Source organism: Synergistaceae bacterium, from assembly GCA_017450125.1.
Classification (GTDB): Bacteria; Synergistota; Synergistia; order Synergistales; family Aminobacteriaceae; genus JAFUXM01.
Genome location: JAFSWZ010000035.1, coordinates 1 through 54,803, shown reverse-complemented (window position 1 = coordinate 54,803; position 54,803 = coordinate 1). Strand labels below are relative to the sequence as shown.

Here is a 54,803-nt window from a genome sequence, read left to right as displayed (position 1 = left end):
AAAAGACACCCTAACTTTATTGACTCACGCTCACTGCTTAATGTTCTTCAGAAAGCGGTTGTCAGCTTGTCTCAAGGCCTTAATCATATCAAAAACGGCCTGCACTTCAAGCACTATGTTCATGAACTTGTTCTTGTCAGCGGGCAAAGTCTCGGCTATGTACTGCAATTCGTCCTGCAACTTGTTGCAGCACACGAGAGCGCGATCCATTTCGAGCCGTCTCTCCTGAAACTCTGCCATGTAAGTCGGCCAGATTGTGTTTGCCGCTCTGAGGTGCTCGGTTATGCCCTGACAGAAATCGGCCACTCTGTCGCGTTCACGCCGAATGAACCAAGAGTCAAAGCCGTCTTCGAGTTCGCGGATGGCCTTGCTCATCTTCTCGCGCTCCTCCGGGTCTGTAACGTAGGAGGTCAATTTCTGCACGTGAGCCTCCAGCTTCTTGTGGCTGTATCCGAAAGTGGCCATGAGTTCAGCGGTAATTTTCCTGCGCAACTCGTAAGCGCGGTGCAGGGCTTCCAGCTTGGACTCTGACCGTTTACTCTTCGGGATATTTGACAATGCTTAACCTCCTATTTTGACGTATGTAGCGCGACCACCGGCAAGCGGTGGAATGGACAAAACCATAAATGCGACTTCTCATTATATCAACCGTCATCTACTGGGGACAAGCCCCAGTAGATTTACTGATTTAGTAGATAAGGGCAGCAGGGCGAACACCGCCGCCAGCATTCGAAGCATTACGGCAGCCGCAACCGCCAGAAAGGAGGACACTAGCGAAACACGCAGCAGAAACAACGTTTCTCAGCCAGTACCACTGCCTGTTGCTAATCAGGTCAGGCCTGTGCCGGAACAGATTCAGCTGCTTGCACGAGACGCTGTACATCATGAACGTACCCCACGGATCTACGCTGCCGTCAGGAGTCGCACTGTCAAACTGCGTTGCGCCGTACACCATGCGCTCATCCATCAGCTCAACCGTGCTGTCGCACCATATAGAGTTAGACCCTCTGCCGTCCTTCACTGCATTCACCAGAAATTCACGGTGCTTCAGTACGTGGTTCTCTCCGAAGCACGCCTTAAAGATTGCCTCCGCACGACGCAGGTACACCGTCCGCATCTTGCTCCCCACATAGCCGCCTTCCGTCGTATTCGTAGCGTTCATCGGCGCGGTGAACATGTTTGCGTCGGGCACTACCACCACATGATGCGTGGTCAAGTCCGTATCTCCGGCTCTCAGGTAGTAGTCAAGGTCGGCTACCCTCATCGTCCCGCTGTAGGTGCTCGAGGTCTCCTCGTCGTTCTCGTTCAGGTAGCTGTACGGTACGTTGCTGAATACCCAGTAATCGTTCGGGTAGATGTCCGCGTACACTCCGCCGGTCGTCGCCGCAAATGTCCCCGCGCGTATCGCCGCACTCTGCGCGTCGGAGAATACTCCAAGATTCTTGCCCCTGCACAGCGCGTTGTGTGCCCCAGAATTGTGCATCAGGACTGCCTCCACTAATTCCTTCATCGAGGTCAGCTCGCCTGTCGCCTTCAGAGACTCTAACCACTGCGCTTTTGTGCCTATGTATCCGTTCTCAACTGCTACCTCATACGCACTCTTGCCGGTGATTTCCTTCATGTCAAGGTCATAGCGAGCTTCCCAGTTCCCCATCGCCTTCGACAGCCTAGATGATAAGTCTGCTGGTAATGTTGACTGGTGATTACGGTCGATTGAGTACGTCTGCCCGTTTGCGCTCTGTCCGTAGTACGGCTTCACCAAGATTATCTTCGTGTCGCTTTCTACACTCGCTACTTCGCACGCATAATCCCCTCTAGCGTCCACTCTGAAGGCCGCTCCGGGATTTATTCCTGCCGTCAGCCATCTAGTACCGTCGCCGTTGACTACCGTGCTACCGTTCGTTACTGATACCGTACCCTGACGATACCATGCTGTATGCGCTGTCTCTGCCATTACGATTTTCCTCCTGTCCTCTCTCGGTGCTCCGAGATCATCGCTAATATTCCTAGTACCGCCTCTGACAATGAATCTATCTGCCTCTGCAGTGAGCCATCATCTCGAGTGCGGGCTTCCTCTTCCTTCGCCAGCCCGTTGCGCCGCGTCTCGGCCTCTGTCGCTATATCGAGGGTGTTAGTGATTCGCGTCTCGGCTAGTGCGTCTATCTGCCCCTGCAACAGTGTCAGGGCTAACTCCAGCGCGTCAGACAACCTCTCTTGTCCGCCTCGTATGTTGCTCCCTAGACTCCCCTGCACGTTTCCCCACACATCAACACGGGCATCCGCTACCTCTGCTGCATAGTCTGCGTCGCTGTCCGTCGAGGCCGTTACCTGTGCGTCAATGCGAGAGCTTAGGACTTCTTCCGCCGTCTTGTTCCGGCGGGCTAGCTTCTGGATTTGCTTCACGGTGGGCAATATGTATTCATACCAAGCCACAAAGCCACCTCCTGAATCAAACAAGCGGGGGCTGTTACTCCCCGCCTGCCTCTGTCTTCTTGACGATAGCCGCTACTCTCCGTAGAGTTCTCCGAGCATCTCGTCAAACTCCGCGTCCGTCGCTATCTTGAACGTGCTGTCGATTACCTGCCCGTGCTCGTTAAGGAGCGCAATGCTTCCTGCTGAGGCCGGAACTGCAAGCTCCATCATGTTCGACAGGTCGCCTGCGTGAACGTCGAATTTGTACACCGCAGGAGTCGTCAGCTCGTACCAGCCTTCGGTCGCAGGGTCTTCGTTGCCTGCGGGCGTTACTGCGCTGTACCCGCCGTTCTGGTTCACGTAGTACGTCTTCCCTGCGTCTACTGTGCTGTCAGATGACTCGCTGAATACCGCCGTCGTCGTCTCCACTATCACCACGTTTGAGCCTGCGGAGTGCTTTTTGCCCGCGCCCTCCACGAAATCTGCCGTCGTCGTGAACGCGTCCGTGATGTTGTAGACGTTGCCCTCATTGGCCTTCACAAGCAGCGCGTTCGTCAGGGATGCAAACGCAAGCGATCCCTTCACCTTGTACACGCTCGATAACTTGTTGTCGATGGCCTCGCGCAGGTTCGCCATGTCCGCTAGCGTCTGCTGATGCCCCTTCCTGTAGTGCCTCATCGTTATTGCACTGTCCAGATCGTATGCCATTGCTTACCTCCAAATGTTAAAGATTATCTATGCTAAAACGGGTTGCGCACCCCGTAATAACATCAGTCGTTGTAGAGTTCGTCCAGCATTTCGTCGAACTCATCATCTGTTGCCGGACGACTCGGAAACTCCTTGATTTGCTGCATTGCCTCACTGATGCTTAGCCTCATGTCATGCTCATTTACGAGCCTCCACATGGTCGCCTCTGCAAGGCTGTTGATTTGCGCTTGAAGTCCCGCGTCCTGCTCATCGCGGATTGCCCGCTCTTGGGCTTCCTCGCGTCTGCGTTCGGCGTTAAGGAGAGCGTGATTCAGTTCACTGCGCATGTCGGCTTCAGCGAGTGCGTTCACCTGCCGGAGGATTCCTGTGTCCTGCTCTGCGCGGATGAGCGGCTCTGTGTCGTCAGCCTCCGCAATTTCGGGCTGTGTGTCTGTGCTGTACCTGTAGACCTTGTCCATGTTCGCGATCTCGACTTCAAGCCAACGTTTGACGCGGTAAATGCTGTCGGTGTAATTCAGGATGCACGGGCTGTTAGGCCAGCGTTCGAACTCAAGCTCGTAGTTTCCGACTCCGATTCTTGCCGTCCAATTCTCCAGCTTTAAGAGAATGTTACTAACGCTGATGATTCCTGCGTCGCGCAGCTCCCTGTATCTGGCCTCAAGCTCGTCCTTGTACAGCAGAGCAACGTACCCAGTCGGAAGGGCTGTGCTTGTCGTGATGTGGCCTGTAAGCGGAGGGGTTATCTGTGTTCCCTGCCAATGGCCGCCGTATGACATGTCGAGGTCGTAAGCATTGACGTACCACTTCACGCCGTCATAGGTTGTCCACTGCCAATTTTTCCCGAAACCGTCAGAGTTCTTGATTACGTCCGAGAAAATGAGATAGTCGCGCTGATTCTCCCAGTCAAAGAGTTCTTCATACGCCGCCTTCACTGCCGCAAGAGTCTCATCGCTGGGGTTCGCACGGTAAGCTGTGTATAACTGCTTCAGCTCCCCAAACCTCTCAACAAAGCTCTGAATGTATCGCTTGACCTTCGCGCTTCGGACGTGATCCTTGTTGCTTGCGTCGTACTTCTCCGATGTCTCGTCAATTAACTCTTTGGGTGCGTCGCCGTCGTACTTCTTCCCGTCCATCGTGTAGAGCTTGTTCGGGTTGCGTATCTCAAAGACTGTCCAGTTGATTGCGCCGTTCCAGAAATATTGTGTGTAAAGGCTGCCGTCAAGGTGAATGTGCTCAACGGTGCTCTTGTCCATGCGGTAATTCTTGCGCTGCTTCTTGATCTGCCACGAATACACGCCGTAGAACTCACCGTTGAGGTACACGATGCAGGGGAAGCCGTCAGGATGACACAGCGCGCCGTTGTCGAGCTGTAACGTCATATCGTCGGGATTGTTCAGGCTCGTCCCGCTCGGCTGTATCTCCGAAGCGTCAATCATTGCCCGCTTGTATGGCCTGTCCTTGTCGAGGCCGTTGTACCTCATGACCTCGTCCCAGAATTTGTAGCTCGTTACTGCTACTCCTCTGAAGAAATCTGTGTAGTACGCTTTGAGGTGAAAGCCGTCCTGCACAACCCAATTCCCAATCTTGAGGTTGAACTTTGAGCCGTCATCATTGAGCAGGTCGAACTTCACGTTCTTCTTGACGTAACCCAATGATGAGCTGCCCTGCGCACTGCACACGATGGGCTTGCGGAAAAAGTTACCCTGCATGTCCCAGAACTCCATGAACGCGGGAATATCGGCTGTCTTCGTCGTAGGCATTGAGCTTAGCCCCGTGAAGTTCACTATTGCGCAACGTGGTTCACGGATTGCGAGGCTCTCTGCTGTGCTCCAATCAATGGGAGATTTGAGGCCTGCGATTGCCTGTCCAAGTGCCCGGCATTTCTCGGCTTCGGCTGAGAGATTCGCGGCAAGCTCAAGTGCGGCTACTGCGTTGCTGTCGGTCTGTGCCTGAATGTTCGTGTCTTCCTCTACACGGGCGCGGGCTTCCTGAGTCAGTGCCTCCCTATACCTGCTGAATGCCTCGCTCAGATTAAGTGCGGTCTGCAGAATACCCTCTGCGTTCGCATTAATCTGTCTCTGCGTTCCGGCATCCTCTGCAACTCGGCTCTGTGTTTCCTGAGTTAAGGCCGCTGTGTGTCGGGCTAATCCGTCATGAAGACTGAGAGCCGTCCAGATATTGGCCTCCGCGTTTGCGTCTGTCTGCCTCTGAAGTTCCCCAAGCTCCTCATGAAGTCCGGGCAATGGCACTTCATAGAGTTCACCTATCTCGGAGCGCACATTCTGTATCTGACGTTCCCGCTCCTGAGTTTCCGCCGCTATCAGCTCTAAGAGTTTCCTGCGGTGCTCGGCCTCCTGCTGGATGTTCATGGCGTTCTGCATGTTCGCAGTCGCGTTTGTGTCTATCTGCCCTTGAAGGTTTGCGTCCTCTTCCGCGCGGGATTGCTCCTCACGGATAAGGGCTGCCCTTCTTCGGGCTAAGGCCTCACTCAGCGCAAGAGAGTTCTGCAGGATCGCGTGTATTGCCTCGTCAATCTGCAGCTGGTGGTACGCGTCAATCTCTATCCGGCGGTCTGTCTCATCTCTGAGGGCTTCAATGCGCTCGTCGGACTTGCGCCGCTGTTGGGCTTCCTGATGAATGCCTAGCGCGTTTTCAATGCTGGCCTCTGCGGTCTTATCGATTAGCTCCTGTAGGGCAATATCTCCCGCAATTCTGGCCTGCTCTTCACGGAGCAAGTCAGCTTTTCGCCGGGCGTTCAAGTCTTGCACGTTCAGGGCGGTCTGCAGAATACCCTCTGCGTTCGCGTTTGCCTGACGCGCAATCCCATCGTCGCCTTCTGCTCGTGCCTGAGTCTCTGCATCAATCTCAGACTTACGGAGCGCAACTCCCTCATTCAGCACGTCGAGGGCTTCATGAATCTCTGCATCCTTCTCGGCTCGCCGCTCCGACTCCTGCTGTATCTTCTCGGCATTCCGCGTAATCTGTTCCTGCAGGGCTGTATCCCCAGCAATCCGAGCTTGTATCTCTTGCCTTAGAGCGTCTCTCCGGCGTTCTAGTGCCTCACTCAGTGTCAGCGCGTCTCTCAAGAATGCTTCCGCCAGCGCGTTAATCTCTCTCTGCAAACTGTCGTCCGTCGAAATCCTCGAGGACTCCTCACGTGTGAGTTCTGCCTTGCGACGTTCGCTGAGTTCTCGGAGAGTTACCGCCGTCCGCATTATCGCTTCTGAGGCCGCATTAATCTGACTCTGCAACCCGTCATCCTGCAACAGCCGCGTCAATGACTCCTGCGCAAGCTCGGCCTTCCGGCGTTCGTTAGCATCCTGCGCATTAAGCTCGTCCTGTATCTGTGCCTCTGCTAATGCGCTGAACTGGTGCAGCAGGCCTTGAAATTCCTGTATCCCGTACCTGATGTCGCTTACTACCTGCAGCAAGCCGCCGTGAATGCTTCTGACGTTGTGCCCTAAGTTCGGGTGCACGTTCCCTTCCGCATCAACACGCGCATCAAGAATCTCCGTGTCCTCTGTAGCTTGACCCACAATCACTTCCATGCGGGTGCTCAGAAACTCGTTGACATCCTCGACACTCTGCAGGTTGCCCTCAATCTCGGTGATGTTTGCGTCTATCGTGGTCAGGGCTTCGCGTAACCTGTCCGCGTCATCACTCAGCTTGTTTTGCCTGTGTGGAAGCGGCCAGCCCCTTAATGTTCTGTCATCATACTTAGGCACTTAGAATCACCGCACTTATATTCTGGACTAACGGCCTCGCTGATGATGTGCCGTTCAATACTATCTTCAACCTCGTAGCTGACATGTCGCACGGAATAAACCGCTTGCAACGAACCCAGCCGTCCCCGATTTGTTCCTGTTCCGGGTCGCCGGACTCCGTCCACACGTTCGCGGCTGTCTCGATAAACACACGCACTGATGAGCCGGTCGGGGCGTATTCCTCCATCGTAATCATTACCTGCTTGCCCATTCCGCACGTGAAAGCTCGCGATACATAGTCGCCTGTGTTCCCAATCTTGCCCGTGAGAATCTGCGGCATACGTCCAAGCAAGGGCGAATATTTGCTGTCTCCGAAAAGCTCAACGCTCAAGGTGTATGTGCCGTTCAGCGGGTCGGAGAATGAGATGTTCTGCCACGCCTGCATACGCGCAACTTCAACGCTGCCATTCTTGAGGATGAACGTTGCGTCTGTGTCTGCACCTGTACGCTGAACCTCCGCCATCGGCATGATGTCCGTTACGCCCGCAAGGTTGATGTTCCCGAGCGTGAGGGTCTTGCGGGCTGTCCTGAATTTCGCTCCGAGAAGCCGGAATGTCAGATCGGACTTCTGGTCGGCTGACCATGTCGACGCGTTCGAGCTTAGGAGCAGCACTCCCGCAGAATATGCCTGTGAACGTATCCAGCCCTTCGCTGTGTCCCAGTCTCCTAGACTCGCAATCCCTACCGCGTAATCTGCTGTGTCAGTCATTATCGTAATCGCGTACTCTGTATCCGCTGACAGGAAAACCGGCGTGTCAAAGATTGCCCTGTTCCATGCGTTGACCGTAAGCTGCGAGGGGGTCATTGTGCATGAGGCTATGACTTCCTGCGTCGGAAAACCTAGACTCACTTCATGAAGCTCTATCTTGAGGCTTGATGTCCGGCTCTTGCTGACAAGCCAGAAATCTACGCCCGCAACATGACGCGACTCACTCAGAGTGAAGGTTTGCGCTAACGGGTCAAGGTCGTTGTAGCGCACGTAGTAGTTGATGGTTGTCCTGACCTCATGAATCCCCACGAAGTACGCGCTCGCGGTTGTGTGTGTTCCCTGAAGCCTCACTAACTTTGTTCCTGCAGGGACCCCTTCGGGGATCGCGAATGTCCCGCTGAAGACTCCCGAAGCGTTCGCGCTCGATGATGAACACGCTACCTCGATGCCGTCAAAGATTACTCGGACTGCCTCGTTCGGGCCGAAACCCGATGCGTCAATCTTCACCGTGATGCTCCGCAAGTTTCCGCCTGACTCTGTCGTGGTCGTTGTGTTCGTCAGAACGTCCCATGAATGGCGGCGGTTGCTTGACCTGAAACTCACGGTGTTGGAGATTACTGTCCGCACAATATTTTCTGTCCAGCGGTCTACTGCAGGAGTCAGCGTCATTGTCGCGGGCAAGGGATTAAAGGCCTGATAGGGATTAACCTTCATGTCGCGTGTGTGGGCTGACTGGTCAATCAGAACCTCAACGTCATAGTCAAGCAGTGTGTCTTTCGCGAGCGTCAGGCCAGAAATCTCTGTGCTCATTGGGAGCTGGAGAGTCTGATCCGCGATTAAGGCCGTCTGCGGTGTTCCTGCGTCCCTCATGTCGTCGTCGAACAACGAATCCACGAACACGTTGTATGCACTCGTCGGAGCATTGAGGGTTGCGTCAAACCGTAATTCCTGCCGTGCAAGCAGCCCGTAAAGGTCGAGAATCTGACTCCGCATTTCGTTCAGCACGTCGGCATGTACGCACTTGATGGCTACGTTCCTGACTTCCGGCAAACCCTGCCATGTCTGCGTTACCTGCGCGAGGCAGATACCTTCCGGCGGCGTTCCCGGCAAAACAGGGTCATACCTGTGCGAGATACCCCGAACGATTCCGATTGAGCAGTCCTTGTACATTACGATGATGTCCTTGCGCGGCATTCTATAGTAGTAGCTCGCCTCAATCACCGAGTTCTCGAACAGCCCCGATACCGTTATGCTCGTCTTCGTGAACGCGTTAGGGCTGATGTTCGTGCGGTAATGATACTTCGCTGTGTACGTTGCGCCGGGCGCGGGTTCTTCGCCTGCGGGACTCCAGTCGAGATTGTCGCCGTCAAGCAGAAAGTCAGTGCCCTCGACGAAGATTAGTGCTCCCTGCTTCACTTCCACAACCTCAAAGACTGAGTCATTAGGCAAGCCGTCAACACAGCCGGAATAATTCCCGTGCGTGAGGGTTACTGTGCGTTCCTTCGTTACGCGAATCTGAGTAACGCTCTCGATGGGAGTGTGGGCAACTGTGAAGGTCATTCTGCCTGTGCCTCCGCTGGTGAACCTGTGAACCTCCGACTGTACTTCTGCGAGGTCAAATGCCTCGTCGGTGATGAGCCTCACGGAGTGCCCTATCTCTGCCTCGTAGCCGTTGATGTGCGCGATGCCCTCCGAGATGCTGTAGGTCTGTTTCCCGGCCTCAGTGCTCTGCAATGCCGTAACGTTCAGGCCTTCGACGACGTAATGACCGTTAGCGTGCCTGTCGTAGCGTGCTGTGGTGTTCAGGTACTCAGGGTTGATTTTCTGCAGCTGCGTAACGATTTCGCCCCCGCTGATTCCGTAGACAGGGAAGAACGGCGCATTAAGGTTGTCTGTGTTCAGCCCCCATTCAGCAACAGTGATTACTCTCCACGCACCCTCCATTTTGTACTGCGGTGTGTTCCGGGCGGGCTCGGTCAGAGTCTCGTCCTCGTACTCTGTAAGCACGCTAGACTTCAGCCACGCTCCGACCTGAACGTCCGCGTCATCGGGAACGTTAAGCGTCTTCTCCGCAATCTCATACACGAGGCCGTCAAGGAATATCTGCCCCGCTTCAATGGTGGCTTTCTTGGCGTTTGTGTCGAGGGAAATCGCGCACCCCTTGATGATTGTCCCGTCCGCGTATAACGAACTGCCGATCGCCTTGATCTTGTCCTCCGCTATGAGCTGGGACTCGTTCATCTCTGCTGACTGCATAGCCCTTCCGGCAAGAACCGCAACATGAGACCAGTTCTTGGCCTTGTCGTAGCGGTTATAGTAGTCCGGCGATTTCAGCAGTGCCTTGATTTCGTCTGCCGTCAAATTTCTCACCTCCTCATATCGTCAATATTGTTCCGTAATATCCCTTTCTCTTAGGGGTAAAGATGTCTGCTGTCTCTAAATGCTCAAGCAATATCAATGTGCCCGGAGTCTGTATCTCTCCCGGCACGAAATAGCTCTGTGTTGCCGGAAGCCCCGACTTCACCTGTGTATCAATGAACACTCCGACCTCGCGGATCGGTTCTGCGACTCCCTCGCCGTAGTTGAACATGCAGCTAAGGTATATGTGCCGCGTCGGTGTCTCTGAGTATGAGTATCTTCTGCCTCCGGGCATATCTATTTCGCCGTCATCGTCCTCATTCACAAAATATGACCGCGTGATTTTCTTGCGGCCTATCTCGTGCGTTAGGGCTGTTGCCTCGTAATCCACTTCTTTGGGCGTAGTGTCCCAGCTTGCTTCTCCGTTGCCTATTGCGAGAAACAGCGGGCGCGAGAGTAAATATTTTGCCCATGCTGTACGCGCTAAGTATGTTAAGACTGCCATTTATACGACCTCCTGATATTCCCATGTGCCAACCTCCCACGTCCCGGCCTGCTCGGTTGTGTTCTCCCATGTGTCGCTGCCTTCCCACGTTTTGTGGCTGCTCCATCTCGGAGAGGGCGGGTAACTTCCCCACTTCAACGAAGCCGGAAAATCTCTCTTCACCGCTGAGCCTATGTCCTCCTGCTCTACCTCTTCTGCCCATGTGCTGTGTTCCTCCCATGAATGCATGTCCCAGTAGGGACGCGAGTCGTAGATGATGCCGATGAAGGGAATTGCTCCGAGAATTGCCGCAGAGTCCTCGAGGGCAAAGTCTGCGGGAAAAGTACGCAGAGACATTGCGCCCACAGGCCGGTAGAATTTGTGCGCCTCGTCCCAAGAAAAGCCGTTCCACACTGAGGGAGTCATCCACGTTCCGATGTCGTCCTCAAGCTCGGCGAATATTCCCGTCTCGAATGCACGGCTCACAATCTGCAGCCTGTAGGGCGAATATCCCCACCTTCCAGCGTCCCAGTACTGCACGTCGCTTAGTGTCAGTATTCCGCGCTCAATGAGGCTGTGCATCGGTGCTTCGTCCTCAAAGAACGGGTTATCTGGAATCAGCAAGCCCCAGTCGTAACGCTTGAACTCGACGTGCTCCCAGTTGCAGAAATCCCAGCGGCAGATGTGCTTCGTCATGTCGATAGGAATCGGAGCGACGGTCAGCTTTATCATGTGAGACCTTGCGGGCTTGGTCAGCTCGATTATCCGCGTGAGGATTCCTTCTGTGTCTTCTCCGAGAAAGTCAACGTTGACGTGATCATCCTTGTAGTACCCTCTGACGCTGAATGTGTGCGGCTCGGTCTGCAGTTCAGGCTCGAACCATTCCTTTATCGTCGGCTCAAAGTTCAGCTTCCGCAGTGCGCTGATGATGGCGGCCTTAGTGCCCTTCTTCCTGTGCCAACTGATGGAGTCAAGCACTAGTGCCCGCTTCGTCTCAATGGGTAGTTCCGGCTCGTAAAAGTCGACGTGCCATTGCCACGCAAGCAGGTCGATAACATTCTCCAGCAGCTCGTTAATTCGCGACACAATAAAAGCCTCCCGAATACTCTGGGAGACTTCCTGCAACTGCGGGTCTATTGCCCGACGTATTGCCCGTATATTCTTATCTTCTGCGATTGAGGCAGGTATTATGTCCTGCAGCGAGATTACTTCAAGCTGTTTAGCCATCCTCCAAGCCCCCGAACGTCAGCGTTATCGTTGAGGGTATCGCAAGCTCTGAGGCCTTGAGCACCCGGAATGACGGCGAGGTTATCTCTGTGCGCTTTGCTCCGGCGGCTATCATCCTGTGATTCAGTTCTGAGGGGTTGAGGTCGCGTCCTAACTTCGAACGCTGCCATGTTACCCAGTTGCTGACTGCCTCGCTCACTGCGGCCTGAAGTTCCGTTGACTGTGTCGCCCTCGCGCGGTCAATGTAGTATTTCACGTTCAGGGCGTAACTCACAACGTCAGGTTTGTGCGCACTTACGCAGTCAGTCAGCGGCCTCACGTTATCCGCGTTGCAGATCGCAAGCACAGCATCAAGCACCTCGTTTGAGGGAAGCTCGCCGCCTTTCATGAGGGGGTAAATCTTCACGTATCCCGGAGGAATTTCGGGCGGCCCGACAACTGCAACATCAATAATATCCTGATGAGCAGACCTCGCATAATATTCATAAGCCCCGCGAGGCCCGGCAACTGAAAAGCTCTCAGGCGCAATCTGTATCCTTTCGCGAAAATTCTCGTCATTCTCAGTATCACTGCCTCCGTAGGTTGTCGTCGTGTTCGTTACGGACATCTCGAACGGGAAAGGGTCAACCAGCTTTCGGAGCTGTCCCGCAACAAAACCATTCCCAGCACTGCCCGCTGTTGTGCATTGCGCGGTGATTAGTGTCTCTGTGTCTCCGGCTGGAAGCTCTGCGGCCTCCGTTGTCGCGAAAAGCAGATTGCCTCCGCCGGGCGATACCCGCGTTCCCGCAGGAATGATTACGGCTGAGGGCTGGGCTTCCGACAGCGTGAACTTCAGCGTCGTCATTGCGTGTGAGGCTTCAAGCCGCGTAACTTCCAGCAACGCACCCAAATGGTCAAGGTAATCACCCTCTGCGTAGGCTAAGAGGTTCTGCTTTGCTGCGTAATCGATGAGGCTTCGCTGATGAATGATTATCAGCGTGATAGTCTCAAGGAATAACCGCACAGGGTCTCCGCGTGCAAGTGTGCGCTCGGTGATCTGTTCGTAGAGGGTGATGATTTCGCTCTCGATTTCTTCAGCGGACTTCTCTGCAAAAACTATGTCAGCCAGTCCCGGAAATAAATCACTCTTCAAGAATCTCAATCCTCACTCTCGCTGTGAGCTTCCCGTCTGTGTCTCCGTCAAAGCTCACCTTCTTAACCCTGCATCGAGGCTCGTACTTGCGGATTGCCTGTATAAGTTCGACTTGCATCAGAGCAATGGCCTTCGGAGTCGGGCGGTCTATCACTGTAGCGTCAACCCCGAATAACCTGTCCAGAGGAACGCTGTACTTCGGCGTGGTGCAGATTGTCCTGACGTTCTGCGCTACCTCTTCAACGATATTCGCGGGCGCAAAATTTATCTCTTCCTGCGACGTAAGCACCTCAACTTCCATTAGCCTCCACCTCGATATATTCTTTCAGCTTTAGTGAGACCTCCACAGCAATGGAAGTCCCGTGATTATCAATAATTTCATGGTTCTCATCTAATCCCTCTAACACCCACAGCCCGTCTCCCTGCGGCTCTCCGTCAAGGATGAAGGGCACTGCCTGATGATTGTTCAGAATGTCATGTAATGTGTTCAGCTCCTCTTTAGGGTTTACGCCGAGTCCAGCGTCTAATCTAATGCTGAGGCTCATTGATGCGGGGGCAAGGCCTGTGAACTCTAACAGCCCCTTCCTGCCGTGAATTGCGTGTTCTGAATATTTCGCGCTCCGCTGTATCTGGAAGTCCCTGAAGGTTCGGACTCTCTCCGTTGAGACCTCAAAGACTACTTCACCGAGTGAACCTATCATGACGTGTTAGTCTCCTGCATAAACATTCCCGCTCCCTGTGGCGACGCTTGACCCGCAAGATACAGGGTCGCCGATACGTCCGAGCTGTCTGCCGTTTGCGTACACTGTCCCGCTTCCTGACGCTAGGACTCCGCCATGACACACAGGCTGAGAGTTGCAATGTACAGCCCATGAGTCGCCTTCACGGTGCGCGGGTATTCCGTTCACAAAAACGTTAGGGCTTCCGCTGGTGCTGTTGCGTGGCGGGAAATCTGCGTGCCCCGTGCACATGTCTCCTTTTCTGGTTACCGCTGGCATTATTTATCTCCTTTCATTTAATTCCTGTTTTAGCTTCGTGTACAGTATTTGCGGGGCTAGCCATGAACGCTGGAACTTCCTCCACTCCCTTGATGTCTCTCCGTCTTTATCCCGCCATAGCATCGCGTATGGACACATTCCCAGCTTCACAACCTGCATAAACCGCGCCTCTGCTTTCTCGAACGTGTCTGACGGATAACCGCACAAGCAGTACACCCCGCACTTCCGAGACGTTAACAGCCCGTACTCCTTCAGCAGCCTTGACGCTTGGACTAACGGCTCGTAGTCATCCGGCGTGTCGTACGCAAAATACATTCGCTCCGGCTTCAAGTCCGCAAGCAGTTCACAGTGCCACGACTTCAGAATTTTTGCCTCCAGCCCGCCCGTGAACTTTGCCTTGTGCGGCTGTCGCTTCAGCATCGCGAACACTGCCCTTATGTGTTCCTCACTGCAAGCTAGAAAGTTATCGTCCACTACGTTGTAGCCGTCCTTTATCTCCAGTTCGTGAAGTCCGTTCGGCTCGCGTTTATGCACTGCGCAGAACCAGCACTTGTTCGGACAACCTCGCGACGTTATTACGTACCCTTCCTTCAAGTACAGGCCGGGCGTGAACTCCCCGCCTGACTGGTTGAATGCTGGGCCGCCTAGCTTCACAGTCCCATGTGAAGGCCACTGATACGTGAATTTCTGTTATGTCGTCGGGTATGAATAGGCCAGGAGGGTCAAAGGTTACGTAGTCGTCTAAGGGTGTCGCTTTCGTTCGGCGAGGGAATACTCGCAGAATCGGCAAGAATAATTCCTCCTCAATTCAGGTCGATACGCGCCGCCTGATGCTTCATGTTACCGTCCGCAAAGATGTGTATGTGTCCCTTCGCGTGAATCTCGATGTCCCCGACACACTCAACCTTCAGCAGGTGCTTTCCCCTGTCGTAGGAAATCTGCGTGCCGTCCGCAAAGGTTATTACCCTGATGTCCTGCTCGTGAACTATCGGCTTGTTCTTGTCGTCGTAGATTGAGCAAAGCACTACACCAACTTCTAAGCCGTTGCCCATCATGTTGCAGTAAACATGCTCCCCGATGTCCAGGTGTCTCTCGTCCTTGTTCTGCAGGGAGTTCGGTATTGCCACAGGCAGCCACGCAGACACAAGATTATCCTTGTCCGGGAACTGTATCCGCGCCATGTGCCGCTCTGGGTCATATGCTGAGACTTTCCCGAACCGCCCGTGCGCACATGATTCATCATAGTTATCCGCCATCTGGTGGTATCAGCACCGCCCTCTCTTCAAAATATACTTCGCGTACTGTGTCCGTACTCGCCGTCGACTTCCTGCGGCCGGGCTTCGCTTTCTTCGTAGCCGCCTTCTGCTTCGACTCCTTGCCCATGCTCAGGTCAAGTTTCGTCGTGTATGAACCGCTCACACTGTGCGTTGCCTTCTCTATCACGTACTTGCCATCGAACGCCCCGAAACCCGAAATCGTTACGTTGCTGCTCCCGACAAACCGCAGGTCTCCCATCAAGGTAACACTGCCCGTGATCTCCCTCTTGTTAGCCTTGCGTAATTTCTCCTTCGCTATTTTCTGTGCGTCCCCGAGATTGTCAGCCTTCTGGTTTATCTCCAGAGTACGGCCTGTGCCCTCTGCGTCTCCGGCTTCCTCAACCTCGAACGTCTCATCCTTCACTGGGTCGTGATACTGCAATTTTGCGGCCTTGTATGTGCCTGCTGCCTTGCTCGAAAAGCTCCAGCTAATCAGCTTCTTATCCCCGAACGAAAGCTCACCTACTGGCGCATGTTCCTCGTACTCTTCCTCAAGGTAGCAGACTAATTGTGTGTCCGTTACCTTGACGGCAATACCATAATCACGCGCAAGCCCCGAGAAAAATTCCAAGTCCGAAGTCTCCACCTGATCGCGACGCTCAAAGAACGGGTCTTCCGAGCTGTCCCAGAATAACCGCAGGCCGTTCTTACCTGCCATGTCTCCGGCTATCGTCGAGAGCTTCACGTTCTCCCACGCTTTGGTGTGCTTCTCCTGACGCATCGGCTTACTTACCAGCGTTGATACTGCCTTAATCGTTACCTGATTCGGCGGCCCGGAACACTCTATCTGGTCAACCTCAAACGTCCCGCACGGCAGGGATTGTGTCTGATTCGCTGCCTCCCAATCGTGGATAACTATGCTCGCGCGAATCTTGTCGCCCTTGCTCGGAAACCAGTCGCTACACCACAAACGCTCGCGGTCTTCAAGCGTCAGGGAAATATCATCGGCCTTGTCGCTGGCGTTGTCGGTGTACGTGAAGTTCAGCAGGTACGGCGCAATATCTCGCGAAATGTTCACGCCCTCGTAGATGATTACGACTTCCGCCCATCGTGCCGCGTGTGTGTCCATGACTCTCACCTCTTCCACGCTGGCAATGTCGAAATCACCGGCACGTCAACGTCAGGGACATTCAGAATCACGTTCGCGGGGAAAATTACTGTGTGTATGTGGTCTGGGTTGTAGTCGAGGAGAATATCCATCAGCTTTTCAGCCCCAATCTTAGGGTACATTCGCAGGGCTATCATGTCCCACGTATCTCCTTGCTCTGTCCTGTATGTCCTCATGCAAAACTCGTCCTCTGCATCCTGTCCTGAAACTCCATCATGACATCCTCGATTATCTCCCGGATTTCCTGCCCCGCTCTGGGATCGCCGCCGTTCACAGTGATGTTGTAGGTCGGCGAGAAAGTCATCGCGCTTGTGCGGTTGTCGTTGTTGGTTGTGCTCCCTAACAGCAAGCCCATTTCCTCACCGGCGGCCTTCCACAAGGGAATACCCCGTGCTTTGTTTTCGAGAGGGATAACCGCTTCGCGCCCGGCCTCACCGATTAACGCGATCTCGGGGCTGTTGATGAAACCTCCTGCCGCACGCCTCCTGCCTCTCCATGTCCCGACACTCTGCCGGTAGCTCGTCGCTGTAGGAGCTGTGGGTGTGCTGACCTCAACCTCAATTCCTCCGGCCTGCACGATTGAGGCTATCTCGGTCGCGATTCTGCTTAAGGCTGAGGCTAGCTCGTTCACTGCGGGGATTGTTACGCCGCGAATCCTGTCGGCTATGCCCTGCATCACGCTGTATATCTGCTCGAAACCTTCACCTAGTGAGGCCTTGAACGGCTGCCATGCTGCGGTCATCTCGGCAACGCGCTGAGAGAATCCCTCGCTCATCTTGTTTAAGACGGTGATGTCCTGTACCTGTGTCTTGAGCTTGGCTTGTTCCTGTGCCTGCGCCTGTGTGCCGGTGTCATCGCCGTAGCCGAATAGTCCCTTCGTCCAGTTCCACGCGCTCGATAATCCGTTGCCTACCCAGCTTGTGAGTTCTCCGAACTTGCCGGAAATGTAACTGCAAGCACTGTCAAAGCCGGACATGAAACTGTCCCAAACGCCGGAAAAGTCTATGTTGAACAATCCTGCGATGGTCTCTCCGAGTCCGAGCAGCGTATTCTTTGCCCCCTCGCAGAATTTCATGAAGCCCGCAGAGAGGCTAGAGAAATCGAACGTGAAGATACCCGCGATGATTTCACCAAGCCCTGAGATGAAGTCAGTAACGCCGCCAAAAGCGTTTCTTATTCCCTCAATGATACGTGATGCGTCGATGTTGAACAGGCTCATCACAGCTTCACCGATGCCCCTGAAAATTCCCTTGAGGCTTTCTCCTGCGGCAACAAGGCTGTTCCACATGCCGGAGAAATCCAGCGTGAACAGGCTTTTTACCGCGCTCAACAGGTTAGTCAGTGTGTCTATTGCGCTCCCTATTGCGGATCTGAGGCCTGCAAACATGCCGGAGAAATCCAGCTTGAAATACTTTGATGCCCAGCCTTTTATCGAAGCTATAACGTTCTTCACTGACTCTACGACGGATGAGGCTTTTGCACTCAGCCAATCCCAACTCTGACCCCACAATGCTTTGACTTTATCCCAGTTTTTGTACAGGTAATACCCTGCGGCTACAAGCCCTGCTATGGCTACTATAATCAGCCCGATGGGATTCGCGTTCATGGCCGCGTTCCATAACCATTGGGCGGCTGTCCATGCCTTCGTTGCTGCAGCTATGGCTATCTGCTTCCCGTAGTACAGCACCAGTTTTCCGACGTTCAGCAAACCTCGCCCGGCCTTCATTACTATCTGCCACGCTTTGGTTGCCGCCGTCATTATCTTTGTCTTGGCTGTTACCCAGATTGAAGTCTGTCCGAGCGTCAGCATTCTTGCGTTCACAAAGGCCATAGCAACACGCGCCGTCTGGAAGGGCAGCTTTATTCCCAGCCACGCATACTTCAAGGCTGTGATTCCGACATTAAGGGCGGCTATCGCTCCGACTGTCCCGACTATCAGCTTCGTAGCTTCAGGATGCTCGGACGCTAGCTTACCCAGACTCGCCGTCCACTCCGCAAACGTCTTCACGATGTTTTCGACCGTCGGCAAAAGCACGTCCCCAATGGTTATCATTAGGTCGGCAATGGCTGACTTCGCGAGCTCCTTCTGCCCCCAGAACGTCGCTAGCACCTTATCGGCCATCTCCTTGCTGACTCCCGTCGCACTCTTCGCTACCTCTGAATACTGGTCGTACAGGCCGTCGCTCATTCCCCTCATCAGGGCTTGAACTGCTTGCGCTCCCTCTGCTCCGAATATCTTTGTCAGCTGCTTCAACTGCTCCGAAGGCTGCATGTCCTTCATCGCGTTGTTCAGGTCGGTCAAGATTACGTTGAAGTCCCGCATCTTTCCCTGATCGTCAGTCAGAGCTATTCCGTAGGCCTTCAACGCCTTCTGTACCTCGCGGGGCTTGTCCTTCATGCGGGAGAATGCCTGTGTCAGTTTCTGGTCGGCCTGCGCTCCCTTGATGCCGCTCTGGGCTAACATCGACGTGTACACTGTCAAGTCGCCGAACGAAATCCCCAAGTGCCGCGCGTATTTGTCGGCCTTCTCCATTCCGGCGCGCAGTTCCTCAATGCTAAGGCCTGTGTGTTTGCTCATGGCTTGGAGCTGTCCGCTGGACTCACGGTTGAGCCGCGTCAAGTTCTGCAACGTTCCATCAACGGAGGCTTCCATAACCGCGAGCATTCCTGACGCTGCCTCCGAGCCGAATATGTTGCTCAGGTACTTCATCTTGTCCGCACTGCCCATGTTCTTCATACGTTCACTCAGGGCTTGCATCAGTTCGGGTATCTCGCGCATGTTTCCTTGTGCGTCCCGTGCATTGATGCCTAATTCACCGAGTGCTTTTGCGACAGCCTTCGGTTCTTTGCTCAAACGCGTAAACGCCGCACGCAACGCCGTACCTCCTTGACTGCCCTTGATGCCAGCGTTCGCCATGATACCCAGCATTGCGTTCGTCTCCTCAATCGAGACTCCTAGACCTTTTGCCACTGGCGCAACGTACTTCAAACTCTCGCCAAGTCCAGTGATGCTTGAGTTACTCGCCGCACTGGTCTGCGCAAGAATGTTGCTCACTCTTCCCGCGTCCTCTGCCTCAAGCCCGAACCCTCGCAGTGAACTCGCCATGATGTCCGCCGCCGTCGCTAAATCCATTCCCTCAGCAGCCGCCATGTCAAGCAAGCCGGGCATCGCAGAAATTATCTCGTTGGCGGCGAAACCTGCACGCGCTAAATTCTCCTGAGATTGTGCCGCCTGTACCGCCGTAAACTGTGTATCACGCCCTAACTGCCGGGCTTGTGCCTGCAACAGCTTGAAAGATTTTGCGTCCTCCTCAGCGTTACGGCCTCCGCCAGAAAATGCTACTGCATTCAACCGAGCGGCGGCGTGCTCAAACTCTGCAGCCTGCATAACTGGTGCTCCCAAACTCAGGCCTATTCCGGCGGCCTTCATCAAGTCTCCCTTGACGTTGCCCCATGAGAGTTTTTCACGCGTCTCCTTGAGGGCGGCTCGGGAAGTCTGCAGCCGTGTCTGTGCGTCTGCAAGTTTCTTCGACTGTGCCGTCAATCGTGCCTGCTCTGAGGCCAAACGGCTCGTGTCGACTCCCGCACCTGACAGCGAGGCTTGCAACTTCGACAACGCCTCTGTGTCCCGGTCTATGCCTCCCTTGAGCTTCTCAGCCTCTGCGTTGAGATTCCTCGCTTCGGTCTTGAGACTCCTCGTCTGTGAGGCTGACGATTGCATCTCAGATTTCAGGCGTTTAGCTTTGCCTTGTGCCTGCTGAAACTCTGCACCGCTCCTCTTGACGGCCTCACCCAGCCTGCGGGCTTCCGCTTGTGCTGACGCGTACTGTCTCTGAAGTTCGGCTGTCGGAGTCTTGGAGCTGCGAATCTGACGCTCTAGGGACTGTACGTTAAGCTGTGCCGCCCTGTATGCGTCTCTGTTGCGCACAAGAACGGCATTCAGTCTCTCCACTTCGGCCTGTGCTTCCCCGTATTGGCTCTTCAACATGGCTGTCCTCTGCGCTGATGAGGCTATCTGTGTCTCAAGGGCTTTCGCCTGATTTTGTGCCTCAACCATCGCGCCCTGATTCTTCGTGATCGCGTCCTGCATCTTCTGGAAGCCGTCAATCTGCCCCGATACCTGCTGCAATTCTGCTGACTGCTGCTGCAGCTGTCCGAGCATTTGCCCGGCCTTACCGAATGCATTACCGAATCCGCCGGTCAGTGCCGCTCCGATCGCAAAGGTCATCTCGACCATCTTGTTCGCCATTAAGGAAATCACCTGCCTTTCTTGTCCATTTCCCGCTTCATTCGCTCCGATTCATCACTGACTATGTTCACCCATTCGTATAAATCATTGAGTGCCATCTTCAGCCAGTCTAGAACGGGAGTCCCTGTGTCTGCGCGCGCTAATCGGACTGCGATTCGCCGGAGGATGTTGCGGGGAGCTTCTCCGGGATTCCTTCCTCCTCGTTCTCGTCGGAGTCCGAAAGCGTCAAAAAATTTCGCACCTCGTTCGTTATCCTCGTGAAATCCTTTGCGCTCGCTTCCTTCAGAATTTCTACGGGCATGTGTACTGCCTTTGCCGCTATGTTTATCAGGTACACCCGGTTGAAGTCCGTAACAATAGGCACTTCACCTGACTGCACTAACTGTTTCTCCACGTCGATTAAGTCGTTGCCCGTGAGGTCTTCAAGGGGAATATCCAGCGTGTAGATTTCCTGCCCCTTGTGCTTGATTGCCTTCTTCAGCTTTATCTTCATCGTTCAGCCTCCTAACTCTTGCCTAATGCCGTACGCACTTCCGCAAGCTCATCTACTCCGTTCACCTTGTAGATGTAGTTGTATTTGTCAAGCTCGATCCACTCTTTGCCGTCAAGCTCTATCTTCATGTACGGCACTTCGAACTCCATCTGCGTATCCTGCAGGTCGCCGACTACCAAATTTCCGGGCGTGCGGGTCTTCGTGATGGCCTTCATGTACACGTGAAGCTGTACCTTCTTGTACGCGCCGAGTCCCGCGTCGTACCACTGCAATGCTGAGAACAGCTCTAGGTCGTTCGTATCATGGGCAAAGAGTTTCAAGAAGTCCTTAGTAACCGTGCGCCATGTCAGAGAGAAATTCGTTGAGTTGAAGTGCCCCACTACTGGACTCTCAACTACTCCTGCAACACCTGCGCCCTTGACTTCGCTCGTCATTGACTCAAGCGTGGGGATTGTGCCCTCCGCAATTCCCAGCAAGTCCTCGCCGTTAAGGTAGACGCTGAAATTTATACCCTTTTCAGGAATTATGTTGCTCATCCTTCACACTCCCTTACGCAACGGCCTCAAACAGTACGTCGAAATAATCAGGGTCGAACTCGAAGATGCCCCAGATTTGTTCGGCTGGCGGAGGCGGCGTGATGTATATGTGAAATCTCAGAATGCCGTTGAGCAAGTCCGTCGTAGGGTTCTCGGTGCTGTTGAACTCGATGCGCCCGCCCAAGATGAACTGCCGCGCGGATAACCCGTTCAGCCTTACGTTGTAACTGTTGATGATTGTGCGGATTAGTCGCGGTGTCATCGGAGCATCGACTTTCTGCCAAAACGTGAGGATAAATTCGTTGCCTATCCAGTTGAACATTCGCCGGATGGGGATGAAGCAGTCCTTAGCGTCGGTGTTTGCGGGATAAGCCGCCGTCCTGTTGCCCCACGCGCGCCAGCCTCCGATCCAGTTTAGGGCTGTAACAATGCCCTGACCGTTGAGGTAATTGGCCTCCTCAATGCCTAAGTCGACTTCTTTGCCGCCAGCAACTACGCAGGAGTTCATCTGCAGGAGCTTGTTCGACGGCGACTCGTAAGGCACGTCCTCGTTGTTGGAGTCCGTCTTGTTCATGAGGCCGATTAACTGTGTCGACAGGTGGAACACGTCATCACCGAGCTTAACCTTCGGCCAGCAGGTTATCTCGTGCGTGCCCATGTAGTTGTTGCGGTTCTTCCACTCGGGAGCTTCCGTGTATCTGTCCGCTCCGGCTGTGTCGCTCGGAATGTCAACAACGCTTATTGCAGTGAACAGGCCGTTGATGTTCTCAGCCTTCGCACGCATTACCGCCGCAACTTCGGGCTTCTCCGACCACTTAGGGCTTCCCAATAATCCCGGCACTAACCTGAACTTCGGGAACACACGGTTGACCAGCTCAAAGCCGGTGTAGTCTCCTGTGCTCGCGTCAATCCCGCCGATTATGTCGTATGACGTTACTGCTGAAGGGTTGAGCTTCGTGAAACCTACCTTCACACTGCTTGCGTTCGCCAACCTCCCACCGCTTAGGACGGACAGAATCGCATTGCCCTCATCGTCATAGCCCAGAGAGTAATCTACCCCTGCTGTGTATGCGGTTGTGCCGTCGAAAGTTACTCCGTTCGCAAGGATAACGTCCTGCCCCAAATTTGCTGCGCCGTCGGTTATCGTGAAGTTCGCGGGGCTGATGGTCTGCTTGTGCTTCGCGGGGTCAAGAACGTTAATCAGCACGCACGGACTCATCGCGAACAGCGCAAACTGTGAATAGATGAACTCACTCAGCGTGTATTTCTCCCAGTCGCGCGAGAATCCGAACAGCGCAACAGCGTCCTTGTAGTTGTGGATGAGCTGGGGCTTGTTGACGTTGCTCAATGCTTCCTCGTCGGAGGCCAGATGAATCGGAGCTGTACCCACGATTACGGGCAAGCCTGCCTCTGTCTGCACGGGCGCGATTAATGACGTTGGGACTTCCGACTTGTACACTCCATGCCTGAATGCCATTATCTGCGCCTCCTTCCCTTCCTGTACTCCGCGTTGAACTTCTCGGAGTCTACCTGCACCGAATAATAAAGCCGGGACTCATTTGTTCCCTGCCGGTCTATCTTCTGTCTCATGGCTTCAAGCTCACTCACTGGAACTATCAGCTCTCGTATCTCGGGGATTTTCTCGATTGCCCTCGCAACAAACAGCGGCAACCCTCCCCTGAACACCTGAAATTGTGTCAGCCCGAACGCTAAAATATTCGGCCCGGTGTATATCTCAGGCTCTGTGTCTGCAGTGTCTTCCTGCAGAATTTCATCCTCTGCCATAAGGCGGCAACCTCCCTCCAAAATTTCTCGTCATCATCGGACGGCCTGTCTCCCATACCGTCTCTATGTACCCAAAGTAGATCGGCCATTCCTGCTCACGCGCAAGATCGCTCGTCATTGGCATCTCAAGCCTGTACCTGTTGTTCAGCACCCGGCTGTCAATCGTCAGCAAGTCCTGCCGGATTACCTCGATGATGTTGTACACGTCGCGGTAGCCCTGACAGTTCTTCGCCTCATCGTAGACACCCACAATGAAGTTCACGTTGATGCGCGTCTGGTCGCGTGTGCCTTCTTCGCGGTCAATTACCTCGCCGATCCTCACGATTACACAGGGAAATATGCTCTCGATGTCGTCTGCTGTGTAGCCCTGCGGCTCGATTTCTTCATCTTCCTCGTCAGACTTCACGGCTGCTGATGATGGCTGCGGCAAATATTGCGGAATTACCTTCACTTCCTGCAGCAATCCGCTCTTGCCCTTGAGTTCGTACCCCATGAACAAACCCGACAGCCTCTCAACCAGCGCGTCAAGCAAATCTAATTCTGTCATGCCTGCTCCTTCCAGTGCCCATAATCCATTGGCTACCCTCATGTAAGGCCTGTGTCTCATCTTGTCAGTGCGTCCAGAATAAGGGAAATCTCATGATCCACGCGCTTGGCGAAACGCTCCTGCGCTCCCTGCTCCATCACGCGGAGGGTCTCCTCGTTCTTGATGATTTGCGGCATTGACGGCGAAATTAGGGACTGTATACCCTTGTACCTGTTGCCGCTGCCAGAGCCTACGCGGTAGAACGGGAAATATCTCCCTCCTGCACGCTTTATCAGGAACGCCGGGCCTAATGGCTTTAGCCCTCCCTCACGCTTCACTGCACCCTTCAGCGCGGCTTTCCTGCCGGACTGCGGACGATTTGGCGTGAGCTGGTAGTCTGCAAGTGAATGACGCTTGCCTTTCGACACCATCGCTCCCATCAAGCTGCCTGCTGTTGCCTTCCTGAACGATATGCTTGCACGGACATCCTTCGCACTCACAAAATACTTCTTGTGCGTCTCCTTGACCGCGTCAGTTCTCAGGCCGTCTGTTGTACGATTCACTGCACGGGCTAGGGCTTGAGGCATTTGGCTCTGAACCGAACGCAGATTTGACACAGCACGTTCGAGCATCGCGTTCGAGATGTTGAGCTGTATCATCGGTTATTCGCCTCCAATATCAGCCGCCATACCTGATCCTGAATCAGGCTTGCCTCTGAAACTGTGTACAGCCTGCCGTCAAGTTTCAGTGATGTTCCGCTCTGCCATTTGCCCGAGATGTCCTGCACCCGGCAAAACAGCACTCCGCTGCTCCTGCGCACAAGGTCTGAGACATTCTCGCCGTTGATGTTCACACTCACGGGCTGGCTTCTCCTGTCGGACGTGAAAATTGAGAGTATCTTCTTGCCGTCTATGTCGTGGAAGCGCGCAAACTCGGAGTTGTTGAACCACGAAGCATTGTCGTCAAGGTCATGCGCGAAAAAGTCTAGGAACGTCTCATCTCGCGAGTAAATATCATGAATCGCCTTCAACATTTTTCTGTGTAGCTTCAGGCTCGGATTTCTTCCTGATTTTCTGTGTCTTGACCTCCGCAACAGCCTCAGCCAGTCTCCTATCCACAAGGCTCTGTACTCCGGGAGTATCCGGCAGTATTTCTCCCGCCCTAAATATTCTCGCGCCGGAAATAAACCGTCCATGTCTCAGAATAATCATGCTGCACCTGTTACTACGCCCTTCAGCACGTACCATGACTTCAGGTCATGAGGCATCGGCAAGGGACGCGAACTAATCGAGATGAACGTCTGCGGCGGGTCTTCCGTGAACCATCTGCGGGGCACATATTCGCGCATGTATGTAACATGCTGGCCTGATCTGTTCACTGTGTTTATCGCTCCGTAAAGCATTGAGTTCTTCTCACGGGAGTTCTGGATTATCACCGTCTCGGGGTCAATTATGGGCTTGAGCTTCGGTTCGCCGTTCTCGTCAAGGTCGTTGACATCAGGCACCCATTCCTCATAGGTGTACAGGTCAAACATTGCGCCGGGAACTATCATGCGTCCGAGATAACCGATTCCGTTTTCGAGTTCGCCGGGCTTAATCTCGCCTATCTCAACGCGCCGGTTGTCTAAAAGTTTCAGGTAGCGTTCGTTCTGCAGGAGCATCTTTGCCGCATCATGTCCAAGAATCAGCATGTCTGGATTTACGCCGTCCTTGCGCATCTCCATCGCTATGCTCTGCAGCTGCCCCATGATGTCGAACGTCGTAGTCCAGCGGTCAGAGGCATCAAGCACCGCGATATTCTCGAAGCCGTAATCTACCTCCTGACTCACTCCTTTGCCCTTGATGGTCAGCTTGCCATCCTGTTTCACGCGGGCACACATATATTCCTCACGTCTCCAGATTGTGTCTTGAAGGTCGAGGATGTCCTGCGCCGCGATTCTTGCCGCCCTGTCTGCGGGGGTAAGGCCGGAATTGTAGGTAGGCTCGCCGATGAGCTTCTGCATCAGTGTGTCGTTGGTGATTGTGCGCTTCGGGGAGATTAACGGAGTCCCGTACCTCTTCACGCCGTATTCCTCGCGCTCGATGTCCTCAGAGCCAGTTCTAGGGTTCACGAAGGGTGCGAGGATTCTCTTGCTCTCCTTGAACTCGAAGCTGACTTCTTCCGTCGGAAACATCACTGAACGGTTGAAGAATCTGTTCTTGAAGAACATCCGCAGGGGAATTGTCTGCTCGATTACGCCCAATAACAGTTTGGGTTCGTAGTAGTCTCTCATAGGGCTGCTCCTTTCTCGTAAAGGTGTCTCAGGAATATTTTTGCCTTCCTCAAATGTTCGCGGACGGCCTCAACAATTGCGTCGTGGTCGTCCTCTTCGCCCTCAAACGGGAAGATTACCCGCGCGTCGTTGAACTCGCCCTCAAAGTATCCTGCAACCTCTGCGTATTCATTCTCGCCGATAACAACATCATCACAGAGAATGCAGATACCGTTTGCCGTTGCAAGTCCGGCCTGTGTCGCGGCTACATAACCGTCTGCACCGGCCATCAGGAGAGTTCCGCGCTTGAACTCTCCTGCTGTAGAAATCTTGATGATGTCCCGATAAACAGCTCCGACATTTCCGGCTATCAAGTTGTCTGGCGGCGGGACTGTCCCCACTACCTTGAAGAGCTGCATCGTTACTGGTGTCTTGTCTGCCATTACTTGAACCCCCTCATCCTGTTAAGTTCATCCGCAACCGCCTTAATCGCTGCTTCTTCATCAGCTTTTGACTCAGGCGTTGTGTGTTCGGGCGGCAATGCTCCGTTCACTACTGAGGCATCCTGATGAAGTGCCGTCAAGTGTGTCTGTGCATTTGTGGCCTGCAGAATCTCAATAGCTATGTCGCGGGCATCTTTCGGGTCGTCGTATTTGGCACGGGCAATTATTGCCTCGCGTCCGGGAGCGTTCAGGCTGTCTAAGGCTCTGAGCCTCTCGCGTTCGGTCTGTACCCCGCGAGCGTACCCGGCTGTGTCTGCGGAGTTCTTGATCTCTCCCAGAAATTCGGGGTATGCCTGCTCAAGTTCTGCTGCGTTCTTGATATCCATTTCGGTTTTTGCCTCCTTCTGTTCTTCCTTCTGCTGGGGCAGAATGTTGATTTTGACGGCATTTTTCGGCAACTTCGCGCTCAAAAATTCGTCCACGCGAGAGAAACCGAAACCATTGCAAAAAATTGTTCCAGCTTTTACAGCCTTTGCAGTGATTTCAACGGCTTCTGCTACTTCATCACAGAATTTCAGCTCGTGCGCTTCGGTTGCCGTCATCCACGTCTCGGAATCCATCATTGAGATTACTTTTTCGCGGTCTAGGCCGGTCTTCGCTACGTACACGTTCGCGATTGTGTCGCGGATTTTATCGAGGATTTCCGCCGTGTCTCTCATGTCCTCTGCTTCGCCCCAAACTCCTCCGGCGGGGTTGTGAATCATCATCAGCGCGTTCGCGGGCATAATTACCTTGTTGCCAGCCATAGCAACAACACTCGCCGCACTTGCCGCAAGTCCGTCAACCCTCACTGTGATGTTCGCGGGGTGATTCTTCAGGTAGCTGTACATTGCCTGTGCCTCGAACACGTCACCGCCGACACTATTAATCCTCAGCGTTATATCTTTCACGTCTCCGAGTGCCTTAATGCTGTTGATTAAACCCTTCGCGTTCACAACGCCCCATTCCTCATCCGTGAAGTCAGAGATTTCGTCGTAAAGCAGTATCTCAGCACTGCTCTCACTCTTCGCTGTTACCTTCCACACTTTCGCCTTCACTCTCCTTTATATCGTCGCCTGGTGTTGACGTGAATCCTGCCTCTCGCCTCAGCTTCTCTTCCTTGACGCGCTGACGGTGATTCAGTTCCCAGTCTCCGCCTGTAAGCTCTGCTGTCTCACGCTGGCGGGTACTGAAGCCGTTTTCCACGCGCAAAATCGCGGCCTTCACTTCCTTCACGGGGTCAAGCTGTCCCTGACTCGGCCCGGTCCAGTCCGCCCATGAATATGCATAGCGAATCATCGGGTCTTCCAGAAATCCCGGAGCTTTCACGCGTCCTCTCAGCACTGCCTCATTGAGCCATTCCTCATAAATCGGCTGACAGAAATTCGTTACCCACCACGTGCGCCAGTAGTTAAACAGCTTCCACGCCTCAAGTAACGCACCGCGTGAGGCACTGTAGGAAGCCTCGAAGTTCAGCAACAACACTTCTGCGGGAACTCCCAGAGCACTGCCAATTTGCCGCACAAGGGACAGCACGAACGCGTCAAAAGCTGTGTTCGGTCGGGCAGGAGACACAGACTTTGCTCGGGTACGTTCAGGAAGGTCGGCTATCATTCCGTACATGTCATCCATGCCGATTGTGTTCAGGCCTTCGCGCCACACCCTGAGCTCTTCATCACGGCGTTCACGCAAGCCCAAATCACTGGCCATTGACTCCTCGCCTACAAAGTCTGAGTTGTCATCGTCATCAACTCCGTGCTCGAAGAAAATCGCAAAGATTCCTCCGATCACTGCTGCCATAAGTTCCGCATCACTGTATCTTCCCAGCTGCTTTAGAGTCTCAATGACCGGCGCAAGAAAGGGGACTCCTCTGTGCTGGCCTATGCGTTCAAGCGGCAAAAGGTGCAGCACGTTTCTCCGGCCTGTACTTGCTCCGAATGCCGGGACTCTGACGTACTTGAGCGGCGGGAGTCCTGACAATTCACTCAACGGGTGCTTGTTCGCGATGTGGTAGGCTACTGGCTTGCCGTCAAGGTCGAACTCAACGCCGCCGTCAATCATACTGTCAAGTGTTCTCATGGGCGGGTCTTGCAGTCTGTCTCTCTCAATTAGCGCGATTCTCAGGTCGTAGGGGAAATTCTTTGTCGTCCGCATCGGCAGCATCACCAGAGCGTCGCCGTTCAGTAGCACGGACTTGAAGCACAAGGCCTGCAACTCGTAGAAATTCATGCTCCGTGTGATGTCGCAGTCCTTGCTTTCTGCCCAAAACGCAAACTCTCGCTCCGTGTTTTCCTCCCACTCTTCGGCCTGTTCCTCAGAGAGTCCGAGTGCCTCCGCGCTGATCCTGCAGTTAAGAGTCAGACCTGCACCGACGGAGTTCAGGACGATGCGGTCAATTGCTCCGCGTCCTAGAGGGCCGCCTCCTGCGTAGAGGTCGCGGGAACGTTCTCGGAGTAATTCGAGGTTGTCGGTGATGTCTTCTGCGGGGGATTTGGAGTAGGAATACCAGTTTGAGACGCTGGGCTTGGTTCGGCTTGCTCCGTAATGTGAGTAGCCGGAGTTCTTGACACGCAATCGCTTCTTGTGCCTGCTCACGTTATCACCATCCCGGACGCACCACCCTGAACCTTGAACGGCCTCGCAGTTTCGCCTTCAGGGCTGAGATTTCGTTCTTGAGGGCGGCTATTGCGTTCTGCACATCCTTCAAGTTTGCGCGGGTCAGCTTGAGACCTTCCATCTCGTAGGATTGGCTGTGAAGAATTGCGTCTTCGGCCTTCAGGTACAGGGCTAGGCGGGACTCGGCTATGTGTAACTGTTCCTTGATTGTTGTCTGCATTTGCCCTCCCAACAAAAAAGCTCCCCGAAGGGAGCAGCATTCTACGTAGAACTGATAACGCCCCAGTTCTGCCTACCTCAATCGCTTGCGTAGGAACGCGAGCTTTCGACAGCAACAGGGCAATACCATAACTATATCATTGCGCGAGCTGAATCAGAGCCTGTCCGATACGTGCCCATCCTCCAGTCGCAAGCAACAGCAAAATACCTCCAGCAAAGAACAAGAACGAAGCAAATACTCCTTGCCAGACACCATACATAAAGTCTTTAGGCTTCAAATCCCTCAATAATTCATGGATATTAGCGTCATACTCTGCCTTGAGCTGGGAATTTACCTCATCAACTTCTGAGGTAAGCGACTTTTCGAGAAAGTCTTTCAGTATGCTCACAGCACGGTCATTGTAGAAACGCAGCTGATTCTCTGACTCGGCATTCTCCATGAATGACGCAAGATCTTCATCCGTAGGCGGACGTTTATTCTGTGTCGTGAATCGCGTTATTTTCTCGATTTTCTGCTGCTTGTAAATGGCATAAGCAATCTGCCCGACTAAATCGTCCTCTCCGTGAACAAGCAATTTATATACCGTACTGTAACGGTGCGGCACTGAGATATTATCTGTCTCTGCCGGCATTTTTCCTCCAAGCCCATGATAAGGCATCAGCTATCTCTTGCGTCGTCTTGCCTTCAACGTAAGATCGGACCTTCGGCGGGATAACACGCGAAGCAACACGCCCTGATGCCATTTGCGAATTAACTTGCTCGACAAGCTCACGACTAAAATATGCGCTCATGGCTATCTCTCCTTATGGATAAATTTTGTTACGTGAAATTGTCGGTAATTATATCATTCACATTCTCAGGCCACGCCGGAAAAATCCCGCAGACACGCTAGACTTCACGACCGGTTTCCTTGCTTCGGGAACGGCGGCGGGCTTCGTCTCTTCCGCCTTCTCAATGTACACGGCCTGCTTCACCTTCGGCATCGGAGTCGTGTCAAGCCTCTTCGCTCTGCGCTGCCGGTGTGCCTCAAAGTTCGGGTTCAAAAGCTCCAGTGCCCCCGTAGCATATACACGGGTATCAAGCGGCTCATTGCGAATCCCCACACTGCGAGGCTCCCACGTTATTGTGTCCCGCCCCTTCACGCGCTTCACTACCATTCGTTCTGACAGCAAACCCTTGAAGTACACGGCATCATAGCCTCTGTGATTGTGCTTTGCGTCCAGCGGGAAATGACAATATCCTGCTCCGTGCTTATCGACTTTCAGCCGCGAAAACAACGTGCCCTTGATCGTCGTTACTCCCAGAGTGAACAGCACAACATGCCGCCTGTTATTCCGGCTCGGCTTGCTCACACTCGGCATTCCCTCACGGCCTCTCCCGACAATCGCGAAGACTCCTCTGCGCACTCGCGGCTTGCAGAATCGATACACCTCGTCTGTGAAGTGCCCTGCGCTGTCAATACAGACCCGCGCAATTCCTAACCTGTCGCCGTTCGCGTAACTCCACGTCTTGTTCAGGAAGTCGTCGAGAGCCTGCCACACTTCCTTCAAGCCGGGATCACCATAGAATACACGATACTCTATGCCCCAGCTCTCATGACCTACGCCCCAGCCGACAACTTCAGCCTCGAGGCGGTCGTCTTGTGTGTCCACGCCGCACGTCAGCACCAGCACTCCGTCAGGAAGCTCGGCCTTGTACTCTTCGCGGTGAGACTCCATCGCCTCAACCTCAAGAGTTCCGCTCGTGTTCTCGAACGGCAGACCGAGCACTGTGTTCCACCAGACTTTGAGTTCTTCCTCGCCATTACGGAATGCCTCGACGTATTGCTCGATGAGGCTCTTCCACGTTACCCACGCACTCGCAAAGGCGTTGACGTGAAAGCCCCGCACTCTGGTCTCTTCAGGGTTGCCTGCAATCCATTTCCCGCGCTCCTGCCCGGCCTTCCACTCTACCTCGTTGTGTTTCGCTCCGCATTTCGCACAGGTCATAATCGGCTCGGGCAAGTCCTTGAATGTGATCTGCTCCCATGAGTAAGGCTGATATTCCCCGCAAGTTGGACAAGGCACGCACCAAACTTCACGCGAGCTTGCGTTGTAGGCCTTCTCGATACGGGAAATTCCCAGCAATGTGGGTGTGCTGACCCAGACAATGCGCCTGTTCCAGAAATTCTGTGTACGCTTCATCGCGAGGCTTAACGGGTCGCCTTCTGTGCCTGCACTTGCGGGGTAACGGTCAACCTCGTCGCACAACAGCACACGAATCGGCCTTGAGGCCAACGATGCGGGGGAATTTGCTCCGGCTATCGTTATCTGCCCGCCCGGAAATTTCTTCTCCTTGATGGTGTTGCCGCTGCTCTTGCTCTTGCTCGCAAACACTTTCTCGCGCAAACATGCTGTGTCCCTCACCATCGGCGCAACTCTGTCCTTGCTGAATGACTCGCCCATCTCTATCGTCGGCTGTATCAGCAATATCGGGCTTGGTTCTTGGTCGATGAAATACCCCACGACGTTTAGCAGAATCTCACTCTTGCCGACCTGTGCCGCAGTCATCATCACAACGCGTTCGGTGAGCGGGTCGGATATGGCGTTCATGACTTCGCGCTGATACTCTGCTCGGGAAGTCCTCCATATGCCCGGCTCTGCTGACGCTTCGGGGGGAATCCTCCTGAACTCATCTGCCCATTCACTGACGGTAAGGTCTGGCGGGGGAAGCCATGCGTTATTGATTTCGGAGAATAGCTGCCGTTCGGGTGATCTTTTCGCCGTCATACTCGGATAACTCCTTCAGTGCCTCGTAGATTGCCTCTTTCAGCTTCGCTACTATTACCTGTAGCGGTTGGCCTTCAAGCAGCGGCCCGACCTTCGTGGGAATGGCAAGCAGGCGTGTCTTAGCGTTCAGCACGTTATCCGTCCACACTTTCGCGATTGCTGAGGCCCGGTGAAGTTCACCGCGATTCTCCGCAAGCTCGGCTTCCTTGAGTTCGGCTTGGGCGGTTACTAGGCGGGTCTGTGCTGCCTTCAGCCCTTCGCTGTCGAACTGGTTGCGCCAGTAGGCCTCGACAACCTCTCCGAGAATGTACTCGCCGTCTCCAGCCTTCGGGATGACTCCTGTTTCGACAAGCCGGTAGAATGAACGTTCCGGGAGCTTCAGGAATGAGGCCGCTTCATTGGCTGTTACCTTGATTGCACGGAAATCACGGAGCTGATTCTTCCGTCTCGACATGACAGCCTCCATAAATCGGCGGTGGCGGCGGCGGTTCTGGTTCGCGCCTATGAGGACGCTCTTCTCTGCGGGGAAAGGGAGGAAGTATTTTCTCCAGCATCCAGAATGCTAACTCCAGCGGATACTCCAGCAAGAAGAACACCCAACACACTAACGCTATTAACAAGCCTGAGCCTATGACGAATGCGAACATACCTCCAATAACAGCGCAAACTATCATCAGCACTCTCTGAACTATGCTCCAGAGTTCCATGTTTTCGCCTCCTTGATTCCTCTGGCAGAGAAATAATCCCGTTTGGCAGAGTTATTCCACAAAGTCAGTCGTTGCAACGGTCAATTCCCTGCCAACTTAATTTTTCTGTGCCTAGCCAAATTCCGGGCTCGGCGGGCCGACCGCAACTCAAAAAATGCCTCACAGTACCTTTTTTCTCAGCAGTCATCGGCATTTTCTTTGTCAAGCCCCCTCAAAAAATCGAATGTCCTTTTACGGAGAAGACGGACATCACTCCGTACACTCAAAACATCGGCGGCATCCGCATTCACGCGAAAGACCCGTCCCGCTATTCTCTGATTCTTGCACGCAATCTGATTCTGCATCCTCTACCTGCACAAAGGCAGGACTTCCTTCAGTGTCGAACAACCACGACTCCCCCAGCAACAAGCCCACGATGTTCGGAAAGCCTAGTGCTTCCTCCGGCGAATCTGCTCCGTGAAACGATACCCGCCTCACAAATCCCAGCAGGCTCGTGATCAATGACTGCCTCTGATCCTCACTCAGCTTCATAATCTTTCCTCCTCAATCCATACTCAATATTGCCTCATCCATGTCATCACGCGTTATCCCGATGTACGCTAACGTGATTTCCGGCGAGCTGTGGTTCAGCATCCGCTGTATCAGCTCTATGCTCGTGCCGTTCTGGTGCTGGATATACCCGAACGTCTTACGCAGGGAGTGTGTCCCGATTTTGTAGTTCAGTCCGCAGGATCGCGCCGCATTCGTCAGTACACGCAACGCATGACGCTTCGTAATTCGGTGCTGGCCATCGTGCCGTGCCTTACGCGATTTCAGCAGCGGTTCATTCAGCAATGCCCCCAACGACTCGCTATGTTTCCGGCGTTGTCGGAGATACTTGCTCAGAATCCGACGCACTCTAGGGTGAATAAGCGGGTCTGCGAATTTCCCCGTTTTCTGCTCATGAATCATCAGACGCTCCATAATGCACAGCCTGCCCTTCCTGTCGACATACGCAACATCCCGAACATTCAGCCTCACTAGGTCGGAAATTCGGCGGCCTGTGTAAATTCCAAGCGCAAACATCACCCGGTCTCGCGTGTTCCTGTGCATGAAGTACATATCCAGCGCATCACGGTCGGACTGACTCCGAATAGGTTGTACCGTCTTGTTGACTCTCTTCTTCATGAGCTATCACCAAGAATCTCACTGACCACAGCCATAACCTCATCAATTAGCTGTGTATCGTAATTGCGCTCTTTTAGTCTCTGGGGAATTTCTGTGTGCAGTCTGGTTTTGCGGACTTCCTGCTCCATTGCGTCAGCCCGGTATTTTGCCTGCCGGGCTTTGGACTCGCGCTCGAGGACTTTCGCCTCCATGAGTCTGCGGTCTAGTTCTGACGGTTCGCTCGCCTTCAGTGCCCCGCTGCTTAGACCCTGCAGGTATCGCACATACGCCTGCACTGTCGGCCCGAGATCAAACACTCCGCGACCGGCCTTCGGGATTATCTTCTGCTTCACTAGCTGTTCTATCCTGCGCTCCGAAATGTTAAGCAGGTTCGCGATTGTCTCCTTCGGGTACAGGCCTTGACTGCGTGCGTCATTCACTGGCCTCACTCCGCAACTCGGCTATCTCTCCGAATGTGTGTCCGTCGCCCTCAAGCACTGCCTGCTGTCCCGTGAACTCCTGCCAGCGTCTCACTGCCATATCAACGTACTCAGGATTCAGCTCAACCGCATAGCATCTCCGGCGGCATGACTCGGCGGCAATGATTGTCGTACCGCTCCCGGAGAATGGCTCGTAAATTATGTCGTTCGGCTCGGAGTTGTTCAGCATCGGGCGGCGCATACACTCGACGGGCTTCTGCGTCCCGTGCGTGGTCTGCGTGTCTTCCTTGAAGCCTATCTGCCACACTGTTGACTCGCTGCGGCTTCCCTGCCAATGACTCTTCTGGTTCTTGCGCACCGCGTACTGGCATGAATCGTACCCTTCGCAATACTGCGCTATGTCGGGGCACTCTGCGTTGTCCTCACGTACTGCGTACCAGCAGGGTTCGTGCTGCCAGTGGTAATCCCCGCGAGAAAGCGTGAAGTTCGGCTTTACCCAGATAATTTGATTGCGCAGGATGAAGCCGCTGGCCTCTAAGCTGTCAGCTACAGCCCGGCAATGCAGCGAGGCGTGCCACACGTACGCGACATCTCCGTGAAATAATTTCCACGCGTCGCGCCAGTCGTCTTTGTCGTCGTTAAGCACCCGCCCTGTACGTTCGGACTGCGAAGCCTTGAAGTTGTTGCGCCATTCTGGATCGTAGTTCACTCCGTAGGGCGGATCGGTAACCATAAGGTGGGGCTTCTCTCCGGCAAGCAAGCGGCTCACTGTCTCTGCATCGGTGCTGCTCCCGCAGATAAGGCGGTGCTCTCCGAGTATCCACAGATCGCCTAACTGTGAGACTACAGACTGCACTTCTTCGGGGGTTGCATCCTCGTCTTTGGGCGTGTCCGCAATGTCCATTCGCAGACGCAGAATCTCTCTGCGCTCAAAGCCTGTGTGTTCAAGTTCGAGGCCGTAATCGTCCCGGAGCTTGAGCATCTCGGTCTTGAGCATTGCCTTATCCCACGAGGAATCTTCAGCAAGCCGGTTATCCGCGAGAATGTAGGCTTTGGTCTGTGCCTCCGTAAGGTGCGAGGCCCGGACGCAGGGTATCTCCGCAATCTCCAACTGCTGGCAAGCCTGCACTACTGCATGACCCGCTATGATTACGTTGCTCCCGTCGATAAGCACGGGCAGAACTATTCCGTATTCCTGAATGCTGGCCTTGAGCTTGGCTATCTGCTGCTCCGTGTGGATGCGCGGGTTGCCCTCGTAGGGTTTCAGCTCAGACGGCGGCAAATGCTCTATCTTCAGCTGGTTCACTCTCTCACCTCCGCATAAAAATTGAGAGCACCCGACTTCTGGGTACTCTCTGTCAGTATTCGCAAATGTTAATAGTTTACCGCATTTCCGCGAATTATGATGAACGTCATAATCAACGTCATAATCAACGGTATGATGAACAACATGATGAACGTTATAATCACATCGGCTTTTCAGGACTAACAGGGTATCAGGTGAAAGTTGTCGCCGGTCGGCATGACTATCATCTCCGCAAGTTTCAGCGGGAAATCACGGCGGTACTTCATCACTGTGTTCGGAGACATACCGTACTTGCTGGCTACACGCTTCAAGCGTGAGGTGTTGCGCGTCGAGGCATTAGTCACGAACTTCATGTGATCCATCACTACAGACCACATTCGCACGTCTGAATCCCGGAACTCACGGGAGACTATGTAGATGTGCTGCCACCCTCCGGCTAGTTCGACAAGCTCGTCAAAGTGTTCGCAGTCATATACTATGCGTTCGGCCTCCGTCTCCAAGTTCGGCATCGTCGCCCTGAAGTCTTCCGCTAATCTCGAACGCCCCGCATTCATCATCTCGTGTACTTCCAGCGAGGTCGGCACGGGCACTTCTCCAAGCAATACCCGGAAGCCCTGCGGATGACACGTGATTACCAGTTCCACAAGCTCCGTTACCTTGTTCAAGACTTCCCAGAAACTTTTGCGCATACGACGCGTCATATACTATGCCTCCTAATCTCACTTCAGGCAGTACTTCCTCCTGAATGTCTCCATCTCCTGCTCCTGACGTATCACCTCAAGCACCGCAAACAAACACTTTATGCTGCCTTTGGCATTCATGCGCACAGAGTGGCAGATTCTATCCCGCGTGTACCCCGTCTGCTCCGACAGTTCACGGTAACTCAGGCCATACCTCCGAAGTTCACGCTTGATGCTGCAGGGCTGTATCTTACCGTGAAAGACCTTGTAGTTCACGCTCTCCGACAAGTCATAGCCGAAATATTCTGCAAGGCGCATCAGTCTTTCAAGCGACGGCCGGTTCAGCCCAAGCTCGTACATCTGGTACGTCTCCTTCTTGATGTTCACGGCTCGCGCTGTCTCTCGCTGGCTCATTCCTGCCTTGTGCCGGACACTTCGCAATGCGGACAGAAATTTACCCGTCGGCTCGTCCAGCACTATCAACCGCATTCCCTTCGTCATGCCTTCAGCCTCATCAGCTCCGACAGTTCTTCCGGCGTAGCTTGGGACTTCTGCAGCTTTGCCGTCAGTTCACGAACACGCCGCGATGTGTACCTGTCCCGCAGCGTGTAATACGTGCTCCGAAATTTCTCGGGCATAGTCAGACCCTTCATACGCGCACATACTTCATCGCCGCGCGCTACTACTGCGAGATTGTCCATATCTCCGATCTGCGTCCATATCATCATCATCTCTTCGACGTTCTCGCTCAGAAAGGCTAGAGCTACGTTGAGGGCTGCAGGGTTGCGTATCAGCTTCAAGGCATCTTCGGGCTTCAGGGTGAGGCGGCATTCTACGTGATGGCACAGCAGGGAACACATCGCGGCCTCGCTGGGGTGCTCTACACCTTTTGCCTCTAGGGGTGCTGGGGCTTCTTCGGGAACTTCGCGCTTCTGCCTCGACGTGAACCATTCCTCTATCTTGCTCGGAGGGACTCCTGTTGCCTCACTGAGCTGTGTCTTGTACGGAAGCACCTCGTGTATCTCCAGCTCCGCAAGCGTCATGAACAGCTCCTTCATCGCCGACTTCCGCGTCAACGTGTCCGCTAATGACGGCCGGAACGCCTCGATGTACTGCACAACCAACGGGCGGGCTTGCGTTAATGCGGCTTCAAAATCTGCGGGGCTGTGTTCAGCAAGAAACTCGTCGGGGTCTTTGCCGCTGGGAATGCTCACTACGTACACGTCCAGACCGTGAGCCTGCAGCACGAACATACTCTTTAGCGCGGCGTTCTGCCCGGCCTTGTCGGAGTCGTAGCAGATGTAGCACCTGTCCGCAAATCGCGAGAGTGTCTCTGCTTGCTCTGCCGTCAATGACGTTCCCAGTGAGGCCACACTCTCCGTGAATCCGCACTTGTGAAGCCGGATAGCGTCCATGTAGCCCTCTACTAGAATTGACCGTTTGCGCTCTCGGATTGCTGTGCGTGCCTTGTCCAGAAGGTAGAGGTGCTTGCGCTTATGATAGATTGCGCTCTCGGGACTGTTCAGGTACTTTGCTCCTTCGCCGTCGATGAGCCGTCCGCCAAACGCTATTACCTTTCCTGCAACGTCTCTTATCGGGAAAATCACGCGCCCCCTGAATTTGTCGTACAGTCCGTGCCTGCCTTCGACAGCAAGGCCTAAGTCCAGCATCTGTTTGTCCGTTACCTTCTGGCTGTGAAGATGCCTCACCAGCGAATCCCACGCACTCGGAGCGTAACCGAGCGAAAACCTCGTGATGTCCGCGCGGTCGAGTTTCCGGCGTTCAAGGTAGGCCAGCGGGGCTGATGACAGACTGCCAGCGTAGAACTTCGCCGCAAGCTCTAACACTTCGTAGGCTGTGCGTTCGCCGGGTGTCTCGTACTTCGGCAGCTCTATTCCTGCACGGTCGGCTAAGGTCTTCACGGCTTCGGGGAAGGTCAGGTTGTCGGCCTTCATCAGGAACGAGAAGATGTTTCCGGCTTCGTGGCAACCGAAGCAGTAATACGTCTGCGTGTCGGTGTACACGTGGAATGATGGTGTATTTTCTTCGTGGAAGGGGCACAGTCCCATGTAGCCGCGACTTGACGGACGGAGTTTTACGCGTTCGCCGATTATGTCTGCTATGTCCAGCGCGTCCCGGATCTGCTCGAGAATCTCATTAGCCACCATAACTCTGAAACCTCGTGAACTTCCTCTGGAACGTCAAATGACATGTCCCGGTCGTGCCGTTGCGGTTCTTGGCGATACGCAAATCTGCTGTGCTGTCCATCAGGTCATTGTTCTCGTTCTCGGTGTAGTAGTCTTCACGGTAAAGCATTATCACAACGTCAGCGTCCTGCTCGATTGCGCCACTGTCCCGCAAGTCTGAGAGCTGGGGCTTCTTGTCCGTGCGCTTCTCCGTCTCGCGCGATAACTGCGATAACGCTATCACCGGGCATTCAAGCTCAACGGCTACGGACTTCATGACACGGGAAATTTCGGCTACCTCATACTGCCTTGTGTCGCTCCTGCGGCCTGAGTTCATCAGCTGGAGGTAGTCCACAACGATCAGTGCAAGGTCAGGATGGCGCGTCTTGAACCTCCGGCACTTGGTGCGAAAATCCATCGCGGTCAGTTCAGGCGTGTCGTAAATGAAAATGTTGCGGCTCTGGAGAATCTCTGCCGCCCTGCCCAAAGCGTATGAGTCATACTCGGAGAGAATGCCAGACTTTATCGCAGAGACTTCCACGCCTTCGCCGAATTTCAGCGTCTGGGCGGAAAACATCCTGTGCACAAGCTGTTCCGACGACATTTCGAGGCTGAAGAACAGCACGTGATGATTGGCCTCAACTTCCCCGCCGAACTGCGCAATGTTCAGGGCTAAGGCTGTCTTTCCCATTGAGGGGCGCGCCGCAATGATGTTGAGACTGCCGGGCTGGAATCCCGCAATGATTCTGTCCAAGTCTGTGAAGCCGGACAGAAAGCCCGTGTTCTTGCGTGTCCCTGCCTTGAGCTCGTTGATTTTCGCAAGGGCTGAGAGCGTTGCTGTCTGGAGCGACACAGGCCCGGAGGTGTCCTTCTCGGCTGATGCGTCAAGAAGTATCTTCTCGGCCTCGCTGACTATCTCGCCGGGTTCTGCGTCGTTCTTCATCCCCAACGCTGAAATGTCCTGCCCCGCCTTGATGATCCTCCTGCGCGCCGCCGTGCCCTGCACAATCTCCGCGTAGTACTCTGCGTTTGCCGTTACCATCGTGTCGTTGACGAGCTCCGCCAAAAACGGCTGCCCTCCGATGCGCTCAAATATTCCCCTGCTGACTGCCTCGCTCTGGAACGTTACGAGGTCTATGGGCTTGTTCTCGAGGTACATGCTCAGGCAAACTTCGTACACGGCCTTATTGTTCATGTCGGAGAAATCTTCGGGCTTCAGGATTTCCGAGACCGTACCTAGTGCCGCCGCCGAAAGCAGACATGCTCCGAGCACCGCGCGTTCCGCCTGCAAGTTCTGGGGGATGGTGTTACTTGACATTGTCCGGCCTCCTCCTGAAATCCTCTGCCTTCGTGATTGTTACCCACGCGCCGCGCCCCATGATCCGCGAAACTATCGGCATGATGTATTCTTCCTTGTCCCACGCACAAAGCTCCGCAATATCCTTCGCGTTCGTCGTGATGATGGTCTGCAACCCTTCTCCGTAGCGGTAATCAATGATCTGGTGCAGGTAGCTCGCACGTGCCGCCGTCATGTTCTCGTGGCCTAAGTCGTCAAGCACTAAGCAGGGTACAGTCTTGAACTGCCTCATCAGGCCGTCATAGTCTCCCTTGTCGGTGATTGCCGCCTGTATCTCGTCGAGCATTGCGCTCACCAGCCGGAAGATTGCCTGCCGTCCCTGCTCCATTGCGCGGAGGGCTATTGCTACGGCTAAGTGTGTCTTGCCTGTGCCGGGCTTGCCAGCGAGGATTAAGCAGGTCTGCTCCTTCAGGGCGGTCATGGCTTCGCTCTTGGCATGAGCCGTTTCGGGGGTTGCCTTCGTGCACTTGTAGTTCTTGAACGTCATGTTCAGGCATGAAGTCTTGATGCCGCTTTTCCTGAACATCCGCCCGAACTCTCCGCTCAGGGGCTGGAACTTGCAAGCGAATCCGCACGTCCACCGCACATCGAGGAACTTGAAGCCTCTGGGGCTTGTCGCAACGCTGATGACGGGTCTGCTGTTTCTGGCTTTGAGAGCGTCGGAGAGTGCACATGCGCCGTCCTTGCAGGAAGCGCAAACCTCGTCAATCTCGGCGGCCTGAGCCACTGCCCAGAAACTTATCACGTCATCGAACGTCTGGCCTGTGTAGTCCGTGAAGAAAGCCTGTTCGTCAGTGTCGGGGAATTTGGCCTTGAGGTAACTGAGGGCACGGGTGCGGGCTGAGGCTTCACGCTCCGAGAATTTGTCGGGCACGGAGGTGTGTGCAGCTTTGCCCGCGATTGCCTGTACGTCAACGTTCATCTTCCCTGAACCTCCCTGTCAAACTCTGCCTGCAGTGCCTCAATCTTGGCCATGTCGGCCTCTGCGTCCGCTTCGGTGCGCTGGGGGATTTCTGCGGGCTTGGGCTTCGTGGCCGACCGGCTCTTGACACCGCGCGTGGGCTGATGCTTCAGCGACCCGGCAATGTACCCGAAGGTCAGCGTGCTCAACGACTGCCCGCGCTTGAGAAAACGTGCACAGGCGGTGTTGATCTCCTTCTGGACGCGTGAGGGGAACTGTGTTGCGGCAAGTTCTCTCAGGGCAGAAATCTCCTCCCATGTCAGCCCTTGACGGCCTGTCTTGTGCAGGAATAACTCTGCTGTCGGCTTCATGATGTCAGGTGCGTCGTCAGGGGTGCAGACTTCCTCCGGGCTGTGGGGCTTGGGTGCTTCTTCGGGGGTAACTGCCTCTCCGGCCTCGAACACGAGGGGCATATCCGCAAAATTGGGGAGTGGGGCTTCCCCCGTAAGGGAATCTTTTATATAGTTCAAATGATTCTCGTTCTGTGTGCACGTGGTGCACCCCCCTCGTGCATCTCCTGCACCCCTAGTTGAGGGAGCTTCCCCCTGCGTTGCGTAGCAGGGGGCTTTGTCTCCGATAATCCTGTACAGCGAAGAAAGCTGTTTGTTGTTCTCGAATCTGGCCTTGCGCTCAATGATGCCGAGTTCTTCGAGCTTCTTCAGTGAGTTCTGCACACTGCGCTCTGAACAGCCGGCCTCGTGGGCAATTGTCGCAACCTTGAGGTAGCACTCTCTGTCGTCGCTGTCGGCATGGGAGCACAGAACAGCAAAGACTGCTTTGTCGAACGGTGATAATGCAGGGTCGACGATAACTTTCCCGTCAACACAGGCAAACCAGTAGCCTTTAGTGTTCTTCCCGCTCATAATGCTTCCTCCTCACTTGGGCATCCTACAAGGTGGGTAATGCATGAAACCTGCTTCCCGTCCTCGCTGAAACGTGTTTCGCGAATGATTGCTCCTCTGGCCTCAAGTTCCTTGCAGGCGCGGATTACTGTGCGCTCGGAGAACCCGGAGATTTGGGCAATTTCCTGATTGCTTGGAGAGCATGAGCGATGACCGAACCCGGCAATCATGCACAGCACAGAGAAAATATACCTGGCCATAAGGGAAAGTTCTTTATTCCCGATTACTTCGCTGTCAACGCAGGTGAACCAGAAATCAGTTCTATTCCGCGTGATACCGATCACTTCATCCTTCATCGTCGTGCCTCCTTGTCTATTCGCGCTGAGAGTTCAACGCCTGATGAATTGGCTGCGTGTGCCTTCTGGAAGACGGTCTGCAGCCAGTCGAATATAGTAATTGCACACATAGCTTCACCGAGCGAGCCGAACTGTAGAAGCAGCGGGGGAATCGCTCCCCCTGTGTCTGCTGTGTCTTTGCGGACGGGCTGTGCCGGTCTGCTGTCGGCCATCGTGTGAATCCCGCTCTTGAGGAGTTCTGTCCTGACGGCTTCCGCAAGCTCTGTGAAGTTCAGAGCAACGCCGCGCTTGGCCGCCCACTCTACCTGCTTGCTGATGATCGACTTGAAGAACGGGTACGGGATCGGGTTCAGCTTAGGGTCAGCTTTGGCCTTCCCTGCGAGCCACTTGGCCGCACTCTCCGTTGCCTTCTTCATGACGGCTCCCTCCTGTTCCAATCGTCTACGGTTTCATCAACAGAGGTCTTCCACATGGAGCTAGTCCCGCATGTACGGCAGGCTACCTGATACCAATTCAGCCCGCAGACCTCGTGAAGAGCTATCAGCCCGCAGTCCGTTCCTCCGCACTTTGGACACGTTCTGAGTTCCTCAGTCATGCTTCAGCCCCCTCATTGTCTATGCGGGCTAAAAGTTTCTTTGCCATGTTTACCGCTCCGTCCTGCGCCATTAGTGCCATCATGTAGGCGGGGTCATTCTTCTCTGTGGCAGCCCATGTTTTCTGCTCATCTATCTTCAGAAACTCGCAAAGCAACCTGTACATTTCAGGTGCGGCGGCTATAAGCCTACCGTTCGCATCTGTCTCCGTGCCGTTCCAGCAAAGCTCCCCCGTTATGTCTTTCCACAAGCTATTTCCGTCGCCGGGAAATCTGGGCAGACCTCCAACAATAGGCCAGTCTCCCGACCCTTCGGGGTACGCTGTTACTTCCTGCAACTCTTCTGAGTACTTCCAGATGCCTTTAGTGAATCCGCTCATGCTTCGGCCTCCTCGTCCTCGTCCGTGCCGTAGTCTATGTAGTCAAGGAGTTCAAGTATCCTCTGGCGGTATCCGCGTTCCTTCAGGTAGTACTCCCAATCCTCGTCGCGCAACAGCTCCAAAAAGCTGTACAGCTCGCCTGAGACTTCATCAAAGCGGTCATCGAGGCCGTCTGCTAAGGGTCTGTCTTCTGCAATTATGTCGCTCATGCTTCGGTCTCCTCCTCCGTGTCTTCATGGAACACTGCGTAGCATTTGCCGCATGTCGGGCATTCGTAAAGGTGCAACCAGCCATCAGCAACACCGTGAAATCCACTCAGTCCCACATGACTCCCGCACACTCCGCACCGCTTATGCTCGTTGCAGGTCGGGACTATTTCGGGCTTCCAGTAGCCGTCCACATACAAACGCTGGCTTCTGTACTGCCTGTTGTACCTTCTGCGGCTTGTCTTCATGCCTGAACATCCGAAAGCCCTCTGGCCTTCGCAAAATCGTCAAGTGCCTTCTGCGCTTCCGCCACACTCCCGAAAAGAGGCAGTGCCTTTACGCGCTTGTGCCCGCCAGTAGTTGTGTGTCCTATCATGTACAAACCCTCTCTAAGGGTATTGCACACCCCGATAGCCTTATCCTTGTATCTATAAGCCTTACCGTGAAATCCTGTCATAAGGTCTTAATTCCTCCTCGTAGTGTTTAGCCGCCAGATAGCACTCGTACAGTTTCCCGTGAATCTCTCTCATAGCATGAACTTCATCGGGCGAGGCTGAGTCGTAGTTATTAATAAGCCCCTCAAACTCTGAGAGCTTGCGGACTATCCTGTGCCAGCGTTCATAGCGTCTGCACCGAGCATTAAACTGGCGGTTAAACTTCTTCATGACGTTCTAGCCGTCGATCCTGTCAAGCAACTCGTTTATAGCCTCGACGATAGCGTCAAGCTCCTTCGTGCTGAGACTCTGCCCGCGCATGAAGCTACTCGTTGCCCTCAGTGCCTCGACCGCCCCGATAAGTGCCGTGTGCATCTCTGGAGCTGAGGCCATCAGCCGGGCGTTGCCTTCTGCCGTCGATGAACCGGGCGTTACCCTCGCAAGCACCAAATCCTTGCGCCACTCATGCCATGCCGGATAAATCGTGAACGCACCGTCATTCTCCCTGCGGTATCTCCATGATCCTGCTGTGTGCCCGCTCATCACCGCACCTCCGGCTTTGCACTGCCCGCTGTGTTTCTGGTAAAATATCCCTGTTCGCAGACAGCTTTGATTAGCGTCATGTTCTGTCTGTGAACGAATGTGCTCCCCACTAACACAGGGGGGCGTTTTATACTCCCGCGCATGTTTTCTCCTCCTTAATCTTCCTGAGCCGCTTCTTCAGGCTCATGTAGTCCCTGTAAGCCCTGTTAGTCTCCGCCAGCAATGCACAGCACAACTTGAGCGTTCTGAGGCTCGCAAGCCGCACATCGCGGTATTCGTCGTGCATTCTCTGCTTCAGCATGACCAGCCCCGTAAGGTACGCGTAGGGTTTGCCGCTGTGAGGGGCGCGAAGTACCTCGCAAATCCCGCGATACTCTGCACGCACCTCATTCACCTTCGCCCGCAGCCGGTCATACTCGCGGCACGTTCTGAACGCCTCATCGTTCATCTCGCGGAAATATTCCTCCGTCGCACGAAGCCTCTCTTCAAGCTCTGTCATGAATCTCACCTCCTTTCAGTAATCAGCACCGAGACCATCCGCAAGCTGTGCACCTTACGCACCCTGCCTCGTGGAGAATCTTTGTCCCGCAGACCGGGCAAACCTCAGCTCCCGTCCCGCGATCAACAACTACACCGCGCTCTTCATCGTAGGCCGCATCCACCGTCATCGGCAGAACTGAGGCTATTACTTTCCCGTCCTCTGTCCGGCGGATCGTCCGGCTCTTCGTGTATTCCACACGGTCAATCGGTTTCGCTTTTGGCATCGGTGTTTCTCCTGTTCCACATTTCCTTAGCGACTTCACAGCTGGAATAGTTATCCGAAATCGTTTTGCAGCTCGGGCATATCACAAACCAGCCATGCTCTGAGCGGCATATTGCCGGAACGTTTCCACAGAAAGGACACGGCTTCAGCGGTGGCATATCGGGAATATCTAGCGTCATTCCGTACAACCAGTCATGAGGCGTGAAGACAGGCTTTTCAGGAAGTACCATCTCAACTTCAGACATGCATAAACGCTCCAATTTTCATAACGCGCGAACGTCTGCCTCTGCGTCTTGGGGCTTCACCGGCGGGATTCTGCTTTGCCTCGCGCCATGCCCTGATCTCCGACATCTTCCAGCGTTTGCTTCTCGGCCCGAACTCCATTCCCGGCGGAAGCAGTCCCTGCCTGATGTACTCGTAGAACGTGGTCTCCGAGATCTTCAGGCACTTGCAGGTCTGCTTGGCCGTCATCCAGTCGTCAGGGCTGTCCTGTTTCACCTGCACCGGCTGAGGCTCTGTGTCCTCCATCGCGATCACCATGTCCATGAGGCCGTCTACCTCACGCCTAAGCGTCATGATGTGTGCAAGCAGTGATGACTTATCCATGACACACAGCCTCCCTAACACCCCGCGCCGCCTTGCAGAATCCCTCTGCATCGAAGTCAAATTCACGTCCAAGCACGAACTGCGCCCTGCCGTTGAACGAACTCGCATCGAGCAACACCCAGTAATCCGCGAGCAGACGGTTTGTCTCCCGTGCCGAATGCGACACTCGGACTTTCCGCATAGTTGAACAATCCTGCATCATGCTCCTCCTTTCTCTTCTGCACCGCCCTCATCAGCGAGTCCGCTCTCAGCTTTGCACCAAGACTCCCGTTGATGACCCGGCGCACTATCTCCGCCTTGAGATACCTGCATCCCTTCAGCCTTACCCCCAGATACCGCGCAAATTCCCGTATCTTGGGGATCGTGAGCTTCAGGTCAGCGATCAACTGCACGCCCTCCTGAATGCTCCGGCACTGAAAGAGTCTGCCCTTCCACCCAGCCATCGTTGCCTTGCCGGGAATGTATGACAGCTTCCCTATAGGCTTATCCGTGAACACAACCTGAAACCCTGCCTCTACCGTCCCGTCCTTGCGATAAACGACGTTTGCGGGTGTCGGGAATGTTTCGGTCTTGGCCTGCCCTAAACAAGCCTCGTCTACCCTAAAATCCCTGTCCTCCTTGACACCGATGACGCTCGGAAATCTCAGGCTGTAGAATCCTTCTTTGTCCGGCTTCTCGGTGAGTGCCTGATACTTGACCGTTAAGACCTTGCCGATAAGGTGAACGTCCTGATGGAAGATTTCTCTGTCCTCGTCCGTCATGCCTGTACCGACGCACGACCTGACGCGCAATCCTTCAACAGTGCCTTCTACCTCCAGACTTCCGAGCGTCCCTGCAAGCCTTCCTTCGCCGTCAATGACTCCGACGATCCGCAGGTCTGCCTCCTTGAAGAATTTGTACTTCAACAGGTGATTGCTCCTGCCCTCGTGATAGGACACGTCTGGATGACGGAGCACAACGCCTTCATAACCCTGCGCCGTGAATTTCCTGCAAGCCTCCTCGACGGCCTCAAAGCTGTTGGGGATAGCCTCCGACTCGACTCTGAAAATCCGTGCTTCCGGGAAATCAGGAAGTTCCTTCAACATTGCCTGCGTATCCTTGAACGCGCCGCCGACCGCGAAAACGTGAAATTCTATGCTTGATTTTCCGGCGTGTTCTGCCGCAAGGATTGCGCTCTGGCTTGCCTGAAAACTTCCTCCTGCCAGTACCAACTCACCATCAACGAACGACAGCCCGCGTTCCCCGCAGATTCCTTCGAGGACACCCGCCATATCGTCAAGGCCATTGATGGGCTTGTTGTTGCGGGTGAAGAATCCTCTCTGAGGAATGAATACCGCCCTCACGCCGTCGAACTTAGGCGTTGCGTACCAGTGAGCAACCTTGTAGCTCTTGGCCGGGTCATACGGATTAGCGAGCTGTACCTTGTCCATTTACTTCACCTCCTCTTGTTTCTTTGCGATCTCTACTACTTCGATGATTGTCTTGTTAATGCTCTGCCGTCTTCTGTACGCTCTTTCCTGCAACCATTCATAAAGCTCAACAGGCCAGCGTACCTGCGATATTTGTACTCCGCTCAATTCATCCTCCTATAGGTTGCAATACAACTATTACAGCTATACATGTTACAAGCCGATTGTTAAAATGTCAATGGTTGCAATCATGTCAACCATCACAAGGAGGAGATATATTGCCAGCACTCACAATCCGTTATGACGACCTAGAACACCGCAAGATGAAGATCATTGCGGCCTATAAAGGCTTGTCGTTGAACGCCCTCATCATGGAGCTGTTCAAGGACTGCATCACAAAGTGGGAATCTGAGCACGGGCCTGTTCAACTGCCTGACTGAGGATGTCCTGTATCAGCTTGTTGATGGATGTATCTTTGTAGGCCGCCAGTATCCTCAGCGATCGGTGCAATTCAGGCGGAAACCTGATTGTGTAGCTGATTTCGCCCGTTTTGTTCTGTTTGTTCGTCAATGTTTCACCTAAGCCTCAGCCTCAATCTTGTCCTTGAGGTCGAACATCCTGCAAGCCGCGTCAAACTTCTTGAGGATCAACTCGCGCGCCTTTGCTCTGAGTTCCGGCGTGTCGATCCTGACTCTTCCGCCCATAACTATCTGGGGCTCGTCATCCTCAACGCCGTAGAAGAAGCTGTTGCTTGCGACCTCGACTCCTGCCAAACCTGTCAAACTCTTCACCCCCATTAATATCTTGACCTCGAACTCCTGCTTGACTGATACGCTCAAAAGTTCTGCTTCCGTACAATTTAGGATTTCGCATAGCTTCTGAATGTCGCTGCTTCGCGGTTCTCTGCGCCCTAATTCCCACCTACGAATTGTGTTGGAATGGCAGCCGACTCGTTCAGCTAATTCCTCCTGCGAGATCCCTAAACGTTCCCTGAGTTCTCGTAAGCGTATATTCTTCGCCCCCCTTTCGCAAACCTTTTATGGTTGCATATTTTACAACCCAAACGGGTTTATAGCAACTATCAAACCTAAACGGGTACATATTTCGACAAAAACAGTTCTGGCACTAATCGACACAAACGGTTATATTTCCCTAAAAGGGGTGATAGTCATGAGTATTGGAGAACAGGTCAGAAGATATAGAGAAGCGCAGCACTTGACGCAGGAACAGCTTGCAGAAAAGGTAGATGTTCACCCCAATACAATAAGGAGATGGGAATTGTCGGAACGTACCCCGAACTCTGCAAAGCTAAATGATTTGAGTCAGGCACTGGGTGTGTCTGTCGTTGACTTGATGAGTGAAGATGATGCACCTAGTATTGCAAGCGACACTGAGGCTCTGCCCGTGAAGAAAGTTCCGACTTCCAGTTCACGAAGCAGCAAGTGGATGCTGGTGTACGAGCGCGACGGGGAGCGTATAGAATTGCCTCCTACTGAGCAGGGTTATAGCATTATAAACAGGATAGCTGAGGCTATGGTAAAACGCCCGGCTATGGTAACACAGACTGCAGTGATAGCGTAGATGGTCTCTGAACTGGTATCTTACTCTACCATAAGCAATGCCATCATGAGCGGGAAACTGCTATATTACGAAGATAACTATATGTGCTTCATAATACCCGCTACGGAGGAAAATCAGGCTTGGTTTCGGAAACTCATGGATCGTATTGCGATTCGAGATAATCCACACACGGAAAGGACGCGGTGATTTTGAGGAAGGGTATCTTTATGCTGAGCATGGTGCTCATGGTGGTGCTCGCTGTGTCTGCACAGGCCAGCGACATGCAAACCGCAATTCGTGAGGCCGACAGAAAACTTCAAGCAAATGGCTTCCTCCTTGATGATGACATCGACGAGATACTAGAGGCAGAACAGACTCCCAATGTGCTGGAGAAGGTTACGGACGCACAGCAGAGGGCTATCGTTGCAGAGCTTGACGAGGCGAAAGCAGTAAACCTCCGCGAGTCGGAAAAATTCGGATTGGGCATTCAAGATGATCTGGAACGGTCGATATATCAGCAGGGCGTTTTCAACAACAAGATGCTGAAGTCCAGACGGGCGATCGCGAAGAAATACGGCATACAGATTGGTGATGTGTTTACGGTTGAGGATGCGCTGATGCCTGCAGAAATTTTCTACGAGGGCGACAAGGTCTATGAAGGCACAGGTGCGGCCAGCTTGCGGAACTACCCTCCTGCTGTACTTAGGAAGCGCGACTTCGTGATGGAACATATTTTCGTTGATACGAAGTGGGAGCCTGAAGCGATGACGGAGCGTTTTGGGAAATATGAACGATACGATCCTTCGGACGGGAATCCCAAAATTCTGCAGATGTTCTATTTCAAGGACATTGATATGACGTTCCTCGTTAATATGCTGAGCTTCAAGGTGGTAACGTGGCGCAGTGGCCGGGCGGACAGATAGCATCAGGAATTTCCAAGCTCATTATCACTCATAAGAATGATGTTTTATAGCAAAAATGAGCTATAATTATCATCATTTTTTGAAAGGAGTCTTCCAAACATAATGAGCAAAGAAGATAAGATAAGGGCAATAGTGGAGAGCTGGAAAGCACCTCGTAGGCTGAAGGAAGACACATGGCAGAATGTACAGCTCGTGCTGACTCATTACGGCTTCACGTTTGAGAGGAAATCTGAGTGGGTCTGCACGCACAGCGAGTTCATGGAGCTGGCAAGGAATCCACGCGCGAAAGACCTTCTGCGCAATTATAAGCTCGGCGTTCGCGGTGATTTTTCTCTGGCCGTAACTCATGGTGCGAATACTAAAGCCGGAATGGTGAAAAGATGCTACTTGAATGATATTCTAAAATATATAGAGTTATTAGAGTTCATACGAGGGAGAAAAGAGCAATCATGAAGGATTTAGATTATTACATGTCCTTACCTTATGAGGTCAAGGTGCAGGAACTTTCTGAGGATGACGGAGGAGGAATCATGTTATCAATTCCTCTCTTAGGTGAAGCGGCGGTGCGTGGCTATGGTGATACGTATCCCGAAGCGCGAGCCAAACTTGAGGCTGTCAAGAAAGACTTTCTGGAGATATGGCTCAACGACGGCTGGGATATACCAGAGCCGCAGATAGAAAGCTGGGCTGAAGTGTTTATGCCTGTGCGTGAACTTGGCCTTGTTGGAGCGTGAAACCTTACCGTACAAGAAACCGTACAAGGGCATATCGGAGTAATTTAACAGATAGCCATTACAACAAGGGGTACGTAATTTATTCGGAGTTCCTCAGCTCCACCAGTAATCAGAAAATAATCCCTCCCCGAGAGTTTCAGGGAGGGTTTCTTCTTGCCTTACGCTTCCTTGAACTTGTCTGTTCCTACGCCGCACACCGGGCACTTGTACCCCTCAGGCAATCTCTCGCCCTCGTAGACGTACCCGCAAACAGTGCACACCCACTTCTTCTTCACGGGTGCTGAAGCTGCCGCCGCAGGGGAAGCCGTGTTCCCCGAGACGGACGAAGCCACAGCCTCAGCGAGCGTGTTCAGTGCTTCCGAGTCCTTCGCCGACGGGGAGGACTTCACCGTTACGGTCTTGCCGACGACAGAGCACCCCTTCATTTTATCAACAATCTCCTGCATGAGCTTCCCTGACACAGGCGACCAGCTGCCGTTCTCGATGAACGCAAACGTCCTGCCCTGCAGGTTGTGTGCCTCGAGGTCAAGTAGAAAATTCTTCATCGGCGTGAAGATGCCCATGTTGTAGGTTATTGAGGCTAAGACGATATGACTGCAACGGAACGCCTCAGCTATCAGCTCGCTTACGTGGGTCTTCGACACGTCATAGACCGCAACATCAGCAATTCCCGCCTGCGAAATCTTGGCCGCAACTGCATTAGCCGCGCTCTCCGTCCCGCCGTAAACAGAGCCGTACACTACCATCACTGCCTTGTCTTCGGGAGTGTAGCTGCTCCACTTGCTGTACTTGTCGAGAATCCACCCCAAGTCCTTGCGCCACACAGGGCCGTGCGTCGGGCAAAGAATCTTGATGTCCACAGTTCCCGCCTTCTTCAGGACTGCCTGAACCTGCGGGCCGTACTTCCCGACAATGTTGCAGTAGTAGCGTCTCGCATCAGGAAGCCAGTCCTTCGCGAAGTTCACCTCGTCGGCGAAAAGATTCCCGTTGAGCGCGCCGAAGCTCCCGAAAGCATCCGCCGAGAACAGAATCCCCGACACGTTGTCGTACGTCATCATGACTTCCGGCCAGTGAACCATCGGTGCCATCACGAACGTAAGCGTGTGCCTGCCGGTGTTCAGGGTGTCTCCCTCGCCGACGATCACGCTCCTCCCCGCGATGTCGCACGCAAAGAACTGGTTGAGGATAACTGCGGCGGCCGCTGTGCACACTACCTTTGCCTTAGGGTAGCGCACGAGAACTTCCGAGATAGCGGAGCTGTGGTCAGGCTCCATGTGGTTGACGATGAGGTAGTCGAGCTCCCGGCCGTCGAGCACTGCCGCAAGGTTCTCGAAGAACTGTCCCGTTACGGAACGGTCTACCGTGTCGACGAGCGCAGTCTTCTCGTCAAGCAGTACGTACGAGTTATAGGCCACTCCGCGCGGTATCGGGTAAACGTTCTCGAAGAGCTGTATTCTGCGGTCGCTTACTCCTACATACACGACATCTTCCGTAACGTTACGGCAGCTACCTATGCCTGCAAATTTCTTCTTGCCCTCAAAGCCGGGCGCAGCTTCCTCCGCAAATGACGGTATGCTGTTCGCTACTGCCGCTGCGGCGACGGTTACTGCTCCGGCCTTGAGGAAATCTCTCCTTGTGAGTTCCATGACGATTCTCCTACTCTACAATCCTGCTGCTTTCCTGAGAGCCTCTGCTCTGTCAGTCTTCTCCCAGCCCGGAAGCTCCGGCAGGTCAATGCGTCCCATGTGCCCGTACGACGCAAGAGCACGGTACTGCGGCTTCCTGAGGTCAAGGTCTCTGATGATTGCCGCAGGCCTGAAGTCGAAGCACTCGCGCAGAAGTTCCGCTATCTTTGCTTCATCAATCTTGGCCGTGCCGAACGTGTTGACGTTCAGGGAGACGGGCTCAGCAACTCCGATCGCGTACGCAACCTGAATCTGGCACTCGTCAGCAAGCCCAGCCGCAACGATGTTCTTGGCCGCATAACGCGTCATGTACGCACCGCTCCTGTCCACCTTCGTGGGGTCTTTGCCGCTGAACGCCCCGCCTCCGTGAGGCACCCAGCCGCCGTAAGTGTCGACGATAATCTTCCTGCCCGTCAGTCCCGAGTCCGCCGCAGGACCGCCCTTCACGAAGCGTCCCGTCGGGTTCACGAAAATTCTCGTGTCCTTGTCGATGAGCTCGGCCGGGACAATCGGCGTAATAACGTGAGCTATCATGTCCTCGCGTATCTGCTTCAGGCTCGCGTCAGGGCTGTGCTGCGTCGACACTACGATAGTGTCTGCGTGGACTGCCTTCCTGTTCTCGTAACGCAGTGATACCTGCGTCTTTCCGTCCGGCCTGAGGTACTTCAGCGTTCCGTCCTTGCGGACACGGGCGAGCTGGCGGGACATTGCGTGCGCGAGAGCTATCGGCATCGGCATGAACTCTTTTGTCTCGTTCGTCGCGTAACCGAACATCATGCCCTGATCCCCTGCACCGATCTTCGCTATGTCGCCGTCGGCCAAGTCCTTGCCCCTCACCTCGATTGCGTCGTCAACTCCCTGCGCAATATCACCTGACTGCTCGTCTATCGCAGTGAACACCGCGCATGAATCTCCGTCGAAGCCGTATTTTGCCCTCGTGTAGCCTATTTCGTTGATGGTTTGACGGGCAATGCTCTGGATGTCGATAACTGCCTTCGTGGAGATTTCTCCGGCCGCAACGACAAATCCTGTCGACACCATAACCTCACACGCAACGCGCCCCATCGGATCTTCACGGAGAATCGCGTCAAGCACTGCGTCGGAAATCTGATCCGCTACCTTGTCGGGGTGTCCCTCAGTTACTGACTCGGACGAAAAGATAAAGTTCTCTGCCATTATTTCTGCCTCCTGTTCATAAAAATGCACCCTCCTGAATGTTTCAAGAGAGTGCACACGGTCATTTGCTATGTAATCTCTCTCTCATCATCCAGCTGTTACTACGCTGCCGATATTGGCACCTGATTCAAACAGGTTGCCGGGCTTCACAGGGTCGGTCCCTCCACCTCTCTTGATAAGAGCTAAGTTGTTGTGGTTATTGTCTGCTACTTTGAGTACAACTCGACTGCGAGAATCTCGTTCACCTCGATGGGTAATTCTTCACGCATGGGTTCGCGTACGAGCTTTGCGCTGAACGTTGCCTTGTCCTTCTCGATGTAGGGCACGTTGAAGCTCACCAGTCCGCCGAAGTTCGATTCTACGAGCGGGTTCGTGCGGGTCTTCTCCTTGAGACTGATAACGTCATTGACCTGTACGCCGTAGGAGGGTATGTCCACCTTCTTGCCGTTGACGAGGATGTGCCCGTGCGATACGAGCTGGCGTGCCTGACGGATTGAGCGGGCGAAACCGATTCTGTAGACGAGGTTGTCAAGCCTGCACTCGAGCGCGCGGAGAAGAGCTGTGCCTGTGGTGTCGGGGCTCTTCTTTGCGATCTCGAAATAACGTGCAAACTGACGCTCAAAGATTCCGTAATAAGCCTTGATCTTCTGCTTCTCCATGAGCTGAAGGCCGTACTGTGAGACTTTCTGCCCTGTACGTGCTGCAGCTGCGGCGGGATTCTTCTTTGCCTCTGAACGCTTCAGAGCCCTAGGATGTCCGCAAACATTAACTCCCAGATGGCGGCATAATTTGAAGCGGGGTTCTCTTCTTGTTGCCAATTTAGTTAAACGCTCCTTGATGTTATGAATGATTGGTATTGGTTGAGTTTAGCACCCAGCCTGTAAATTGTAAAGTTTCACTCACAACAACAGACCCCGCATCTCTGCGAGGCCTGCCGTGAAAGTTTTAGCTGATTGTTATTCCTCGTCCATGCCGTCAACGTAGAACTCTCCGAAGAGTGCCTGCAGTGAAGGCATATCCTCCATGATAGGACGCGCTACCCACGTCGTGTTCATGTAGTGCTTCAGCGTGATGTTCTCGCTGACGATGTTGCCGCCCCAAGTGCCGCAGCCCATCGAGTTGGTCGGAGGCATACCGTTGGTCGCGCTTCCTGCGTTGCCGCGATTGTTGGGCTGGCGGATCATGCAGCGCGAAACAGGTGCGCACATTCCCAGACGATGTACATGGTCGTCGTCGAAGGAGTACAGTCCGCAGGAATGTCCCTTGCCGCCCGCTTTGTCGAAGATCTCCAGCATGATGTCAAGCGCAGTCTGGAACTCTCCGCCGTACTTGAACAGCGTAAGGAGCGTCGTCAGCTTCTCGGTGCTGAAGAAATGCTCCTTGCCGATGCACCTCTTGATGTCCTCAGCAGTGCGGATGGTGAAGCCTTCCTTCTGGCCGTTGTTGGGTACTGCGATGAACTTTCTGTCCGCAGGAATCTCGAACCCTGCCGCCTTCGCAAGTGCCTGTGCGCTGATTGCGACTGTGTCAGGAAGCCTGTGGCCGGTCTCGTCCCACATTACCTTCTTGATGGCCTCTGCCTGCTCCCATGTCGGGATGTACGCGCCTTCCTTCACGAGGACTTCGACGAAGTCATCATACACGTCCTCGTGAACGATAAGGTTGCCGT

68 protein-coding genes and 1 riboswitch are annotated in these 54,803 nt (G+C 54.0%); of the genes, 5 read left to right on the top strand and 63 right to left on the bottom strand.

Annotation, left to right across the window (positions count from 1 at the left end):
• Positions 1-30: 30 nt before the first annotated feature.
• The 57 genes from IJT02_08360 to IJT02_08080 all read right to left on the bottom strand — a co-directional run bounded on the left by IJT02_08360 (position 31) and on the right by IJT02_08080 (position 47,224).
• Positions 31-558, bottom strand: a complete 528-nt coding sequence (locus tag IJT02_08360; protein ID MBQ7544941.1) for a hypothetical protein — start codon at positions 556-558, stop codon at positions 31-33.
• 130 nt (positions 559-688) lie between these two features.
• A complete protein-coding gene (locus tag IJT02_08355) occupies positions 689-1,954 on the bottom strand; it encodes a hypothetical protein (protein MBQ7544940.1) in 1,266 nt (421 codons plus the stop codon).
• Positions 1,954-2,433 (bottom strand): hypothetical protein, encoded by a 480-nt coding sequence (locus IJT02_08350; GenBank protein MBQ7544939.1) that lies wholly within the window; start codon positions 2,431-2,433, stop codon positions 1,954-1,956. Before IJT02_08350 ends, IJT02_08355 begins: the two co-directional genes overlap by 1 nt.
• A 72-nt stretch (positions 2,434-2,505) precedes the next feature.
• Positions 2,506-3,120, bottom strand: coding sequence for a hypothetical protein (locus IJT02_08345; protein MBQ7544938.1), 615 nt, complete (start codon positions 3,118-3,120; stop codon positions 2,506-2,508).
• A gap of 62 nt (positions 3,121-3,182) precedes the next feature.
• A complete protein-coding gene (locus tag IJT02_08340; GenBank protein ID MBQ7544937.1) occupies positions 3,183-6,845 on the bottom strand; it encodes a CotH kinase family protein in 3,663 nt (1,220 codons plus the stop codon).
• On the bottom strand, positions 6,838-9,954 hold the full coding sequence (locus IJT02_08335; GenBank protein ID MBQ7544936.1) for a DUF4815 domain-containing protein: 3,117 nt from the start codon (positions 9,952-9,954) through the stop codon (positions 6,838-6,840). Before IJT02_08335 ends, IJT02_08340 begins: the two co-directional genes overlap by 8 nt.
• Before the next feature lie 13 nt (positions 9,955-9,967).
• Positions 9,968-10,456, bottom strand: a complete 489-nt coding sequence (locus IJT02_08330; protein ID MBQ7544935.1) for a hypothetical protein — start codon at positions 10,454-10,456, stop codon at positions 9,968-9,970.
• Positions 10,457-11,662 (bottom strand): phage tail protein I, encoded by a 1,206-nt coding sequence (locus IJT02_08325; GenBank protein ID MBQ7544934.1) that lies wholly within the window; start codon positions 11,660-11,662, stop codon positions 10,457-10,459.
• Positions 11,655-12,770: a baseplate J/gp47 family protein gene (locus tag IJT02_08320; GenBank protein MBQ7544933.1), complete on the bottom strand. Its 1,116-nt coding sequence runs from the start codon at positions 12,768-12,770 to the stop codon at positions 11,655-11,657. Before IJT02_08320 ends, IJT02_08325 begins: the two co-directional genes overlap by 8 nt.
• 13 nt (positions 12,771-12,783) lie before the next feature.
• A complete protein-coding gene (locus tag IJT02_08315; protein MBQ7544932.1) occupies positions 12,784-13,095 on the bottom strand; it encodes a GPW/gp25 family protein in 312 nt (103 codons plus the stop codon).
• A complete protein-coding gene (locus IJT02_08310; protein MBQ7544931.1) occupies positions 13,085-13,495 on the bottom strand; it encodes a phage tail protein in 411 nt (136 codons plus the stop codon). Before IJT02_08310 ends, IJT02_08315 begins: the two co-directional genes overlap by 11 nt.
• A 6-nt stretch (positions 13,496-13,501) precedes the next feature.
• The gene (locus IJT02_08305; GenBank protein ID MBQ7544930.1) at positions 13,502-13,792 is read right to left on the bottom strand and encodes a PAAR domain-containing protein; all 291 of its coding nucleotides are present in this window, start codon (positions 13,790-13,792) and stop codon (positions 13,502-13,504) included.
• 3 nt (positions 13,793-13,795) lie between these two features.
• On the bottom strand, positions 13,796-14,446 hold the full coding sequence (locus IJT02_08300; GenBank protein ID MBQ7544929.1) for a hypothetical protein: 651 nt from the start codon (positions 14,444-14,446) through the stop codon (positions 13,796-13,798).
• Between the two features lie 149 nt (positions 14,447-14,595).
• Positions 14,596-15,048, bottom strand: coding sequence for a phage baseplate assembly protein V (locus IJT02_08295; GenBank protein ID MBQ7544928.1), 453 nt, complete (start codon positions 15,046-15,048; stop codon positions 14,596-14,598).
• Complete coding sequence (locus IJT02_08290) at positions 15,038-16,177, bottom strand: hypothetical protein (protein MBQ7544927.1); 1,140 nt, start codon at positions 16,175-16,177, stop codon at positions 15,038-15,040. The genes IJT02_08295 and IJT02_08290 overlap by 11 nt, the downstream gene beginning before the upstream one ends.
• 5 nt (positions 16,178-16,182) lie before the next feature.
• Positions 16,183-16,392 carry a tail protein X gene (locus tag IJT02_08285; protein MBQ7544926.1) on the bottom strand — a complete coding sequence of 70 codons (210 nt, stop codon included), beginning with the start codon at positions 16,390-16,392 and terminating at the stop codon, positions 16,183-16,185.
• Entirely contained in the window at positions 16,389-20,465 is a 4,077-nt protein-coding gene (locus IJT02_08280; GenBank protein MBQ7544925.1) for a phage tail tape measure protein, read from the bottom strand. The genes IJT02_08285 and IJT02_08280 overlap by 4 nt, the downstream gene beginning before the upstream one ends.
• A gap of 139 nt (positions 20,466-20,604) precedes the next feature.
• On the bottom strand, positions 20,605-20,958 hold the full coding sequence (locus IJT02_08275; protein MBQ7544924.1) for a phage tail assembly protein: 354 nt from the start codon (positions 20,956-20,958) through the stop codon (positions 20,605-20,607).
• 11 nt (positions 20,959-20,969) lie between these two features.
• On the bottom strand, positions 20,970-21,494 hold the full coding sequence (locus tag IJT02_08270) for a phage major tail tube protein (GenBank protein ID MBQ7544923.1): 525 nt from the start codon (positions 21,492-21,494) through the stop codon (positions 20,970-20,972).
• A gap of 13 nt (positions 21,495-21,507) precedes the next feature.
• On the bottom strand, positions 21,508-22,971 hold the full coding sequence (locus tag IJT02_08265) for a phage tail sheath family protein (protein ID MBQ7544922.1): 1,464 nt from the start codon (positions 22,969-22,971) through the stop codon (positions 21,508-21,510).
• The gene (locus IJT02_08260) at positions 22,971-23,279 is read right to left on the bottom strand and encodes a hypothetical protein (protein MBQ7544921.1); all 309 of its coding nucleotides are present in this window, start codon (positions 23,277-23,279) and stop codon (positions 22,971-22,973) included. The genes IJT02_08265 and IJT02_08260 overlap by 1 nt, the downstream gene beginning before the upstream one ends.
• On the bottom strand, positions 23,266-23,826 hold the full coding sequence (locus IJT02_08255) for a hypothetical protein (protein ID MBQ7544920.1): 561 nt from the start codon (positions 23,824-23,826) through the stop codon (positions 23,266-23,268). Before IJT02_08255 ends, IJT02_08260 begins: the two co-directional genes overlap by 14 nt.
• Before the next feature lie 56 nt (positions 23,827-23,882).
• Entirely contained in the window at positions 23,883-24,464 is a 582-nt protein-coding gene (locus IJT02_08250) for a phage tail protein (protein MBQ7544919.1), read from the bottom strand.
• Positions 24,461-25,000 (bottom strand): hypothetical protein, encoded by a 540-nt coding sequence (locus tag IJT02_08245; GenBank protein ID MBQ7544918.1) that lies wholly within the window; start codon positions 24,998-25,000, stop codon positions 24,461-24,463. Before IJT02_08245 ends, IJT02_08250 begins: the two co-directional genes overlap by 4 nt.
• Positions 25,001-25,012: 12 nt before the next feature.
• Positions 25,013-26,077, bottom strand: a complete 1,065-nt coding sequence (locus IJT02_08240; protein ID MBQ7544917.1) for a major capsid protein — start codon at positions 26,075-26,077, stop codon at positions 25,013-25,015.
• A complete protein-coding gene (locus tag IJT02_08235) occupies positions 26,074-26,499 on the bottom strand; it encodes a hypothetical protein (GenBank protein ID MBQ7544916.1) in 426 nt (141 codons plus the stop codon). The genes IJT02_08240 and IJT02_08235 overlap by 4 nt, the downstream gene beginning before the upstream one ends.
• The gene (locus IJT02_08230) at positions 26,499-27,584 is read right to left on the bottom strand and encodes a Clp protease ClpP (GenBank protein ID MBQ7544915.1); all 1,086 of its coding nucleotides are present in this window, start codon (positions 27,582-27,584) and stop codon (positions 26,499-26,501) included. Before IJT02_08230 ends, IJT02_08235 begins: the two co-directional genes overlap by 1 nt.
• Positions 27,559-29,112, bottom strand: coding sequence for a phage portal protein (locus IJT02_08225; GenBank protein MBQ7544914.1), 1,554 nt, complete (start codon positions 29,110-29,112; stop codon positions 27,559-27,561). Before IJT02_08225 ends, IJT02_08230 begins: the two co-directional genes overlap by 26 nt.
• Positions 29,113-29,137: 25 nt before the next feature.
• Positions 29,138-29,374 carry a hypothetical protein gene (locus IJT02_08220; GenBank protein MBQ7544913.1) on the bottom strand — a complete coding sequence of 79 codons (237 nt, stop codon included), beginning with the start codon at positions 29,372-29,374 and terminating at the stop codon, positions 29,138-29,140.
• A gap of 136 nt (positions 29,375-29,510) precedes the next feature.
• Positions 29,511-30,005 carry a hypothetical protein gene (locus IJT02_08215; protein MBQ7544912.1) on the bottom strand — a complete coding sequence of 165 codons (495 nt, stop codon included), beginning with the start codon at positions 30,003-30,005 and terminating at the stop codon, positions 29,511-29,513.
• A gap of 217 nt (positions 30,006-30,222) precedes the next feature.
• Positions 30,223-32,142 (bottom strand): phage terminase large subunit family protein, encoded by a 1,920-nt coding sequence (locus tag IJT02_08210; GenBank protein MBQ7544911.1) that lies wholly within the window; start codon positions 32,140-32,142, stop codon positions 30,223-30,225.
• Positions 32,093-32,596, bottom strand: a complete 504-nt coding sequence (locus IJT02_08205) for a helix-turn-helix domain-containing protein (protein ID MBQ7544910.1) — start codon at positions 32,594-32,596, stop codon at positions 32,093-32,095. The genes IJT02_08210 and IJT02_08205 overlap by 50 nt, the downstream gene beginning before the upstream one ends.
• Positions 32,568-32,849 carry a hypothetical protein gene (locus IJT02_08200; GenBank protein ID MBQ7544909.1) on the bottom strand — a complete coding sequence of 94 codons (282 nt, stop codon included), beginning with the start codon at positions 32,847-32,849 and terminating at the stop codon, positions 32,568-32,570. Before IJT02_08200 ends, IJT02_08205 begins: the two co-directional genes overlap by 29 nt.
• 249 nt (positions 32,850-33,098) lie before the next feature.
• On the bottom strand, positions 33,099-33,380 hold the full coding sequence (locus tag IJT02_08195) for a hypothetical protein (protein ID MBQ7544908.1): 282 nt from the start codon (positions 33,378-33,380) through the stop codon (positions 33,099-33,101).
• Between the two features lie 12 nt (positions 33,381-33,392).
• Entirely contained in the window at positions 33,393-34,016 is a 624-nt protein-coding gene (locus tag IJT02_08190; GenBank protein ID MBQ7544907.1) for a tyrosine-type recombinase/integrase, read from the bottom strand.
• Complete coding sequence (locus tag IJT02_08185) at positions 34,013-34,435, bottom strand: hypothetical protein (protein MBQ7544906.1); 423 nt, start codon at positions 34,433-34,435, stop codon at positions 34,013-34,015. The genes IJT02_08190 and IJT02_08185 overlap by 4 nt, the downstream gene beginning before the upstream one ends.
• Positions 34,428-35,741: a site-specific DNA-methyltransferase gene (locus IJT02_08180; protein ID MBQ7544905.1), complete on the bottom strand. Its 1,314-nt coding sequence runs from the start codon at positions 35,739-35,741 to the stop codon at positions 34,428-34,430. Before IJT02_08180 ends, IJT02_08185 begins: the two co-directional genes overlap by 8 nt.
• 179 nt (positions 35,742-35,920) lie before the next feature.
• Positions 35,921-36,442, bottom strand: coding sequence for a hypothetical protein (locus tag IJT02_08175; GenBank protein ID MBQ7544904.1), 522 nt, complete (start codon positions 36,440-36,442; stop codon positions 35,921-35,923).
• Between the two features lie 18 nt (positions 36,443-36,460).
• On the bottom strand, positions 36,461-36,922 hold the full coding sequence (locus IJT02_08170; GenBank protein ID MBQ7544903.1) for a helix-turn-helix transcriptional regulator: 462 nt from the start codon (positions 36,920-36,922) through the stop codon (positions 36,461-36,463).
• Positions 36,919-38,589: a DNA primase gene (locus IJT02_08165; GenBank protein ID MBQ7544902.1), complete on the bottom strand. Its 1,671-nt coding sequence runs from the start codon at positions 38,587-38,589 to the stop codon at positions 36,919-36,921. Before IJT02_08165 ends, IJT02_08170 begins: the two co-directional genes overlap by 4 nt.
• Positions 38,579-39,925 carry a replicative DNA helicase gene (dnaB, locus tag IJT02_08160; protein MBQ7544901.1) on the bottom strand — a complete coding sequence of 449 codons (1,347 nt, stop codon included), beginning with the start codon at positions 39,923-39,925 and terminating at the stop codon, positions 38,579-38,581. The genes IJT02_08165 and dnaB overlap by 11 nt, the downstream gene beginning before the upstream one ends.
• Positions 39,915-40,886 (bottom strand): ATP-binding protein, encoded by a 972-nt coding sequence (locus IJT02_08155; GenBank protein MBQ7544900.1) that lies wholly within the window; start codon positions 40,884-40,886, stop codon positions 39,915-39,917. The genes dnaB and IJT02_08155 overlap by 11 nt, the downstream gene beginning before the upstream one ends.
• Complete coding sequence (locus IJT02_08150; GenBank protein ID MBQ7544899.1) at positions 40,883-41,788, bottom strand: helix-turn-helix domain-containing protein; 906 nt, start codon at positions 41,786-41,788, stop codon at positions 40,883-40,885. Before IJT02_08150 ends, IJT02_08155 begins: the two co-directional genes overlap by 4 nt.
• Positions 41,785-42,123 carry a helix-turn-helix domain-containing protein gene (locus IJT02_08145; GenBank protein MBQ7544898.1) on the bottom strand — a complete coding sequence of 113 codons (339 nt, stop codon included), beginning with the start codon at positions 42,121-42,123 and terminating at the stop codon, positions 41,785-41,787. The genes IJT02_08150 and IJT02_08145 overlap by 4 nt, the downstream gene beginning before the upstream one ends.
• The gene (locus IJT02_08140; GenBank protein ID MBQ7544897.1) at positions 42,120-42,539 is read right to left on the bottom strand and encodes a hypothetical protein; all 420 of its coding nucleotides are present in this window, start codon (positions 42,537-42,539) and stop codon (positions 42,120-42,122) included. Before IJT02_08140 ends, IJT02_08145 begins: the two co-directional genes overlap by 4 nt.
• Positions 42,536-42,718 carry a Lar family restriction alleviation protein gene (locus IJT02_08135; protein MBQ7544896.1) on the bottom strand — a complete coding sequence of 61 codons (183 nt, stop codon included), beginning with the start codon at positions 42,716-42,718 and terminating at the stop codon, positions 42,536-42,538. Before IJT02_08135 ends, IJT02_08140 begins: the two co-directional genes overlap by 4 nt.
• Positions 42,715-43,095, bottom strand: coding sequence for a hypothetical protein (locus IJT02_08130; GenBank protein ID MBQ7544895.1), 381 nt, complete (start codon positions 43,093-43,095; stop codon positions 42,715-42,717). The genes IJT02_08135 and IJT02_08130 overlap by 4 nt, the downstream gene beginning before the upstream one ends.
• Entirely contained in the window at positions 43,092-43,304 is a 213-nt protein-coding gene (locus IJT02_08125; GenBank protein MBQ7544894.1) for a hypothetical protein, read from the bottom strand. Before IJT02_08125 ends, IJT02_08130 begins: the two co-directional genes overlap by 4 nt.
• Positions 43,301-43,549, bottom strand: a complete 249-nt coding sequence (locus IJT02_08120; GenBank protein MBQ7544893.1) for a hypothetical protein — start codon at positions 43,547-43,549, stop codon at positions 43,301-43,303. The genes IJT02_08125 and IJT02_08120 overlap by 4 nt, the downstream gene beginning before the upstream one ends.
• Before the next feature lie 189 nt (positions 43,550-43,738).
• Positions 43,739-43,966, bottom strand: coding sequence for a hypothetical protein (locus IJT02_08115; protein MBQ7544892.1), 228 nt, complete (start codon positions 43,964-43,966; stop codon positions 43,739-43,741).
• A 6-nt stretch (positions 43,967-43,972) separates the two neighbouring features.
• Entirely contained in the window at positions 43,973-44,278 is a 306-nt protein-coding gene (locus IJT02_08110) for a hypothetical protein (protein MBQ7544891.1), read from the bottom strand.
• A 127-nt stretch (positions 44,279-44,405) separates the two neighbouring features.
• Entirely contained in the window at positions 44,406-44,777 is a 372-nt protein-coding gene (locus IJT02_08105; protein ID MBQ7544890.1) for a hypothetical protein, read from the bottom strand.
• Positions 44,778-44,799: 22 nt separating this feature from the next.
• Positions 44,800-45,042, bottom strand: a complete 243-nt coding sequence (locus IJT02_08100; protein MBQ7544889.1) for a hypothetical protein — start codon at positions 45,040-45,042, stop codon at positions 44,800-44,802.
• Positions 45,020-45,286, bottom strand: a complete 267-nt coding sequence (locus tag IJT02_08095) for a Lar family restriction alleviation protein (GenBank protein MBQ7544888.1) — start codon at positions 45,284-45,286, stop codon at positions 45,020-45,022. The genes IJT02_08100 and IJT02_08095 overlap by 23 nt, the downstream gene beginning before the upstream one ends.
• Positions 45,279-45,647, bottom strand: coding sequence for a helix-turn-helix domain-containing protein (locus tag IJT02_08090; protein MBQ7544887.1), 369 nt, complete (start codon positions 45,645-45,647; stop codon positions 45,279-45,281). Before IJT02_08090 ends, IJT02_08095 begins: the two co-directional genes overlap by 8 nt.
• Positions 45,648-45,709: 62 nt before the next feature.
• Positions 45,710-47,077 carry a hypothetical protein gene (locus IJT02_08085; protein MBQ7544886.1) on the bottom strand — a complete coding sequence of 456 codons (1,368 nt, stop codon included), beginning with the start codon at positions 47,075-47,077 and terminating at the stop codon, positions 45,710-45,712.
• Positions 47,078-47,224, bottom strand: coding sequence for an Arc family DNA-binding protein (locus IJT02_08080; GenBank protein MBQ7544885.1), 147 nt, complete (start codon positions 47,222-47,224; stop codon positions 47,078-47,080). It lies immediately after the preceding gene.
• Positions 47,225-47,334: 110 nt separating this feature from the next.
• Between IJT02_08080 and IJT02_08075 the strand changes: the two genes are divergently transcribed.
• Entirely contained in the window at positions 47,335-47,496 is a 162-nt protein-coding gene (locus IJT02_08075; protein ID MBQ7544884.1) for a hypothetical protein, read from the top strand.
• Here IJT02_08075 and IJT02_08070 read toward each other — a convergent pair.
• Positions 47,450-47,626: a toxin-antitoxin system HicB family antitoxin gene (locus tag IJT02_08070; protein ID MBQ7544883.1), complete on the bottom strand. Its 177-nt coding sequence runs from the start codon at positions 47,624-47,626 to the stop codon at positions 47,450-47,452. The genes IJT02_08075 and IJT02_08070 overlap by 47 nt on opposite strands.
• Positions 47,627-47,634: 8 nt before the next feature.
• Entirely contained in the window at positions 47,635-48,066 is a 432-nt protein-coding gene (locus IJT02_08065; protein MBQ7544882.1) for a helix-turn-helix transcriptional regulator, read from the bottom strand.
• Positions 48,067-48,226: 160 nt separating this feature from the next.
• Between IJT02_08065 and IJT02_08060 the strand changes: the two genes are divergently transcribed.
• The 4 genes from IJT02_08060 to IJT02_08045 all read left to right on the top strand — a co-directional run bounded on the left by IJT02_08060 (position 48,227) and on the right by IJT02_08045 (position 50,273).
• On the top strand, positions 48,227-48,637 hold the full coding sequence (locus IJT02_08060) for a helix-turn-helix transcriptional regulator (GenBank protein MBQ7544881.1): 411 nt from the start codon (positions 48,227-48,229) through the stop codon (positions 48,635-48,637).
• Positions 48,638-48,825: 188 nt separating this feature from the next.
• On the top strand, positions 48,826-49,539 hold the full coding sequence (locus IJT02_08055; GenBank protein ID MBQ7544880.1) for a hypothetical protein: 714 nt from the start codon (positions 48,826-48,828) through the stop codon (positions 49,537-49,539).
• A gap of 102 nt (positions 49,540-49,641) precedes the next feature.
• Positions 49,642-49,992: a hypothetical protein gene (locus tag IJT02_08050; protein MBQ7544879.1), complete on the top strand. Its 351-nt coding sequence runs from the start codon at positions 49,642-49,644 to the stop codon at positions 49,990-49,992.
• The gene (locus IJT02_08045) at positions 49,989-50,273 is read left to right on the top strand and encodes a hypothetical protein (protein MBQ7544878.1); all 285 of its coding nucleotides are present in this window, start codon (positions 49,989-49,991) and stop codon (positions 50,271-50,273) included. Before IJT02_08050 ends, IJT02_08045 begins: the two co-directional genes overlap by 4 nt.
• A gap of 158 nt (positions 50,274-50,431) precedes the next feature.
• On the opposite strand, the gene IJT02_08040 is transcribed toward IJT02_08045, so the two are convergent.
• The 4 genes from IJT02_08040 to IJT02_08025 all read right to left on the bottom strand — a co-directional run.
• Positions 50,432-51,919, bottom strand: a complete 1,488-nt coding sequence (locus IJT02_08040) for an MBL fold metallo-hydrolase (protein ID MBQ7544877.1) — start codon at positions 51,917-51,919, stop codon at positions 50,432-50,434.
• A 15-nt stretch (positions 51,920-51,934) separates the two neighbouring features.
• Positions 51,935-53,134, bottom strand: coding sequence for a methionine adenosyltransferase (metK, locus tag IJT02_08035; GenBank protein MBQ7544876.1), 1,200 nt, complete (start codon positions 53,132-53,134; stop codon positions 51,935-51,937).
• Positions 53,135-53,215: 81 nt separating this feature from the next.
• Positions 53,216-53,316: riboswitch (SAM riboswitch) on the bottom strand.
• A 24-nt stretch (positions 53,317-53,340) separates the two neighbouring features.
• Positions 53,341-53,952 (bottom strand): 30S ribosomal protein S4, encoded by a 612-nt coding sequence (gene rpsD / locus IJT02_08030; protein ID MBQ7544875.1) that lies wholly within the window; start codon positions 53,950-53,952, stop codon positions 53,341-53,343.
• A gap of 138 nt (positions 53,953-54,090) precedes the next feature.
• Positions 54,091-54,803 (bottom strand): aldehyde dehydrogenase (locus IJT02_08025; protein MBQ7544874.1); only part of this gene is annotated, 713 nt, incomplete at its 5' end.

Bases quoted from the DNA above. Each gene is read 5' to 3' on its own strand.
- IJT02_08355 (MBQ7544940.1), bottom strand. From the start codon at position 1,954: ATGGCAGAGACAGCGCATACAGCATGGTATCGTCAGGGTACGGTATCA.
- IJT02_08345 (MBQ7544938.1), bottom strand. From the start codon at position 3,120: ATGGCATACGATCTGGACAGTGCAATAACGATGAGGCACTACAGGAAG.
- IJT02_08330 (MBQ7544935.1), bottom strand. From the start codon at position 10,456: ATGGCAGTCTTAACATACTTAGCGCGTACAGCATGGGCAAAATATTTA.
- IJT02_08325 (MBQ7544934.1), bottom strand. From the start codon at position 11,662: ATGGCTAAACAGCTTGAAGTAATCTCGCTGCAGGACATAATACCTGCC.
- IJT02_08315 (MBQ7544932.1), bottom strand. From the start codon at position 13,095: ATGGAAGTTGAGGTGCTTACGTCGCAGGAAGAGATAAATTTTGCGCCC.
- IJT02_08310 (MBQ7544931.1), bottom strand. From the start codon at position 13,495: ATGATAGGTTCACTCGGTGAAGTAGTCTTTGAGGTCTCAACGGAGAGA.
- IJT02_08305 (MBQ7544930.1), bottom strand. From the start codon at position 13,792: ATGCCAGCGGTAACCAGAAAAGGAGACATGTGCACGGGGCACGCAGAT.
- IJT02_08295 (MBQ7544928.1), bottom strand. From the start codon at position 15,048: ATGGCGGATAACTATGATGAATCATGTGCGCACGGGCGGTTCGGGAAA.
- IJT02_08290 (MBQ7544927.1), bottom strand. From the start codon at position 16,177: ATGGACACACACGCGGCACGATGGGCGGAAGTCGTAATCATCTACGAG.
- IJT02_08285 (MBQ7544926.1), bottom strand. From the start codon at position 16,392: ATGAGGACATACAGGACAGAGCAAGGAGATACGTGGGACATGATAGCC.
- IJT02_08280 (MBQ7544925.1), bottom strand. From the start codon at position 20,465: ATGGCGAACAAGATGGTCGAGATGACCTTTGCGATCGGAGCGGCACTG.
- IJT02_08275 (MBQ7544924.1), bottom strand. From the start codon at position 20,958: ATGAAGATAAAGCTGAAGAAGGCAATCAAGCACAAGGGGCAGGAAATC.
- IJT02_08270 (MBQ7544923.1), bottom strand. From the start codon at position 21,494: ATGAGCAACATAATTCCTGAAAAGGGTATAAATTTCAGCGTCTACCTT.
- IJT02_08265 (MBQ7544922.1), bottom strand. From the start codon at position 22,971: ATGGCATTCAGGCATGGAGTGTACAAGTCGGAAGTCCCAACGTCATTA.
- IJT02_08260 (MBQ7544921.1), bottom strand. From the start codon at position 23,279: ATGGCAGAGGATGAAATTCTGCAGGAAGACACTGCAGACACAGAGCCT.
- IJT02_08255 (MBQ7544920.1), bottom strand. From the start codon at position 23,826: ATGACAGAATTAGATTTGCTTGACGCGCTGGTTGAGAGGCTGTCGGGT.
- IJT02_08250 (MBQ7544919.1), bottom strand. From the start codon at position 24,464: ATGATACAGCTCAACATCTCGAACGCGATGCTCGAACGTGCTGTGTCA.
- IJT02_08245 (MBQ7544918.1), bottom strand. From the start codon at position 25,000: ATGGACGGTTTATTTCCGGCGCGAGAATATTTAGGGCGGGAGAAATAC.
- IJT02_08240 (MBQ7544917.1), bottom strand. From the start codon at position 26,077: ATGAGAGACTACTACGAACCCAAACTGTTATTGGGCGTAATCGAGCAG.
- IJT02_08235 (MBQ7544916.1), bottom strand. From the start codon at position 26,499: ATGGCAGACAAGACACCAGTAACGATGCAGCTCTTCAAGGTAGTGGGG.
- IJT02_08220 (MBQ7544913.1), bottom strand. From the start codon at position 29,374: ATGCAGACAACAATCAAGGAACAGTTACACATAGCCGAGTCCCGCCTA.
- IJT02_08215 (MBQ7544912.1), bottom strand. From the start codon at position 30,005: ATGCCGGCAGAGACAGATAATATCTCAGTGCCGCACCGTTACAGTACG.
- IJT02_08210 (MBQ7544911.1), bottom strand. From the start codon at position 32,142: ATGACGGCGAAAAGATCACCCGAACGGCAGCTATTCTCCGAAATCAAT.
- IJT02_08205 (MBQ7544910.1), bottom strand. From the start codon at position 32,596: ATGTCGAGACGGAAGAATCAGCTCCGTGATTTCCGTGCAATCAAGGTA.
- IJT02_08200 (MBQ7544909.1), bottom strand. From the start codon at position 32,849: ATGGAACTCTGGAGCATAGTTCAGAGAGTGCTGATGATAGTTTGCGCT.
- IJT02_08195 (MBQ7544908.1), bottom strand. From the start codon at position 33,380: ATGAAGCTGAGTGAGGATCAGAGGCAGTCATTGATCACGAGCCTGCTG.
- IJT02_08190 (MBQ7544907.1), bottom strand. From the start codon at position 34,016: ATGAAGAAGAGAGTCAACAAGACGGTACAACCTATTCGGAGTCAGTCC.
- IJT02_08175 (MBQ7544904.1), bottom strand. From the start codon at position 36,442: ATGACGCGTCGTATGCGCAAAAGTTTCTGGGAAGTCTTGAACAAGGTA.
- IJT02_08170 (MBQ7544903.1), bottom strand. From the start codon at position 36,922: ATGACGAAGGGAATGCGGTTGATAGTGCTGGACGAGCCGACGGGTAAA.
- IJT02_08165 (MBQ7544902.1), bottom strand. From the start codon at position 38,589: ATGGTGGCTAATGAGATTCTCGAGCAGATCCGGGACGCGCTGGACATA.
- dnaB (MBQ7544901.1), bottom strand. From the start codon at position 39,925: ATGTCAAGTAACACCATCCCCCAGAACTTGCAGGCGGAACGCGCGGTG.
- IJT02_08155 (MBQ7544900.1), bottom strand. From the start codon at position 40,886: ATGAACGTTGACGTACAGGCAATCGCGGGCAAAGCTGCACACACCTCC.
- IJT02_08150 (MBQ7544899.1), bottom strand. From the start codon at position 41,788: ATGAGCGGGAAGAACACTAAAGGCTACTGGTTTGCCTGTGTTGACGGG.
- IJT02_08145 (MBQ7544898.1), bottom strand. From the start codon at position 42,123: ATGAAGGATGAAGTGATCGGTATCACGCGGAATAGAACTGATTTCTGG.
- IJT02_08140 (MBQ7544897.1), bottom strand. From the start codon at position 42,539: ATGAAGAAGGCAACGGAGAGTGCGGCCAAGTGGCTCGCAGGGAAGGCC.
- IJT02_08135 (MBQ7544896.1), bottom strand. From the start codon at position 42,718: ATGACTGAGGAACTCAGAACGTGTCCAAAGTGCGGAGGAACGGACTGC.
- IJT02_08130 (MBQ7544895.1), bottom strand. From the start codon at position 43,095: ATGAGCGGATTCACTAAAGGCATCTGGAAGTACTCAGAAGAGTTGCAG.
- IJT02_08125 (MBQ7544894.1), bottom strand. From the start codon at position 43,304: ATGAGCGACATAATTGCAGAAGACAGACCCTTAGCAGACGGCCTCGAT.
- IJT02_08120 (MBQ7544893.1), bottom strand. From the start codon at position 43,549: ATGAAGACAAGCCGCAGAAGGTACAACAGGCAGTACAGAAGCCAGCGT.
- IJT02_08115 (MBQ7544892.1), bottom strand. From the start codon at position 43,966: ATGAAGAAGTTTAACCGCCAGTTTAATGCTCGGTGCAGACGCTATGAA.
- IJT02_08110 (MBQ7544891.1), bottom strand. From the start codon at position 44,278: ATGAGCGGGCACACAGCAGGATCATGGAGATACCGCAGGGAGAATGAC.
- IJT02_08105 (MBQ7544890.1), bottom strand. From the start codon at position 44,777: ATGACAGAGCTTGAAGAGAGGCTTCGTGCGACGGAGGAATATTTCCGC.
- IJT02_08100 (MBQ7544889.1), bottom strand. From the start codon at position 45,042: ATGCCAAAAGCGAAACCGATTGACCGTGTGGAATACACGAAGAGCCGG.
- IJT02_08095 (MBQ7544888.1), bottom strand. From the start codon at position 45,286: ATGTCTGAAGTTGAGATGGTACTTCCTGAAAAGCCTGTCTTCACGCCT.
- IJT02_08090 (MBQ7544887.1), bottom strand. From the start codon at position 45,647: ATGGATAAGTCATCACTGCTTGCACACATCATGACGCTTAGGCGTGAG.
- IJT02_08085 (MBQ7544886.1), bottom strand. From the start codon at position 47,077: ATGGACAAGGTACAGCTCGCTAATCCGTATGACCCGGCCAAGAGCTAC.
- IJT02_08060 (MBQ7544881.1), top strand. From the start codon at position 48,227: ATGAGTATTGGAGAACAGGTCAGAAGATATAGAGAAGCGCAGCACTTG.
- IJT02_08050 (MBQ7544879.1), top strand. From the start codon at position 49,642: ATGAGCAAAGAAGATAAGATAAGGGCAATAGTGGAGAGCTGGAAAGCA.
- IJT02_08045 (MBQ7544878.1), top strand. From the start codon at position 49,989: ATGAAGGATTTAGATTATTACATGTCCTTACCTTATGAGGTCAAGGTG.
- IJT02_08040 (MBQ7544877.1), bottom strand. From the start codon at position 51,919: ATGGAACTCACAAGGAGAGATTTCCTCAAGGCCGGAGCAGTAACCGTC.
- metK (MBQ7544876.1), bottom strand. From the start codon at position 53,134: ATGGCAGAGAACTTTATCTTTTCGTCCGAGTCAGTAACTGAGGGACAC.